The sequence below is a fragment of the Mesorhizobium sp. M0910 genome, from assembly GCF_040319465.1.
Taxonomy (GTDB): domain Bacteria; phylum Pseudomonadota; class Alphaproteobacteria; order Rhizobiales; family Rhizobiaceae; genus Mesorhizobium.
This window is the reverse complement of record NZ_JAMYNZ010000005.1, coordinates 55449-109224: the sequence shown is the minus strand read 5'-3', so window position 1 is coordinate 109224 and position 53776 is coordinate 55449. Positions and strand designations below refer to the sequence as shown.

General features: G+C 61.9%; 64 protein-coding genes and 4 tRNA genes (2 of these 68 only partly in view). 22 read left to right on the top strand and 46 right to left on the bottom strand.

Annotation, left to right across the window (positions count from 1 at the left end; translation table 11 throughout):
* The 21 genes from rplF to rpsL all read right to left on the bottom strand — a co-directional run.
* On the bottom strand, positions 1-397 hold the 5' portion of the coding sequence (gene rplF, locus NKH78_RS14230) for a 50S ribosomal protein L6 (RefSeq protein ID WP_023675133.1). 137 nt of this gene lie to the left of the window's left edge; only the first 397 of its 534 coding nucleotides appear in the window; the start codon lies at positions 395-397; the stop codon falls past the left edge of the window.
* Positions 398-485: 88 nt separating this feature from the next.
* Entirely contained in the window at positions 486-884 is a 399-nt protein-coding gene (rpsH, locus tag NKH78_RS14225; protein WP_006205453.1) for a 30S ribosomal protein S8, read from the bottom strand.
* 12 nt (positions 885-896) lie between these two features.
* A complete protein-coding gene (rpsN, locus tag NKH78_RS14220) occupies positions 897-1202 on the bottom strand; it encodes a 30S ribosomal protein S14 (RefSeq protein ID WP_023675134.1) in 306 nt (101 codons plus the stop codon).
* A 27-nt stretch (positions 1203-1229) separates the two neighbouring features.
* The gene (rplE, locus tag NKH78_RS14215) at positions 1230-1808 is read right to left on the bottom strand and encodes a 50S ribosomal protein L5 (protein WP_008875670.1); all 579 of its coding nucleotides are present in this window, start codon (positions 1806-1808) and stop codon (positions 1230-1232) included.
* Positions 1801-2115 (bottom strand): 50S ribosomal protein L24, encoded by a 315-nt coding sequence (gene rplX, locus NKH78_RS14210; protein WP_254817150.1) that lies wholly within the window; start codon positions 2113-2115, stop codon positions 1801-1803. Before rplX ends, rplE begins: the two co-directional genes overlap by 8 nt.
* 12 nt (positions 2116-2127) lie before the next feature.
* Entirely contained in the window at positions 2128-2496 is a 369-nt protein-coding gene (gene rplN, locus NKH78_RS14205; protein WP_006205457.1) for a 50S ribosomal protein L14, read from the bottom strand.
* An 82-nt stretch (positions 2497-2578) separates the two neighbouring features.
* The gene (rpsQ, locus tag NKH78_RS14200; RefSeq protein ID WP_023675136.1) at positions 2579-2818 is read right to left on the bottom strand and encodes a 30S ribosomal protein S17; all 240 of its coding nucleotides are present in this window, start codon (positions 2816-2818) and stop codon (positions 2579-2581) included.
* An 11-nt stretch (positions 2819-2829) separates the two neighbouring features.
* The gene (gene rpmC / locus NKH78_RS14195; RefSeq protein ID WP_006205459.1) at positions 2830-3030 is read right to left on the bottom strand and encodes a 50S ribosomal protein L29; all 201 of its coding nucleotides are present in this window, start codon (positions 3028-3030) and stop codon (positions 2830-2832) included.
* Between the two features lie 13 nt (positions 3031-3043).
* Positions 3044-3457, bottom strand: coding sequence for a 50S ribosomal protein L16 (rplP, locus tag NKH78_RS14190; RefSeq protein ID WP_006205460.1), 414 nt, complete (start codon positions 3455-3457; stop codon positions 3044-3046).
* A gap of 27 nt (positions 3458-3484) precedes the next feature.
* Positions 3485-4210, bottom strand: a complete 726-nt coding sequence (gene rpsC, locus NKH78_RS14185) for a 30S ribosomal protein S3 (RefSeq protein ID WP_023675137.1) — start codon at positions 4208-4210, stop codon at positions 3485-3487.
* The gene (rplV, locus tag NKH78_RS14180) at positions 4210-4599 is read right to left on the bottom strand and encodes a 50S ribosomal protein L22 (RefSeq protein ID WP_006205462.1); all 390 of its coding nucleotides are present in this window, start codon (positions 4597-4599) and stop codon (positions 4210-4212) included. Before rplV ends, rpsC begins: the two co-directional genes overlap by 1 nt.
* Positions 4600-4601: 2 nt before the next feature.
* On the bottom strand, positions 4602-4880 hold the full coding sequence (gene rpsS / locus NKH78_RS14175; protein ID WP_006205463.1) for a 30S ribosomal protein S19: 279 nt from the start codon (positions 4878-4880) through the stop codon (positions 4602-4604).
* Positions 4881-4896: 16 nt separating this feature from the next.
* Entirely contained in the window at positions 4897-5730 is an 834-nt protein-coding gene (gene rplB / locus NKH78_RS14170) for a 50S ribosomal protein L2 (protein WP_352704050.1), read from the bottom strand.
* Between the two features lie 22 nt (positions 5731-5752).
* On the bottom strand, positions 5753-6046 hold the full coding sequence (locus NKH78_RS14165; protein WP_006205465.1) for a 50S ribosomal protein L23: 294 nt from the start codon (positions 6044-6046) through the stop codon (positions 5753-5755).
* Entirely contained in the window at positions 6043-6663 is a 621-nt protein-coding gene (rplD, locus tag NKH78_RS14160; RefSeq protein ID WP_023675140.1) for a 50S ribosomal protein L4, read from the bottom strand. Before rplD ends, NKH78_RS14165 begins: the two co-directional genes overlap by 4 nt.
* Entirely contained in the window at positions 6663-7391 is a 729-nt protein-coding gene (rplC, locus tag NKH78_RS14155) for a 50S ribosomal protein L3 (RefSeq protein WP_023717519.1), read from the bottom strand. The genes rplD and rplC overlap by 1 nt, the downstream gene beginning before the upstream one ends.
* A gap of 96 nt (positions 7392-7487) precedes the next feature.
* The gene (gene rpsJ, locus NKH78_RS14150; RefSeq protein ID WP_006205468.1) at positions 7488-7796 is read right to left on the bottom strand and encodes a 30S ribosomal protein S10; all 309 of its coding nucleotides are present in this window, start codon (positions 7794-7796) and stop codon (positions 7488-7490) included.
* A 63-nt stretch (positions 7797-7859) separates the two neighbouring features.
* Positions 7860-9035: an elongation factor Tu gene (tuf, locus tag NKH78_RS14145; protein ID WP_254817137.1), complete on the bottom strand. Its 1176-nt coding sequence runs from the start codon at positions 9033-9035 to the stop codon at positions 7860-7862.
* 67 nt (positions 9036-9102) lie between these two features.
* Complete coding sequence (gene fusA / locus NKH78_RS14140; RefSeq protein WP_254817148.1) at positions 9103-11193, bottom strand: elongation factor G; 2091 nt, start codon at positions 11191-11193, stop codon at positions 9103-9105.
* Between the two features lie 30 nt (positions 11194-11223).
* On the bottom strand, positions 11224-11694 hold the full coding sequence (rpsG, locus tag NKH78_RS14135) for a 30S ribosomal protein S7 (protein WP_008875664.1): 471 nt from the start codon (positions 11692-11694) through the stop codon (positions 11224-11226).
* 85 nt (positions 11695-11779) lie between these two features.
* Positions 11780-12151: a 30S ribosomal protein S12 gene (rpsL, locus tag NKH78_RS14130; protein WP_006333356.1), complete on the bottom strand. Its 372-nt coding sequence runs from the start codon at positions 12149-12151 to the stop codon at positions 11780-11782.
* Positions 12152-12613: 462 nt separating this feature from the next.
* On the opposite strand from rpsL, the gene NKH78_RS14125 reads away from it, so the two are divergent.
* Entirely contained in the window at positions 12614-12895 is a 282-nt protein-coding gene (locus NKH78_RS14125) for a transcriptional regulator (RefSeq protein WP_254817147.1), read from the top strand.
* Positions 12896-13018: 123 nt separating this feature from the next.
* Positions 13019-13948 carry a Gfo/Idh/MocA family protein gene (locus NKH78_RS14120; RefSeq protein WP_352741016.1) on the top strand — a complete coding sequence of 310 codons (930 nt, stop codon included), beginning with the start codon at positions 13019-13021 and terminating at the stop codon, positions 13946-13948.
* Between the two features lie 48 nt (positions 13949-13996).
* Here NKH78_RS14120 and NKH78_RS14115 read toward each other — a convergent pair whose 3' ends face one another.
* From NKH78_RS14115 to tuf (NKH78_RS14050), 14 genes are all read right to left on the bottom strand, one after another.
* Positions 13997-14662: an O-methyltransferase gene (locus NKH78_RS14115; RefSeq protein ID WP_352741015.1), complete on the bottom strand. Its 666-nt coding sequence runs from the start codon at positions 14660-14662 to the stop codon at positions 13997-13999.
* A gap of 86 nt (positions 14663-14748) precedes the next feature.
* Positions 14749-18945 carry a DNA-directed RNA polymerase subunit beta' gene (gene rpoC / locus NKH78_RS14110; protein ID WP_352883121.1) on the bottom strand — a complete coding sequence of 1399 codons (4197 nt, stop codon included), beginning with the start codon at positions 18943-18945 and terminating at the stop codon, positions 14749-14751.
* A gap of 138 nt (positions 18946-19083) precedes the next feature.
* Complete coding sequence (rpoB, locus tag NKH78_RS14105; protein WP_352509951.1) at positions 19084-23220, bottom strand: DNA-directed RNA polymerase subunit beta; 4137 nt, start codon at positions 23218-23220, stop codon at positions 19084-19086.
* A 291-nt stretch (positions 23221-23511) separates the two neighbouring features.
* Complete coding sequence (gene rplL / locus NKH78_RS14100; protein WP_352883119.1) at positions 23512-23880, bottom strand: 50S ribosomal protein L7/L12; 369 nt, start codon at positions 23878-23880, stop codon at positions 23512-23514.
* A 54-nt stretch (positions 23881-23934) separates the two neighbouring features.
* Positions 23935-24453, bottom strand: coding sequence for a 50S ribosomal protein L10 (gene rplJ, locus NKH78_RS14095; protein ID WP_008875657.1), 519 nt, complete (start codon positions 24451-24453; stop codon positions 23935-23937).
* 390 nt (positions 24454-24843) lie between these two features.
* Positions 24844-25542 (bottom strand): 50S ribosomal protein L1, encoded by a 699-nt coding sequence (rplA, locus tag NKH78_RS14090; RefSeq protein ID WP_254817142.1) that lies wholly within the window; start codon positions 25540-25542, stop codon positions 24844-24846.
* 4 nt (positions 25543-25546) lie between these two features.
* Positions 25547-25975 carry a 50S ribosomal protein L11 gene (gene rplK / locus NKH78_RS14085; RefSeq protein WP_254817141.1) on the bottom strand — a complete coding sequence of 143 codons (429 nt, stop codon included), beginning with the start codon at positions 25973-25975 and terminating at the stop codon, positions 25547-25549.
* Positions 25976-26135: 160 nt separating this feature from the next.
* A complete protein-coding gene (gene nusG, locus NKH78_RS14080) occupies positions 26136-26663 on the bottom strand; it encodes a transcription termination/antitermination protein NusG (RefSeq protein ID WP_006333333.1) in 528 nt (175 codons plus the stop codon).
* Positions 26664-26690: 27 nt separating this feature from the next.
* Entirely contained in the window at positions 26691-26894 is a 204-nt protein-coding gene (secE, locus tag NKH78_RS14075; RefSeq protein ID WP_023680439.1) for a preprotein translocase subunit SecE, read from the bottom strand.
* Between the two features lie 363 nt (positions 26895-27257).
* A tRNA-Trp gene (locus NKH78_RS14070) sits at positions 27258-27333 on the bottom strand.
* A gap of 77 nt (positions 27334-27410) precedes the next feature.
* Positions 27411-28007 (bottom strand): hypothetical protein, encoded by a 597-nt coding sequence (locus tag NKH78_RS14065; protein WP_352883117.1) that lies wholly within the window; start codon positions 28005-28007, stop codon positions 27411-27413.
* A 48-nt stretch (positions 28008-28055) separates the two neighbouring features.
* The gene (locus NKH78_RS14060) at positions 28056-28538 is read right to left on the bottom strand and encodes a group II truncated hemoglobin (RefSeq protein WP_352509926.1); all 483 of its coding nucleotides are present in this window, start codon (positions 28536-28538) and stop codon (positions 28056-28058) included.
* 118 nt (positions 28539-28656) lie between these two features.
* Positions 28657-30348 (bottom strand): COG3904 family protein, encoded by a 1692-nt coding sequence (locus tag NKH78_RS14055; RefSeq protein ID WP_352741122.1) that lies wholly within the window; start codon positions 30346-30348, stop codon positions 28657-28659.
* A gap of 158 nt (positions 30349-30506) precedes the next feature.
* On the bottom strand, positions 30507-31682 hold the full coding sequence (gene tuf, locus NKH78_RS14050) for an elongation factor Tu (RefSeq protein ID WP_254817137.1): 1176 nt from the start codon (positions 31680-31682) through the stop codon (positions 30507-30509).
* Between the two features lie 270 nt (positions 31683-31952).
* On the opposite strand from tuf (NKH78_RS14050), the gene NKH78_RS14045 reads away from it, so the two are divergent.
* The 4 genes from NKH78_RS14045 (at position 31953) to NKH78_RS14030 (ending at position 34102) form a co-directional block, all read left to right on the top strand.
* Positions 31953-32840 carry a DMT family transporter gene (locus NKH78_RS14045; protein WP_352741120.1) on the top strand — a complete coding sequence of 296 codons (888 nt, stop codon included), beginning with the start codon at positions 31953-31955 and terminating at the stop codon, positions 32838-32840.
* Positions 32841-32883: 43 nt separating this feature from the next.
* Positions 32884-33339, top strand: coding sequence for a GFA family protein (locus tag NKH78_RS14040; protein ID WP_352741118.1), 456 nt, complete (start codon positions 32884-32886; stop codon positions 33337-33339).
* 104 nt (positions 33340-33443) lie between these two features.
* Positions 33444-33734 carry a peptidoglycan recognition protein family protein gene (locus NKH78_RS14035; RefSeq protein ID WP_352741116.1) on the top strand — a complete coding sequence of 97 codons (291 nt, stop codon included), beginning with the start codon at positions 33444-33446 and terminating at the stop codon, positions 33732-33734.
* Positions 33731-34102 (top strand): hypothetical protein, encoded by a 372-nt coding sequence (locus tag NKH78_RS14030; protein ID WP_352741115.1) that lies wholly within the window; start codon positions 33731-33733, stop codon positions 34100-34102. Before NKH78_RS14035 ends, NKH78_RS14030 begins: the two co-directional genes overlap by 4 nt.
* Positions 34103-34151: 49 nt before the next feature.
* Here the strand turns inward: NKH78_RS14030 and NKH78_RS14025 are convergent, their stop codons facing one another.
* Positions 34152-34409 (bottom strand): GlsB/YeaQ/YmgE family stress response membrane protein, encoded by a 258-nt coding sequence (locus tag NKH78_RS14025; protein ID WP_254817133.1) that lies wholly within the window; start codon positions 34407-34409, stop codon positions 34152-34154.
* 159 nt (positions 34410-34568) lie between these two features.
* Here NKH78_RS14025 and NKH78_RS14020 point away from each other — a divergent pair, with 159 nt between their 5' ends.
* Positions 34569-35036, top strand: coding sequence for a YidB family protein (locus NKH78_RS14020; protein WP_254817132.1), 468 nt, complete (start codon positions 34569-34571; stop codon positions 35034-35036).
* Between the two features lie 175 nt (positions 35037-35211).
* Here the strand turns inward: NKH78_RS14020 and NKH78_RS14015 are convergent.
* Both NKH78_RS14015 and NKH78_RS14010 read right to left on the bottom strand, forming a co-directional pair.
* Positions 35212-35285: transfer RNA gene (locus NKH78_RS14015), tRNA-Gly, on the bottom strand.
* A gap of 67 nt (positions 35286-35352) precedes the next feature.
* A tRNA-Tyr gene (locus tag NKH78_RS14010) sits at positions 35353-35437 on the bottom strand.
* 201 nt (positions 35438-35638) lie between these two features.
* Between NKH78_RS14010 and NKH78_RS14005 the strand changes: the two genes are divergently transcribed.
* A complete protein-coding gene (locus NKH78_RS14005) occupies positions 35639-36490 on the top strand; it encodes a TrmH family RNA methyltransferase (protein ID WP_352741113.1) in 852 nt (283 codons plus the stop codon).
* A gap of 84 nt (positions 36491-36574) precedes the next feature.
* Here NKH78_RS14005 and NKH78_RS14000 read toward each other — a convergent pair whose 3' ends face one another.
* The 3 genes from NKH78_RS14000 to gcl are packed head-to-tail and all read right to left on the bottom strand — an operon-like array spanning position 36575 to position 40095.
* Positions 36575-37489 carry a 2-hydroxy-3-oxopropionate reductase gene (locus tag NKH78_RS14000; RefSeq protein ID WP_502899810.1) on the bottom strand — a complete coding sequence of 305 codons (915 nt, stop codon included), beginning with the start codon at positions 37487-37489 and terminating at the stop codon, positions 36575-36577.
* A 9-nt stretch (positions 37490-37498) separates the two neighbouring features.
* Entirely contained in the window at positions 37499-38290 is a 792-nt protein-coding gene (hyi, locus tag NKH78_RS13995; protein ID WP_352741110.1) for a hydroxypyruvate isomerase, read from the bottom strand.
* A 23-nt stretch (positions 38291-38313) separates the two neighbouring features.
* Entirely contained in the window at positions 38314-40095 is a 1782-nt protein-coding gene (gene gcl / locus NKH78_RS13990) for a glyoxylate carboligase (RefSeq protein WP_352741108.1), read from the bottom strand.
* A 202-nt stretch (positions 40096-40297) separates the two neighbouring features.
* On the opposite strand from gcl, the gene bhcR reads away from it, so the two are divergent.
* Entirely contained in the window at positions 40298-41155 is an 858-nt protein-coding gene (gene bhcR, locus NKH78_RS13985; RefSeq protein ID WP_352883111.1) for an HTH-type transcriptional regulator BhcR, read from the top strand.
* Positions 41156-41195: 40 nt separating this feature from the next.
* Here the strand turns inward: bhcR and NKH78_RS13980 are convergent, their stop codons facing one another.
* Both NKH78_RS13980 and NKH78_RS13975 read right to left on the bottom strand, forming a co-directional pair.
* Positions 41196-41552, bottom strand: a complete 357-nt coding sequence (locus NKH78_RS13980; RefSeq protein WP_352477490.1) for a hypothetical protein — start codon at positions 41550-41552, stop codon at positions 41196-41198.
* A 440-nt stretch (positions 41553-41992) separates the two neighbouring features.
* A complete protein-coding gene (locus NKH78_RS13975) occupies positions 41993-42160 on the bottom strand; it encodes a hypothetical protein (protein ID WP_292661863.1) in 168 nt (55 codons plus the stop codon).
* A gap of 159 nt (positions 42161-42319) precedes the next feature.
* On the opposite strand from NKH78_RS13975, the gene NKH78_RS13970 reads away from it, so the two are divergent.
* The 4 genes from NKH78_RS13970 to NKH78_RS13955 all read left to right on the top strand — a co-directional run bounded on the left by NKH78_RS13970 (position 42320) and on the right by NKH78_RS13955 (position 43491).
* Positions 42320-42395: transfer RNA gene (locus NKH78_RS13970), tRNA-Thr, on the top strand.
* A 153-nt stretch (positions 42396-42548) separates the two neighbouring features.
* Positions 42549-42788 (top strand): hypothetical protein, encoded by a 240-nt coding sequence (locus NKH78_RS13965; protein ID WP_352705025.1) that lies wholly within the window; start codon positions 42549-42551, stop codon positions 42786-42788.
* 31 nt (positions 42789-42819) lie between these two features.
* The gene (locus NKH78_RS13960) at positions 42820-42945 is read left to right on the top strand and encodes a hypothetical protein (RefSeq protein WP_352705027.1); all 126 of its coding nucleotides are present in this window, start codon (positions 42820-42822) and stop codon (positions 42943-42945) included.
* A 147-nt stretch (positions 42946-43092) separates the two neighbouring features.
* Complete coding sequence (locus tag NKH78_RS13955) at positions 43093-43491, top strand: GFA family protein (RefSeq protein WP_352739757.1); 399 nt, start codon at positions 43093-43095, stop codon at positions 43489-43491.
* Between the two features lie 209 nt (positions 43492-43700).
* Here the strand turns inward: NKH78_RS13955 and NKH78_RS13950 are convergent, their stop codons facing one another.
* Positions 43701-44096 (bottom strand): hypothetical protein, encoded by a 396-nt coding sequence (locus NKH78_RS13950; protein WP_352739756.1) that lies wholly within the window; start codon positions 44094-44096, stop codon positions 43701-43703.
* 26 nt (positions 44097-44122) lie between these two features.
* On the opposite strand from NKH78_RS13950, the gene NKH78_RS13945 reads away from it, so the two are divergent.
* Entirely contained in the window at positions 44123-44728 is a 606-nt protein-coding gene (locus tag NKH78_RS13945) for a cupin domain-containing protein (RefSeq protein WP_352777931.1), read from the top strand.
* A gap of 64 nt (positions 44729-44792) precedes the next feature.
* Here NKH78_RS13945 and NKH78_RS13940 read toward each other — a convergent pair whose 3' ends face one another.
* On the bottom strand, positions 44793-45359 hold the full coding sequence (locus NKH78_RS13940; protein WP_352705033.1) for a DUF2569 family protein: 567 nt from the start codon (positions 45357-45359) through the stop codon (positions 44793-44795).
* A 135-nt stretch (positions 45360-45494) separates the two neighbouring features.
* On the opposite strand from NKH78_RS13940, the gene NKH78_RS13935 reads away from it, so the two are divergent.
* Positions 45495-45695, top strand: coding sequence for a DUF2905 domain-containing protein (locus NKH78_RS13935; protein ID WP_254817120.1), 201 nt, complete (start codon positions 45495-45497; stop codon positions 45693-45695).
* A 55-nt stretch (positions 45696-45750) separates the two neighbouring features.
* Here the strand turns inward: NKH78_RS13935 and NKH78_RS13930 are convergent, their stop codons facing one another.
* Positions 45751-46365: a TetR/AcrR family transcriptional regulator gene (locus tag NKH78_RS13930; RefSeq protein ID WP_254817119.1), complete on the bottom strand. Its 615-nt coding sequence runs from the start codon at positions 46363-46365 to the stop codon at positions 45751-45753.
* 91 nt (positions 46366-46456) lie between these two features.
* Between NKH78_RS13930 and NKH78_RS13925 the strand changes: the two genes are divergently transcribed.
* The 7 genes from NKH78_RS13925 to NKH78_RS13895 all read left to right on the top strand — a co-directional run.
* Entirely contained in the window at positions 46457-47557 is a 1101-nt protein-coding gene (locus NKH78_RS13925) for a polyamine ABC transporter substrate-binding protein (protein WP_352739753.1), read from the top strand.
* Between the two features lie 13 nt (positions 47558-47570).
* Positions 47571-48410: an ABC transporter permease gene (locus NKH78_RS13920; protein ID WP_502899803.1), complete on the top strand. Its 840-nt coding sequence runs from the start codon at positions 47571-47573 to the stop codon at positions 48408-48410.
* Between the two features lie 2 nt (positions 48411-48412).
* Complete coding sequence (locus NKH78_RS13915; RefSeq protein ID WP_352508551.1) at positions 48413-49195, top strand: ABC transporter permease; 783 nt, start codon at positions 48413-48415, stop codon at positions 49193-49195.
* A complete protein-coding gene (locus NKH78_RS13910; RefSeq protein ID WP_352508552.1) occupies positions 49192-50256 on the top strand; it encodes an ABC transporter ATP-binding protein in 1065 nt (354 codons plus the stop codon). The genes NKH78_RS13915 and NKH78_RS13910 overlap by 4 nt, the downstream gene beginning before the upstream one ends.
* A gap of 2 nt (positions 50257-50258) precedes the next feature.
* Entirely contained in the window at positions 50259-51017 is a 759-nt protein-coding gene (locus tag NKH78_RS13905) for an MBL fold metallo-hydrolase (protein WP_352508553.1), read from the top strand.
* A gap of 461 nt (positions 51018-51478) precedes the next feature.
* Positions 51479-52252: an NAD kinase gene (locus NKH78_RS13900; protein ID WP_352649923.1), complete on the top strand. Its 774-nt coding sequence runs from the start codon at positions 51479-51481 to the stop codon at positions 52250-52252.
* A gap of 190 nt (positions 52253-52442) precedes the next feature.
* Positions 52443-53776: the 5' portion of a DEAD/DEAH box helicase gene (locus NKH78_RS13895; RefSeq protein ID WP_352477469.1), read on the top strand. The gene runs 262 nt beyond the window's last position; only the first 1334 of its 1596 coding nucleotides appear in the window; the start codon lies at positions 52443-52445; its stop codon lies off the right edge, out of view.

Below are 53776 nucleotides of genomic sequence, written 5' to 3'. Positions count from 1 at the left end.
CGGTGATTTCCGTCGGCTTCGGCACCGAAATCGTCACGCCCTGCGGCGTCTCGTAGACAACGTCGTGGCTGAAGCCGAGCGCCAGCTGCAGGTTCTTGCCTTGCATCGCGGCGCGATAGCCGACGCCGGTGATCTCGAGCTTCTTTTCGAAGCCGTCCTTGACGCCCTGCAGGATGTTGACGATCTGCGTGCGCGACATGCCCCATTTGGAACGGGCGGTCTTGGTCTGGTCGCGCGGCTGGACAGCGATCTCGCTGCCTTCCATCTTGACCAGCACTTCGTCGTTCACCACGAACTTCAGCTCGCCCTTCGGACCCTTCGCCGTCACGGTCTGGCCGTTGACGGTCGCGGTCACGCCCTGCGGCAGCGAAACGGGTTTCTTTCCAATACGAGACATTCTGTTGTCCTCGTCACTTCTCTTGTTTCAGGTCTCGGTTTTCGGGACTTGATCCCGAAAGCCGGATTCCAACGGGTCACATACCAGATCAGAAGATCTGGCAGAGGATTTCCCCGCCGACATTCTGTTCGCGCGCTTCGTGGTCGGCCATCACACCCTTCGGCGTCGAAAGAATGGCGATGCCGAGGCCGTTGGCGACGTGTGGTATCGACTTGGCCGAAACGTAGACGCGGCGGCCGGGCTTCGAGACCCGGGCGATTTCGCGCACCACCGGCGCACCGTCGAAATACTTCAGCTCGATCTCGATTTCGGACTTGCCGTTGTCGAAGTCGGTCTGGCTGTAGTCGCGGATATAGCCTTCGGCCTTCAGCACGTCGAGGACACGGGTGCGCAGGCGCGAAGCCGGCGTCGAAACGCTCGACTTCTTACGGCCATACGCGTTGCGGATGCGGGTCAGCATATCGCCGAGAGGATCGCTCAATGACATCTTATGTCCTCCTTACCAGCTCGACTTGACCAGGCCCGGGATCTGGCCGTTATTGCCGAGATCACGAAGCGCGATACGCGATACTTTGAGCTTGCGATAATAGGCACGCGGACGTCCGGTGACTTCGCAGCGGTTGCGGATGCGGGTCTTGGCCGAGTTGCGCGGCAGCGCCGAAAGCTTCAGCTGAGCGCGGAAGCGCTCTTCCATCGGCTTGGACTGATCCATGATGATCGCCTTGAGCACCTTGCGCTTGGCAGCGAACTGGTCCGCAAGCTTGCGGCGCCTGTTGTTCTTCTCGACTGAGCTGGTCTTTGCCATTTCAGATTTTTCCTTTTCTCGCTGCCGTTACTGGCGGAAGGGGAAGTTGAAGGCCTTGAGCAATGCCCTGGCTTCGTCGTCCGTCTTCGCAGTCGTACAAACGATGACGTCCATGCCCCAGATCTGATCAACCTTGTCGTAGTTGATCTCCGGGAACACGATGTGTTCCTTGATGCCCATGGCATAGTTGCCACGGCCATCGAAGCTCTTCGGGTTGAGCCCGCGGAAGTCGCGGACGCGCGGCAGTGCGATGTTCACGAGGCGGTCGAGGAACTCGTACATGCGTTCCTTGCGCAGCGTGACCTTGGCGCCGATCGGCATCTTCTCGCGGACCTTGAAGCCGGCGATCGAGTTGCGGGCGCGGGTGACAACGGCCTTCTGGCCGGCGATCATTGCAAGGTCCTCCGCCGCGATCGAAGGCTTCTTCGAATCGCCGGTCGCCTCGCCGACGCCCATGTTCAACACGATCTTGTCGATGCGCGGAACCTGCATCTCGTTCTCGTAGCCGAACTGCTCCTGCAGCGCCTTGCGAATGGTCTCGTTGTAGACCTGCTTGAGGCGCGGCGTGTTCTGGGCAGTTGCCTGCTTGGTTTGAGCCTTAGCCATTGATGACTTCTCCCGAGCGCTTGGCGACGCGCACCTTCTTGCCGTCCTTCTGGAAGATGAAGCCGACGCGGGTCGGCTTGCCATCCTTGGGGTCGGCCAGCGCGATGTTCGACAGCTGGATCGGCGCTTCCTTGGTGATGATCCCGCCCTCTTGGGACTGGGACTGCTTCTGATGACGACGGATCAGGTTGACGCCGCGCACCAGCGCGGTGTCGTCCTTCGGCTGCACCGAAAGGACTTCGCCCGAACGGCCCTTGTCCTTGCCGGCCAGCACGACGACCTTGTCGCCTTTTCTAATCTTTTGCATTGGTCCGGCTCCTTACAGCACTTCAGGCGCGAGCGAGATGATCTTCATGTGGTTCTTGGCGCGGAGTTCGCGCGGAACCGGTCCGAAGATACGCGTGCCGATCGGCTCTTTCTTGTTGTCGACGAGAACGGCTGCGTTCTTGTCGAAACGGATCACGCTGCCGTCCGGGCGGCGGATGTCCTTGGCCGTGCGAACCACGACCGCCTTCATCACATCGCCCTTCTTGACGCGGCCGCGCGGGATGGCTTCCTTGATCGACACCACGATGATGTCGCCCACGGAAGCGTATTTCCGCTTCGAGCCGCCCAGCACCTTGATGCACATGACACGACGGGCGCCGGAATTATCCGCGACGTCGAGGTTTGTTTGCATCTGAATCATGACTGGCCGCCTTCTTCTTTTCTAACGGGACGGGTTTCTCACCCCTCCCCGGTCTGTCCAAAATTCGTTTCGTTAGCCCCGATCAGGCCTGGTCCGAAGACACCACGACCCAGCGCTTGTCCTTGGAAATCGGCTTCGATTCCTGGATGAACACCTGATCACCGACCTTGTGGGCGTTGTTCTCGTCGTGCGCCTTGTACTTCTTGGTCATGCGCACGGTCTTCTTCATCACGGGATGCGTGAAGCGCCGTTCGACCTTGACGACAACCGTCTTCTCGTTCTTGTCGCTGACGACGGTGCCCTGCAGAATGCGCTTTGGCATGGTTTTCGTCCTTAAGCCTTCTTGGCCGCGGACTTTTCCGCAGCGATGGTCTTGATACGCGCAATGTCCTTGCGGACCTGCCTCACGCGCGCGGTCTTCTCAAGCTGGCCGGTGGCCTTCTGGAAGCGCAGGTTGAACTGCTCCTTCTTCAGGCTGGCCAGGTCGTCGGTCAGCTGGTCCTGCGTCTTGGTCCGGATGTCTTCGGCTTTCATGATCAGCCCGTCCTTATTCTGCGATGCGCTGTACGAAGCGCGTCCTGACCGAGAGCTTGGCCGCGCCGAGACGCAGCGCCTCACGGGCGGTTTCTTCGTTGACGCCGTCGATCTCGAACATGATGCGACCCGGCTTGACGCGTGCCGCCCAGTAGTCGACGGCGCCCTTGCCCTTACCCATACGGACTTCAGTCGGCTTCGACGTAACCGGCACGTCCGGGAAGATACGGATCCACACCCGGCCGGCGCGCTTCATCTCGCGGGTGATCGCGCGGCGGGCCGCCTCGATCTCACGCGCGGTGACGCGGTTCGGCTCAAGCGCCTTCAGCCCGAAACCACCGAAATCCAGGTTGGTGCCGCCCTTGGCGGTACCGTGGATGCGGCCCTTGAACTGCTTGCGGAACTTTGTGCGCTTTGGCTGCAGCATCGTTCTAACTCCAAATTCCTGACTGTCTTACGCGTTTTCGCGACGGCGACCGCGCTCGCGCTCACCACCACCGCCATGCGCATGATCGCCCTCGGTGGCGCGGCGCTCCGATGCCATCGGGTCGTGCTCAAGGATTTCGCCCTTGAACACCCAGACCTTGACGCCACAGATGCCGTAGGCCGTATTCGCCTCGGCCGTGCCGTAGTCGACGTCGGCGCGCAACGTATGCAGCGGCACGCGGCCTTCGCGATACCACTCCATGCGCGCGATCTCGGCGCCGCCGAGACGGCCAGCGCAGTTGATGCGGATGCCTTCGGCACCCAGGCGCATCGCCGACTGGACGGCGCGCTTCATGGCGCGGCGGAACGCGATGCGGCGCTCGAGCTGCTGGGCGATCGACTGGGCGACCAGGGTCGCGTCGATCTCCGGCTTGCGCACTTCGACGATGTTCAGATGCGTCTCGGACTTGGTCATCTCCATCAGCTTCTTGCGAAGCTTCTCGATGTCGGCGCCCTTCTTGCCGATGATCAGGCCCGGACGCGCCGCATGGATGGTGACGCGGCACTTCTTGTGCGGACGCTCGATCACGACCTTCGAGATCGCAGCCTGCTTGAGTTCCTTCTCAAGATATTTGCGGATCTTGATGTCCTCGTGCAGCAGCTTGCCGTACTCGCCGGTGTTCGCGAACCACCGCGAATCCCAGGTGCGGTTGATGCCGAGACGCAGACCGATCGGATTGACTTTCTGGCCCATTATGCGGCCTCCCCTTTTTCTTCGACTTCACGAACGACGATCGTGAGGTGCGAGAACGGCTTCTCGATACGGCTGGCGCGACCACGGCCACGGGCATGGAACCGCTTCATGACAATCGACTTGCCGACATAGGCTTCCGCCACGATCAGCGCATCGACGTCGAGGTCGTGGTTGTTTTCCGCGTTGGCGATCGCCGATTCCAGCGTCTTCTTGACCGTGCCGGAAATCCGCTTGGCCGAGAATTCGAGGTCGGAAAGCGCTGTCGCGACCTTCTTGCCGCGGATCAGCGCGGCAACCAGGTTCAGCTTCTGCGGGCTGATACGGATCGTGCGCAACACGGCGCGCGCTTCGTTGTCAGCAAGCCTGCGCGGAGCTTTGGCCTTGCCCATGATTATTTCCTCTTCGCCTTCTTATCCGCGCCGTGACCGTAATAGGTCCGGGTCGGAGCGAATTCACCGAACTTGTGACCGACCATGTCCTCGTTCACCGAGACGGGAACGTGTTTCTGGCCGTTGTAGACACCGAAGGTGAAGCCGACGAACTGCGGCAGGATGGTGGAGCGGCGGCTCCACATCTTGATCACCTCATTGCGACCACCTTCACGAACCTTGTCCACCTTCTTCAGAAGGTAGCCGTCGATGAAGGGGCCTTTCCAAATCGAACGAGTCACTTGGCGTTACCTCTTCTTAGCTCTTGCGCTGATGGCGCGAGCGCAGGATGAACTTGTCGGTCGCCTTGTTGGACCGCGTCTTCTTGCCCTTGGTCGGCTTGCCCCAGGGCGAAACCGGATGGCGGCCACCCGAGGTGCGGCCTTCGCCGCCGCCATGCGGATGGTCGACCGGGTTCATGGTCACACCGCGATTGTGCGGACGTTTGCCACGCCACACGGTGCGGCCAGCCTTGCCGTCATTGATGTTGCCGTGGTCCGGGTTGGACACGGCGCCGACAGTGGCCATGCAGGAGCCGTGGACGACACGCTGCTCGCCCGAATTGAGGCGCAGGATCGCCATGCCCTGGTCGCGGCCGACGAGCTGGCCATAACCACCGGCCGAACGGGCGACCTGAGCGCCCTTGCCGGGCTTCAGCTCGATATTATGGACGATCGTGCCGACCGGCATAGAGGCCAGCGGCATCGCGTTGCCCGGCTTCACGTCGACCGATTCACCGGCCACGATCTTGTCGCCGGGAGCCAGACGCTGCGGGGCGATGATGTAGGACAGCTCGCCATCGTCGTACTTGATCAGCGCAATGAAGGCGGTGCGGTTCGGATCGTACTCGATACGCTCAACCGTACCGACGACGTCGAACTTGCGGCGCTTGAAGTCGATGATGCGGTAGGTGCGCTTGTGACCGCCGCCGATGAAGCGGGCCGTGATGCGGCCGTAATTGTTGCGGCCGCCCGACTTGGTCAGGCCTTCGGTCAGGCCCTTGACGGGCTTGCCCTTGTAGAGGCCCGAGCGGTCGACGATGACCAGCTGACGGGTGCTCGGCGTTACCGGGTTGAATTTTTTCAGTGTCATTGTTCTGTCCTCGCGACCTTGCTCAGAGACCCGTCGCGACGTCGATCGACTGGCCGTCGGCCAGCGTCACAACCGCCTTCTTGACGTCGCTCTGGCGGCCGATCGTGCCGCGGAAGCGCTTGATCTTGCCCTTGCGGACAAGCGTGTTCACAGCCATCACCTTGACGCCGAACAGCGCTTCGACGGCGGCCTTGATTTCCGGCTTCGACGCCTTCTTGGCAACATTGAAGACGACCTGGTTCTGCTCGGAAGCCATGGTCGACTTTTCGGTGATCGCCGGCGAGACGATCACGTCGTAGTGACGAAGGTCGGTCATTTGAAGCGCTCCTCGAGAGCCTCGACGGCGGCCTTGGAAAGGACCAGCGTGCCGCGGCGCAGAATGTCGTAGACGTTGATGCCCTGGATGGGCAGCACGTCGATGTTCGGGATGTTGGTCGCCGCCAGCTTGAAATTCTTGTCAAGCTCGGCGCCGCCGATCACCAGGGCGTTGCTCAGGCCCAGCGTCGCGAAATTCGCGATCAGTGCCTTGGTCTTGGCCTCGGTCAGCTTCAGCTCGTCAATGATGATGATCGACGCGCTTTTGGCCTTGGCCGAAAGCGCATGCTTGAGACCGAGCGCACGCACCTTCTTCGGCAGATCGTGCTCGTGGCTGCGCACGACCGGGCCGTGGGCCTTGCCGCCGCCGCGGAACTGCGGAGCGCGAGCCGAATGGTGACGGGCGCGGCCGGTACCCTTCTGCTTGTACATCTTGGCGCCGGTGCGGGCGATTTCCGCGCGGCCCTTGGCCTTGTGCGTGCCCTGCTGCTTCTTGGCGAGCTGCCAGCGCACGACGCGCTGCAGGATGTCCTCGCGCGGATCAAGGCCGAAAATCTCTTCGGAGAGCTTCAGCTTACCGGCGTCCTTGCCGCCAAGCGTTGTAATCTTGAGGTCCATTATTCCGCTCCCTCTGTGGCCGGGGCCTCGTTCTTGGCGGCACCATCGGTTGCAACGGCGCGGATCGCGGCGGGCTTCGGCGCATTGGCCGGAAGCGCCACCTTGGCCGCATCGCGGACCAGGATCCATGCACCCTTCGAACCCGGGACCGCACCGCGGATCAGGATCAGGCCACGATCGGCGTCGGTCGAGACGACCTCGACATTCTGCGTGGTGACGCGGGTGTCACCCATGTGGCCGGCCATATGCTTGCCCTTGAACACCTTGCCCGGATCCTGGCGCTGGCCGGTCGAACCGTGTGTACGGTGCGACACCGAGTTGCCGTGCGTCGCGCGGCCGCCACCCATGTGGTGCCGCTTGATGACGCCCTGGAAACCCTTGCCGATCGTGGTTCCCGTCACATCGACCTTCTGGCCGACGACGAAATGCTCGACGGTGATCTCGGCGCCGACATCGATCATGTTGTCGGCGGAGACGCGGAACTCGGCAACCTTGGCCTTAGGCTCGACGGAAGCGGTCGCGAAATGGCCGCGCATCGCCTTCGACGTGTTCTTCACCTTGGCAAGGCCAACGCCGAGTTGGACGGCGGTATAGCCGTTCTTCTCCTGCGTGCGCTGCGCCACGACCTGGCAGTTCTCCATCTGGAGAACAGTGACGGGAACATGTTCCCCGGCATCGTTGTAGATGCGGGTCATTCCCACCTTCTTTGCAATCACACCTGAACGCATCGGTTCAATTCCTTTAGAGTTCCCTGTCGGGGCTGTCGCCCCTCCACGCCTCTTGTTCCTTCAGAGTTCCGGGTCGCCCCGCTGACCTCTGGTTCCTTAGAGCTTGATCTCGACGTCGACACCGGCGGCCAGGTCGAGCTTCATCAAAGCATCGACCGTCTGCGGGGTCGGGTCGACGATGTCGAGCAGACGCTTGTGCGTGCGCATCTCGAACTGCTCGCGGCTCTTCTTGTCGACATGAGGCGACCGGTTGACCGTGAACTTTTCGATCCGCGTCGGCAGCGGAATTGGGCCGCGGACGTTGGCGCCGGTGCGCTTGGCGGTCGACACGATTTCCCGTGTCGAGGCGTCGAGCACCCGGTGATCAAACGCCTTCAGGCGGATGCGGATATTCTGTCCGTTCATGCGTCACTTCCTTGTTCTGGCGCGGCGCGGGCAGCGCCCGCGACAGATCGGTTTAAGTCCAAATTACTCTTTGATGGTGACGACGATGCCGGCACCGACGGTGCGGCCGCCTTCACGGATGGCGAAGCGCAGCTTCTCTTCCATGGCGATCGGCACGATCAGCTCGACATCGACGGTGATGTTGTCGCCCGGCATCACCATCTCGGTGCCTTCCGGCAGCGACACGATGCCGGTCACGTCCGTCGTGCGGAAGTAGAACTGCGGACGGTAGTTGGTGAAGAACGGCGTATGGCGGCCGCCCTCGTCCTTGGTCAGGATGTAGGCTTCGGCAACGAACTTCTTGTGCGGCTTGACGGTGCCGGGCTTGGCCAGGACCTGGCCGCGCTCGACGCCTTCACGGTCGACACCGCGCAACAGCGCGCCGATGTTGTCGCCCGCCTGACCCTGGTCGAGCAGCTTGCGGAACATCTCGACGCCCGTGCAGGTCGTCTTGGTGGTCGGACGGATGCCGACGATCTCCAGCTCCTCGCCGACCTTGACGACGCCGCGCTCGACGCGGCCGGTCACCACCGTGCCACGGCCCGAGATCGAGAACACGTCCTCGATCGGCATCAGGAACGGCTTGTCGAGCGGACGAACCGGCGTCGGTATATAGGCATCGACCGCAGCCATCAGTTCGCGGATGGCGTCCTCGCCGATCTTCTTGTCGCTGTCTTCAAGTGCGGCAAGCGCCGAACCCTTGACGATCGGAATGTCGTCGCCGGGGAACTCGTTCTTGGTCAGAAGCTCACGCACCTCGAGCTCGACCAGCTCGAGCAGCTCGGCGTCGTCGACCTGGTCGACCTTGTTCAAGAACACCACGATCGAGGGCACGCCGACCTGGCGGGCGAGCAGGATGTGCTCGCGGGTCTGCGGCATCGGGCCGTCGGCGGCCGACACCACCAGGATCGCGCCGTCCATCTGCGCGGCACCGGTGATCATGTTCTTCACATAGTCGGCGTGGCCGGGGCAATCGACATGGGCATAGTGGCGGTTGGCGGTCTCGTATTCGACATGCGCCGTCGAAATGGTGATGCCGCGCGCCTTCTCTTCGGGCGCCGCATCGATCTGGTCATAGCGCTTGTATTCGCCAAAATACTTGGTGATCGCCGCCGTCAGCGACGTCTTGCCATGGTCGACGTGACCAATCGTGCCAATGTTCACATGAGGCTTAGTGCGCTCGAATTTACCTTTTGCCATGTGATCTCTCCATTCCTGCCAGCCCGTGCGGGCCTTGAATTAAGTTACTGGTGCAACTCGTTTCGAGTTACGCGTATTTCTTCTGGACTTCCTGCGCGACCGCGGTCGGGACCGGCTCGTAATGGTCGAACTGCATCGTGTAGGCCGCGCGGCCCTGGCTCATCGAGCGAAGGTTGTCCACGTATTTGAACATGTTGGCGAGCGGCACCATCGCGTTGATGACCACCGCGACACCGCGGGCCTCCTGGCCCTGGATCTGGCCACGACGGCCGTTCAGGTCGCCGATAACGCTGCCGACGTAATCTTCCGGCGTCACCACCTCGACCTTCATGATCGGCTCGAGCAACTGCACGCCAAGCTTGGGCGCTGCTTCACGGAAGCAGGCGCGGCCGGCGATTTCGAAGGCCAGAACCGACGAGTCCACGTCGTGGTAGGCGCCATCGATCAGCGTCGCCTTGACGCCGATCATCGGGAAGCCGGCGAACGGGCCCGAGGTCATGACGCTGTTGATGCCCTTTTCGACACCGGGAATGTATTCCTTCGGCACAGCGCCGCCAACGATCTTGGTTTCGAACTCGAATTCGCTGCTTTCCGGATTCGGCTCGAACAGGATCTTGACGCGGGCGAACTGGCCGGTACCGCCGGTCTGCTTCTTGTGCGTGTAGTCCTGCTCGTGCTTGCGGGTGATCGTCTCGCGGTAGGCCACCTGCGGTGCGCCGACATTGGCCTCGACCTTGAACTCGCGACGCATGCGGTCGACGATGATGTCGAGGTGAAGTTCGCCCATGCCGGAGATGATCGTCTGGCCGCTTTCCTCGTCGGTCTTGACGCGGAAGGACGGATCCTCGGCGGCCAGGCGGTGAAGGGCGAGACCCATCTTTTCCTGGTCGTTCTTGGTCTTCGGCTCGATGGCGATCTGGATAACCGGATCGGGGAATTCCATGCGCTCGAGGATGACCGGATGCAGCGGATCACTGAGCGTGTCGCCGGTGGTGGTGTCCTTGAGACCAGCGAGGGCGACGATGTCGCCGGCAAACGCCTCTTCGACGTCGGCGCGCGAATTCGCATGCATCTGCAACATGCGGCCGATGCGCTCTTTCTTGCCCTTCACGGTGTTGTCGACCGAGATGCCCTTGGTGAGCTTGCCCGAATAGATGCGGGCAAAGGTGAGCGAACCGACGAACGGGTCGTTCATGATCTTGAAGGCGAGCATCGACAGCGGCTCGTTGTCGTCGGCATGACGCTCGATCTCGGCGTCGGTCTTGGCGTCGACGCCCTTGATGGCAGGGACATCGGCCGGCGACGGCAGATATTCGACGACGGCGTCGAGCAGCGGCTGCACGCCCTTATTCTTGAAGGCCGAGCCGCAGAACATCGGATAGAACTTCACCGCGATCGTGCCCTTGCGGATGAGCGCACGGATCTCGTCGTTGCTCGGCATCTTGCCTTCGAGGTAATTCTCGAGCGCCGTTTCGTCCATTTCGACGGCGGCCTCAATCATCTTCTCGCGGTATTCTTCGGCACGAGCCTTGAGGTCGGCAGGGATCTCGACGATGTCCCAGGCAGCGCCCAGCGTCTCGTCGCGCCAGACCAGCGCGTTCATCTCGACGAGGTCGACGACACCCTTGAACTCGGTCTCGGCGCCGATCGGCAGCTGCATGACGACGGCATGCGCACCGAGGCGCGAACCGATCATCTCGACCGAGCGGTAAAAGTCGGCGCCGATCTTGTCCATCTTGTTGCAGAAGATCATGCGCGGCACGCGATACTTGTCGGCCTGGCGCCAGACGGTCTCCGTCTGCGGCTCGACACCGGCATTGGCATCGAGCAGCGCGATGGCGCCGTCGAGCACGCGCAGCGAACGCTCGACCTCGATGGTGAAGTCGACGTGGCCGGGGGTGTCGATGATGTTGAAGCGATACATCTTGCCGTCGCGACCCTTCCAGAAGGTCGTGGTGGCGGCCGACGTGATGGTGATGCCGCGCTCCTGCTCCTGCTCCATCCAATCCATGGTCGCAGCGCCGTCGTGGACTTCGCCGATCTTGTGCGACTTGCCCGTGTAATAGAGGACGCGCTCGGTGGTCGTCGTCTTGCCGGCGTCGATATGCGCCATGATACCGAAATTGCGGTAGTCTTCGATTTTATATTCGCGGGCCATGGGAGGTGCCTCTTCAGTCTCGTTCGCGCTTTACCAGCGGTAGTGCGCGAAAGCGCGGTTGGCTTCTGCCATCTTGTGGGTGTCTTCACGCTTCTTGACGGCGGTGCCGCGGTTGTTGGCCGCGTCCATCAGCTCGCCGGAGAGGCGGTCGACCATGGTGGTCTCGTTGCGGTTGCGGGCGGCAGCGATCAGCCAGCGGATGGCCAATGCCTGCCGGCGCTCGGGGCGCACGTCGACCGGAACCTGGTAGGTGGCGCCGCCGACGCGGCGCGAACGCACTTCCACATGCGGCGCGACATTGTCGAGCGCCTGATGGAAGACGGTGACCGGCTCCTGCTTGGTCTTGGACTGAACCTGGTCGAGCGCGCCGTAGACGATGGTCTCGGCAACCGACTTCTTGCCATCATACATGACGGCATTCATGAACTTGGTGACGATCAGGTCGCCGAACTTCGGGTCCGGATTGATCTCACGCTTTTCTGCACTGTGACGACGGGACATTTTTTCTCTGCCTCAATTCTACGCGGTGGCCTGGATCCCGGATCGTCGCTTGACGCCGTCCGGAACGACCTTGGCTACGCTTCGGTCACTTCGGACGCTTGGCGCCGTATTTCGAACGGCGCTGCTTGCGGTTCTTCACGCCTTGCGTGTCGAGCACGCCGCGGATGATGTGGTAACGGACGCCCGGAAGATCCTTAACGCGGCCGCCGCGGATCATCACCACCGAGTGTTCCTGAAGGTTGTGGCCTTCGCCGGGGATGTAACCGATCACTTCAAAACCATTGGTCAGACGGATCTTGGCCACCTTGCGCAGCGCCGAGTTCGGCTTCTTCGGCGTCGTGGTGTAGACGCGCGTGCAGACGCCCCGCTTCTGCGGGTTCTGCTGCATGGCCGGGACCTTGTTGCGCTTCACCGGCGCAATGCGCGGCTTGCGGATCAGCTGGTTGACGGTAGGCATTAAACCCTCTTGTCTCTCAATTCCGTGTCTTGCCCGGTCAGGGCCGCTCAAAGCGTCATTTCCATACGCAAATTCGGGCCACAAACCGCGCCTCGCGGTCTTGCCCGAACAAATGGCAGAGGAAGCGGAAGCCGCTTCATGCACGCCGGAAATGTCTTTTCGCTCGTAAAACGAACCCTGTTTGAGGCAAACTCCAAAGCGTGTCGCTTCGGAAGCGAGAGCCTCACATCGGTTCTGACTGGGCGGCTTCTACTCGTGTGACCACTGTCCGTCAACCCCGGAGCGGCAAATATTGCGCTGAACCCGAGGTTTGGCAGCCATGCGAAAAACGCATGTAATTTTCTTGCGCCGTTTTTCAAGAGGAAGGCAGAAAGTGACCGGCTTGCGGCTGTTTCCACGCCGTGCTTCGTGCGAAAAGGCGGCATGAACAGCCCAAAACCCCTCGCCCGGAGGTACGAACCCGTGAATGACAATGAGGAGCGCCCGGTCACCATTATTACCGGCCGGGTGTGGAAGCGCAAAGGCGGCAAGCCGGAAGGCGTGCATGTGATGCTGGTCGCCCCGGACGACGATTCGGCGGTGCGCCGCGCTCTCGAATCACTTGCCGCGGAAGGTTACGCCGAGGCCGAGCTCGACCAGATCGGTGACCTGGACGGCGTGCCCGACGAGGAGCCGCATCTGTCCGCCTATCAGGGCGCGCTCGAAGGCGAAGTGTCGATCGTGACCTTCGATGTGCCGATCTGAAGAGATCTGAATCGCGGTCGATCTCACGGCCGGCGACAAAAGCCCGGCGACTTGCCCGACACAAGTTCTCTGCTAAGAAGCGACCTCTGGTAAAACCAAGCACACTCAACCTGCGGAGCTCCCATGTCCTCTAATCCCATCAAGCTCGGCATCGTCGGCGTGGGAAAGATCGTCCGCGACCAGCACCTGCCGGCCTTGGCGAAGGACCAGGATTATCGCCTGGTCGCCGCAGCGAGCCGCCACGGTAAAGTCGAAGACATCCCGAATTTCCCGACGATCGAGGCGATGCTCGACGCGGTGCCGGAGCTCGAGGCGGTGTCGCTGTGCATGCCGCCGCAGTTCCGTTATGACGCCGCACGCACGGCGCTGGTGGCGAAAAAGCATGTCTTCCTGGAAAAGCCGCCCGGCGCCACGGTCAGCGAGGTCGAGGACCTGAAGGCGCTGGCGGCAGCGAACGGCGTCTCGCTGTTCGCCAGTTGGCATTCACGCTATGCGCCGGCTGTCGAGGCCGCTCGCGCTTTCCTCGGTTCAACCAAAATCAGATCGGCCGCCATCATCTGGAAGGAAGATGTCCGCCGCTGGCATCCGAATCAGGAATGGATCTGGGCACCGGGCGGCTTCGGCGTCTTCGATCCCGGCATCAACGCACTGTCGATCGCCACCCACATCCTGCCGCCAATGTTCATCAGTTCGGCAGAGCTCGATTTTCCGGAGAACCGTGCATCCCCGGTCGCGGCCCACGTCACCTTCCGCACCTCGGATGGATTGCCGGTGACGATGGAACTCGACTGGCTTCAGACCGGCCCGCAGAGCTGGGACATCCTGGCCAAGACGGACCGGGGTAAAATGGTGCTTTCCGGCGGCGGCTCGAAGCTCGCTGTCGACGGCCGCGTCGTTCACGAGGAGCCGGAAGCGGAATACCCGATGCTTTACAGGCGCTTTGCCGAGATCGTGCGCGCGGGTACCTCCGACGTCGATCTCGCGCCCCTTCAGCACGTCGCCGACGCCTTCATGCTGGGCAAGCGCAATGTGGTGCAAGCTTTTTTCGATTGATCAGCGGGCGTCGGCCGGATCGCATGTCCGGCCACTCACCGCGCAAATTCAATTGACGATCGCTATAGCAAAGCCGTCATAGCCCTTGGCGCCAACAGTCTGGATCGCGGTGCCTTCCAGACGCTTGTCGCCGCCGATGAACGAGAACGCCGCGCGTGCCCCTTCGACATTTGCGTCACGACCATCTTCATTCACCACCGCGCCGTCACGGATGACGTTGTCGCAGACGATGACGGTCCCCGGCCTCGAAAGACGCATGGCCCACGACAGATAGTGCGGGTTGTTCGGCTTGTCGGCGTCAATGAAGATGAAGTCGAACGGCCCGGCATTCTCGGCGGCTAACGCCGCAAGCGATTGAAGCGCCGGTCCGACCCGCAGTTCTACCCGGTCCGACACCCCTGCGCGTTCAAAGTTCGACCGCGCGACACTGGCGTGGTGCGGGTCAAGCTCGAGCGTCACGACCTTGCCATCCACGGGCAACGCTCGCGCCATCCAGATTGTCGAGTAGCCGCCCAACGTGCCGATTTCGAGTACCTTCTTGGCTCCCTGCATTCGCGCAAGAAGTGACAGCAGCTTGCCTTGTGCCGGCGAAACATCGATCGCCGGCAGGCCGTGGTCATGGTTGGCCGCCAGAACGGCATCGAGGGCGGGATCCGCATCGAAAAGAGCCTCGACAATGTAGTCGTCGACAGAAGCCCAGGTCTTCATGTTCATCGTTTTCTTCTCCGATCCGATTGGAGAACCAAAATGCGAAAAGGGGCCACTTGGGGCCCCTTTTCTATCTTCTCTTTCTTGCGCGCTTACTGCGCGGCGGAAGCCATGTCGGTCAGCATCGGCTCGGCGACCTCGACGCCGGACGCCTTGCGGCGCTCGTCGATGATCAGCTCGTCGCGCGAGGTGGCGATGCGCCGGATCTGGCTCATCGTGCCGCCGGTGCCGGCCGGGATCAGCCGGCCAACGATGACGTTTTCCTTCAGGCCCTGCAGCATGTCGGTCTTGCCGGCAACCGCAGCTTCGGTCAGCACCCTCGTCGTCTCCTGGAAGGAGGCGGCCGAGATGAAGGACGGCGTCTGCAGCGAGGCCTTGGTGATGCCGAGCAACACCGGCTGGCCTTCTGCCGGCTTCTTGCCTTCCTCGACCAGGCGCTCGTTGACCTCTTCCAGTTCGATCACGTCGACGTGGTCGCCCGGAATGTAGGTCGAATCGCCCTGCGTGGTGATCTCGACCTTCTGCAGCATCTGGCGAACGATCACCTCGATGTGCTTGTCGTTGATCGACACGCCCTGCAGTCGGTAGACCTCCTGGATCTCGTTGACGAGGTAGGAGGCAAGCGCCTCCACGCCCTTGATCGCCAGGATGTCATGCGGCGCCGGATTGCCGTCGAGGATATAGTCGCCCTTCTCGATGACGTCGCCGTCCTGGAGATGGAACGGCTTGCCCTTCGGGATCAGGTATTCGACCGGCTCAAGCGTCGAGTCATGCGGCTCGATGATGATGCGGCGCTTGTTCTTGTAGTCGCGGCCGAAGCGGATCGTGCCATCGATCTCGGCGATGATGGCGTGATCCTTCGGACGGCGTGCCTCGAACAGTTCGGCCACACGCGGCAGACCACCGGTGATATCCTTGGTCTTGGCACTTTCCATCGGGATACGCGCCAGCACGTCGCCGGGGCGAACCTGTGCACCCGGCTCGACCGAAAGAATGGCCTCGACCGAGAGCAGGAAGCGGGCGTCACCGCCCTTCGACAGCTTGCCGACCTTGCCCTTGGCATCCTGGACGACGATCGCCGGCTTGAGATCGTTGCCGCGTGGCGTCGAACGCCAGTCGATGACCTCGCGCTTGGTGATGCCGGTCGATTCGTCGGCGGTTTCCTGAACGGAAATGCCATCGACCAGATCCTCGAACGCTACCCTGCCCTCGATTTCGGTGAGGATCGGGCGGGTATAAGGATCCCACTCGGCGATACGCTGGCCGCGTTTCACTTTGTCGCCATCGTCGACGAAGATGCGCGAACCGTAGGTGACGCGGTGCGTGGCGCGTTCCTTGCCGGCTTCGTCGAGGATCAGCACCGCCATGTTGCGGCCCATGACCATCAGCTGGCCGTCGGAGTTGCGCACCACGTTGCGGTTGCGGATCTCGACCTTGCCCTCATAGGAGGCTTCAAGGAACGAGGAATCCACCACCTGCGCCGTGCCGCCCATGTGGAAGGTACGCATGGTGAGCTGAGTGCCCGGCTCGCCGATCGACTGCGCCGCGATGACGCCGACAGCCTCGCCCTGGTTGACGGGAGTGCCGCGGGCCAGATCGCGTCCGTAGCAGACCGCGCAGATGCCGACCCTGACCTCGCAGGTCAGCGCCGAACGGATGCGGACCGACTGCACGCCAGCCTTTTCGATCAGTTCCACGTCACGCTCGTCCATCAGTGTTCCGGCCTTGACCAGAACCTCGCCGGTGACCGGGTGGGTGATGTCGTCGAGCGAGGTGCGGCCGAGAACGCGCTGACCAACCGAAGCGACGACCTGACCGGCATCGACGATCGGCTGCATGGTGAGGCCCTTGTCGGTGCCGCAGTCGAGCGAATTGACGATGCAGTCCTGCGCCACGTCGACGAGACGACGCGTCAGGTAACCCGAGTTCGCCGTCTTCAAGGCGGTGTCGGCCAGACCCTTGCGGGCGCCGTGGGTCGAGTTGAAGTACTCGAGCACGGTGAGGCCTTCCTTGAAGTTCGAGATGATCGGCGTCTCGATGATTTCACCGCTAGGCTTGGCCATCAGGCCGCGCATGCCGGCGAGCTGGCGCATCTGAGTGGGCGAGCCGCGCGCACCGGAGTGCGACATCATATAGATCGAGTTCATCGGCTTCTGACGGCCGTTGTCCTCGAACTCGACCGCCTTGATGCGGGCCATCATTTCGTCGGCGACCTTTTCCGAGCACTTGGCCCAGGCGTCGACGACCTTGTTGTACTTCTCGCCCTGGGTGATCAGGCCGTCATTGTACTGCTGCTCGTACTCCTTGGCCAAAGCCTCGGTGTCGGAGACCAGCTTGATCTTGGCGTCCGGGATCAGCATGTCGTCCTTGCCGAACGAAATGCCGGCACGGCAGGCGTGGCTGAAGCCGAGAGCCATGATGCGATCGCAGAAAATGACCGTCTCCTTCTGACCGCAATGGCGGTAGACGGTGTCGATCATCTTGGAGATGTTCTTCTTGGTCATCTCCTGATTGGCGGTCTCGTACGGCACATTGTGGTTCTTCGGCAGAAGTTCGCCGATGATCATGCGGCCAGGCGTAGTGTCGTAGATCTTCGACACGACCTTGCCGTCGGCGTCGACCGTACGGAAGCGCCCCTTGATCTTGGCATGCAGCGTCACCGCCTTGGTCTCGAGCGCGTGCTGGAGCTCGCCCATGTCGGCAAACACCATGCCCTCGCCCGGCTCATTCTGGTTGACGATCGAGAGATAGTAGAGACCGAGAACCATGTCCTGCGACGGCACGATGATCGGCGCACCGGAAGCCGGGTGCAGGATGTTGTTGGTCGACATCATCAGCACGCGGGCTTCGAGCTGCGCTTCCAGCGACAGCGGCACGTGGACCGCCATCTGGTCGCCGTCGAAGTCGGCGTTGAAGGCCGTGCAGACCAGCGGGTGAAGCTGGATCGCCTTGCCTTCGATCAGGATCGGCTCGAACGCCTGGATGCCGAGGCGGTGCAGCGTCGGCGCGCGGTTCAACAGCACCGGATGCTCGCGGATGACCTCGTCGAGGATATCCCAGACCTCCGGACGCTCCTTCTCGACCAACTTCTTCGCTTGCTTGACGGTCGAGGAGTAACCCTTGGCGTCGAGACGGGCGTAGATGAAGGGCTTGAAAAGTTCGAGCGCCATCTTCTTCGGCAGGCCGCACTGGTGCAGCTTGAGCTCCGGACCGGTGACGATGACCGAGCGGCCGGAATAGTCGACGCGCTTGCCGAGCAGGTTCTGGCGGAACCGGCCCTGCTTGCCCTTCAGCATGTCGGACAGCGACTTCAGCGGACGCTTGTTGGCGCCGGTGATGACGCGGCCGCGACGGCCGTTGTCGAACAGTGCATCGACGGCTTCCTGCAGCATGCGCTTTTCATTGCGCACGATGATGCCGGGCGCGCGCAGCTCGATCAGCCGCTTCAAGCGGTTGTTGCGGTTGATGACGCGGCGATAAAGGTCGTTCAGGTCGGACGTGGCGAAACGGCCGCCGTCCAGCGGAACAAGCGGACGCAGGTCCGGCGGAATCACCGGAACCACCTTCATGATCATCCATTCCGGACGGTTGCCGGATTCCATGAAGTTCTCGACGACCTTGAGCCGCTTCAGGTACTTCTTCTGCATGAGCTCGGAGGTGGTCGAAGCCAGTTCCGAACGCAGATCGCCGGCGATCTTCTCGAGGTCCATGCCGGCCAGAAGGTCGTGGATCGCCTCGGCGCCGATCATGGCGGTGAACGAGTCCTCGCCATACTCGTCGACGGCCATCATGTACTCTTCCTCGCTGAGCAGCTGGTGCTCCTTCAGCGCGGTGAGGCCGGGTTCGGTGACGATGTAGTTCTCGAAGTAGAGGACCCGCTCAATGTCCTTCAGCGTCATGTCGAGCAGCGTGCCGATGCGCGACGGCAGCGACTTCAGGAACCAGATATGGGCGACCGGTGCCGCCAGTTCGATATGGCCCATGCGCTCGCGGCGGACGCGCGACAGCGTGACTTCGACGCCGCACTTCTCGCAGATGACGCCCTTGTACTTCATGCGCTTGTACTTGCCGCACAGGCACTCATAGTCCTTGATCGGACCAAAAATGCGCGCGCAGAACAGACCGTCACGCTCCGGCTTGAAGGTGCGGTAGTTGATGGTCTCCGGCTTCTTGATCTCGCCGAACGACCAGGACAGAATCTTCTCAGGGCTGGCAAGCGAGATCCTGATGGAATCGAACACCTGCGCGGGCGCCTGGGGATTGAAGAGATTCATGACCTCTTGGTTCATGCCGTTCTCCTTTTCGGGGTCCTCGAAACCCCTTGCATCTAGCGCGGGCCAAACGCCCGCCGACTTGATCGGCCATCGGCCGAAGAATTTGGGTGCGCCCCGGTCGCGAGAGCCCTCTCCCGCGACCGAGCGTCTTGCTTATTCGGCCGCGTCGGGCAGCCGGATCGGGTTGTCGTCGAGTTTGGTGTTCTCCAGCTCGACATTGAGGCCGAGAGACCGCATTTCCTTGACGAGAACGTTGAAGCTCTCGGGGATGCCGGCTTCGAAGGTGTCGTCGCCTCTGACGATCGCCTCGTAGACCTTGGTGCGGCCGGCGACGTCGTCCGACTTCACCGTCAGCATCTCCTGCAGCGTGTAGGCGGCGCCGTATGCTTCGAGCGCCCAGACCTCCATCTCGCCGAAGCGCTGGCCACCGAACTGCGCCTTGCCGCCCAGCGGCTGCTGGGTAACGAGCGAGTACGGCCCGATCGAACGCGCGTGGATCTTGTCGTCCACAAGGTGGTGAAGCTTGAGCATATATATATAGCCCATCGTCACTTTGCGATCGAACGGCTCGCCGGTGCGTCCGTCATAGAGCTGCGACTGACCGCTGGTGTGCAGGCCCGCCTGCTCCAGCATGATGTTAATGTCGGCCTCGTGCGCGCCGTCGAACACCGGTGTCGCGATGGAGACGCCGCGGCGCATCTGCTCGCTGAGGCGAATGATGCTCTCGTCGTCATATTCGCGGATCGGCTCGTTGCGGTCGTTGGCCGGCATGAAGCTCTCGAGCGTCTTGCGCAGCGGCTTGATGTCGCCCGCAGTCTTGTACGCGTCGATCAGATCGCCAATCTTCTTGCCCATTCCGGCGCAAGCCCAGCCCAGATGCGTTTCCAGGATCTGGCCGACATTCATGCGCGACGGCACACCCAGCGGGTTGAGCACGATATCGGCATGCGTGCCGTCCTCGAGGAAAGGCATGTCCTCGACCGGAACGATCCGCGACACGACACCCTTGTTGCCGTGCCGGCCGGCCATCTTGTCGCCGGGCTGCATCTTGCGCTTCACGGCCACGAAGACCTTGACCATCTTCATGACGCCCGGAGGCATTTCGTCGCCGCGCTGCACCTTCTCGACCTTGTCCATGAAGCGCTGCTCGAGCGCCTTCTTGGAATCGTCGTACTGGCCACGCAGGGCTTCCAGCTCGCTCTGGAGCTTTTCGTTCTCCACGGCAAACTGCCACCACTGCGAACGCGGATACTCGTCCAGCGTGTCCTTCGACAGCTTCGAGCCCTTCTTGAAGCCCTTCGGCCCGGCAATCGCTTCCTTGCCGACAAGAACGTCGGAAAGGCGCGAATAGACGTTGCGGTCGAGGATCGCCTGCTCGTCGTCGCGGTCCTTGGCGAGGCGTTCGATCTCCTCGCGCTCGATCGCCATGGCGCGCTCGTCCTTCTCGACGCCGTGGCGGTTGAAGACACGCACTTCGACGACGGTCCCGAAGGTTCCCGGAGGCATGCGCATCGAGGTGTCGCGCACGTCCGAGGCCTTTTCACCGAAGATGGCGCGCAGCAGCTTTTCTTCCGGCGTCATCGGGCTTTCGCCCTTCGGCGTGATCTTGCCGACCAGGATGTCGCCCGGCTGCACTTCCGCACCGATGTAGACGATGCCGGCCTCATCGAGGTTCTTCAGCGCTTCTTCCGAGACGTTCGGGATATCGCGCGTGATCTCCTCCGGCCCGAGCTTGGTGTCGCGGGCCATGACTTCGAACTCCTCGATGTGGATCGAGGTGAAGACGTCGTCGGCGACGATGCGCTCGGACAGAAGGATGGAATCCTCGTAGTTGTAGCCGTTCCACGGCATGAACGCGACCAGCACGTTCCGGCCGAGGGCCAGATCGCCGAGCTCGGTCGACGGGCCGTCGGCAATGATGTCGCCCTTGTTGACCCGGTCGCCCATGCGCACCAGCGGACGCTGGTTGATGCAGGTGTTCTGGTTCGAACGCTGGAACTTCATCAGCCGGTAGATATCGACGCCGGACTTGCCGGGATCGAGATCTTCCGTGGCGCGGATGACGATACGCGTCGCGTCCACCTGGTCGACGATGCCGCCGCGGCGGGCGCCGATGGCGGCGCCCGAGTCACGGGCGACGATCGGCTCCATGCCAGTGCCGACGAACGGCGCTTCGGCGCGCACCAGCGGCACGGCCTGACGCTGCATATTCGAGCCCATCAGCGCACGGTTGGCGTCGTCGTTCTCGAGGAACGGGATCAGGGCCGCGGCCACCGACACCATCTGCTTCGGCGATACGTCCATCAGATCGACGTTTTCGCGCGGCGCCATCATCACTTCGCCGGCGTTGCGGCAAATGACGAATTCGTCGACGAAATGACCATTCTTGTCGAGCTCGGCATTGGCCTGCGCGACGTGGTGCTTGGCCTCTTCCATAGCCGACAGGTAAACGACCTCATTGGTCAGCTTGCCATTGACGATCTTGCGGTACGGGCTCTCGATGAAGCCGTATTTGTTGACCCGCGCGAAGGTCGCCAGCGAGTTGATCAGGCCGATATTCGGGCCTTCCGGCGTCTCGATCGGGCAGATGCGACCGTAATGCGTCGGATGCACGTCGCGCACTTCGAAACCGGCACGCTCGCGGGTCAGACCGCCCGGTCCAAGCGCCGAAAGACGGCGCTTGTGGGTGATCTCCGACAGCGGGTTGGTCTGATCCATGAACTGCGACAGCTGCGAGGAACCGAAGAACTCGCGCACGGCGGCAGCCGCCGGCTTGGCGTTGATCAGGTCCTGCGGCATCACCGTGTCGATCTCGATCGAGGACATGCGTTCCTTGATCGCGCGCTCCATGCGCAGCAGCCCGACGCGGTACTGGTTCTCCATCAGCTCGCCGACCGAGCGCACGCGGCGATTGCCGAGATTGTCGATGTCGTCGATCTCGCCCTTGCCGTCGCGCAGTTCGACCAGCGTCTTGACCACGGCCAGGATGTCCTCTTTGCGCAGCACGCGCACGGTGTCCTCGGCCTTGAGCTCGAGGCGCATGTTCATCTTGACGCGGCCGACGGCCGACAAGTCGTAGCGCTCGCTGTCGAAGAACAGCGAGTTGAACATGGCTTCGGCGGTCTCGAGCGTCGGCGGCTCGCCCGGGCGCATGACACGATAGATGTCGAACAGTGCGTCCTGGCGGCTCTCGTTCTTGTCGACGTTGAGCGTGTTGCGGATATAGGCGCCGACGTTGACATGGTCGATGTCGAGAACCTTGATCTCGTCCTCGCCGGTGCCGAGCAGCACTTTCAGCGTCTTTTCGTCGATCTCGTCGCCGGCTTCGAGGAATATCTCACCGGTCGCATAGTTGACGATATCCTCGGCGAGATAGTTGCCGAGCAGATCCTCGTCGGTCGCCTTGATCGCCTTGAGACCCTTTTCGCCAAGCGCCCTGGCCTGGCGGGCAGTGATCTTCTTGCCGGCCTCGACGACGACCTCGCCGGTGTCGGCGTCAACCAGGTCACCAACGGCCTTGAGGCCGCGGAAACGCTCGACGTTGAACGGGATACGCCAATGGTCGCCGGCGCGCTTGTAGGTGATCTTGTTGTAGAAGGTCGACAGGATCTCTTCGCCGTCCATGCCGAGCGCCATCAGCAGCGACGTGACCGGAATCTTGCGGCGGCGGTCGATACGGGCGTGCACGACGTCCTTGCTATCGAACTCGATGTCGAGCCATGAGCCGCGATAGGGAATAACGCGCGCGGCAAACAGAAGCTTGCCGGACGAGTGCGACTTGCCCTTGTCATGGTCGAAGAAGACGCCCGGCGAACGGTGCATCTGCGAGACGATGACGCGCTCGGTGCCGTTGACGATGAAGGTGCCGTTCAAGGTCATGAGCGGCATGTCGCCCATGTAAACGTCCTGCTCCTTGATGTCCTTGATCGACTTCGCGCCGGTATCCTCGTCGATATCGAACACGATGAGGCGCAGCGTCACCTTGAGCGGCGCCGCGTAGGTCAGGTCGCGCTGACGGCATTCGTCAACGTCGAATTTCGGTCCCTCGAACTCGTACTTCACGAATTCCAGCATCGAGGAGCCGGAAAAATCGGAAATCGGGAAGACCGACTTGAAAACTGCCTGCAGCCCCTCGTCAGGACGCCCGCCCTTGGGCTCCTCCACCATCAGGAACTGGTCATAGGATGCCTTCTGAACCTCGATCAGGTTCGGCATCTCCGCAACTTCCGGGATCTTTCCGAAAAACTTGCGTACGCGTCTGCGGCCATTGAAAGTCTGGGTCTGGGCCATCGTCGCTCCTTAGCTCAATTCTCGGGACGAGCCTCGCCGCGGCTCGCCTTGCATCTCGGGCCACCTTGGCGGCCCTGTCTTGTTGCCCGCCGCCTGTCGGCGGCTTCTTGTCTTTTCACCCACCACCAATTGGCGGTGGGCCAGAAACGGGAGAAAACCCGTTTCCTGAAGGCCGGTTTGCGGCCCTCAGGAAAGAGGTTTTCGCACTCTTCGCGCTATGAGCCTCCCCTAGACGTGATGGGAGTGGCGGGCGGCGCGCCGCCCGGCGCCCGGTCTAAAAGCGTTCTTTAGTTAAACCGTGGCGCCGGCTGCTTCCAGCTGGGCCTTGAACTTGTCCGCGTCGGCCTTGGAAACGCCTTCCTTGACCGGCTTCGGAGCCGCCTCGACCAGGTCCTTGGCTTCCTTGAGGCCAAGACCGGTGATGGCGCGAACTTCCTTGATGACGTTGATCTTCTGAGCGCCTGCCTCGGTGAGGACGACGTCGAATTCCGTCTTTTCCTCGACAGGAGCAGCAGCGGCCGCAGCGCCGCCGGCAGCGGCAACCGCCACCGGAGCAGCGGCGGAAACGCCCCACTTTTCTTCAAGAAGCTTCGACAGCTCGGCCGCCTCGAGGACGGTCAGCTTCGAAAGGTCGTCTACGATCTTTGCCAGATCAGCCATTGCAATGTTCCTTCATAAGGTTCGAACGTGTGTTTGTGATAGCGAGGAACGGCCTCATGCCGCCTCGTCCTTCCGGGCGTAAGCGCCGATGACGCGCGCGACCGAGGCCGCAGGCGCATTGACGATCTGGGCGATCCGGGTTGCCGGCGTGGCGATCATGCCAACCAGCCTGGCGCGCAGCTCATCGAGCGACGGGAGTGTGGCGAGTGCCTTCACACCGTCGGCGTTGAGCGAGGTGGTGCCCATTGCGCCACCGAGAATGACGAGCTTGTCATTTCCCTTGGCGAAATCGGACGCGACCTTCGGCGCCGCAATCGGATCCTCCGAATAGGCGATCAGCGTCTGTCCCTTGAACAGCTCGATGATCGATGCGGAGTCCGTGCCCTGAAGAGCGATTTTGGCGAGACGGTTCTTCGCGACTTTGACGGTGCCACCGGCGGCGCGCATTTTCGACCGAAGGTCGTTCATTTGCGCGACGGTGATACCGGCGTAGTGGGCCACGACGACTGAACCAGCGCTTGAAAACGCATCATTCAGCCCCGTGACGAGTTCGCGTTTTTCCGCTCTGTCCACTGCCTATCTCCAGTTGACCCCTGCCCTCTACGAAGGACAGGCGTCGGGTTGCCTTTTGCCGGCCGGGCCATCCAGTAACGGATCTCCCGAACGACGCTCGAGGATCCTGCCCCCTTTCGCCACACCTGCCGGCTAGCCGGACGGTGCGCAGACAAAAGGCAAACACGGTTCGAACCTTTCATTGGAGCTTTCGCCCCTTTGTCCGGTCTTCACCCGTCTCATGCAGGCCCACATGAATTAAGGCCCACATCACCTAAGGCTTGGGGCCGCCTGCAATCTCGGACAGGATGTCCGGAAGCCTTTCGACTTCCGGTACCGGGCCACCGACAGGTCGGAGGCCCGGAATTCTTTCACGGATCAGCGTTTTAGCGGCCGATCCAATTGTTCGTATCAGGACGCTGCGAGCGTCGAGACATCGAGCTTGAGGCCCGGGCCCATCGTCGAGGTGACCGACACCTTCTTGACGTAGTTGCCCTTGGCCCCAGCCGGCTTTGCCCTGGTCACCGCGTCTGCGAAGGCGCGGACGTTTTCTTCCAGCGCCTTGACGTCGAACGACACCTTGCCGACGCCGGCATGAACGATGCCGGCCTTCTCGACGCGGAACTCGACGGCGCCGCCCTTCGATGCCTTGACAGCGGCGGCAACGTCAGTGGTGACGGTGCCGACCTTCGGGTTCGGCATCATGCCGCGCGGACCGAGCACTTTGCCGAGACGGCCGACCAGCGGCATCATGTCCGGCGTGGCGATGCAACGGTCAAAGTCGATCGTGCCCTTCTGGACGATGTCGACCAGGTCCTCGGCTCCGACGATGTCGGCGCCGGCGGCCTTGGCCTCTTCGGCCTTGTCGCCGCGCGCGAACACGGCGACGCGAACGCTGCGGCCGGTGCCGTTCGGCAGATTGACCACGCCGCGGACCATCTGGTCGGCATGGCGGGGATCGACGCCGAGGTTCATCGCGACCTCGACGGTCTCATCAAACTTCACCGAGGAGCGATCCTTGAGCAGCTTCAGCGCCTCACCCAAAGCGTAAGCCTTGTTGGGATCGATGCCTTCGCGGGTCTTCGATACACGCTTTGCAATCTTTGCCATGATCTCAGCCCACCACTTCCAGACCCATCGAGCGGGCGGAGCCCTCGACCATGCGCATGGCCGCCTCGACGTCGTTTGCGTTCAGATCCTTCATCTTCTGCTCGGCGATGGCGCGCACCTTGTCGCGGCCGATCGTACCGGCCTTGAGCTTGCCCGGCTCCTTGGAACCCGACTTCAGGTTGGCGGCCTTCTTCAGGAAATAGCTCACCGGCGGCGTCTTCATGACAAAGGTGAACGACTTGTCCTGGTAGTAGGTGATGACGACCGGAACCGGCGAACCCTTTTCCATTTCCTGGGTCTGCGCGTTGAACGCCTTGCAGAACTCCATGATGTTGATGCCACGCTGACCAAGCGCCGGGCCGATCGGGGGCGACGGCGTGGCCGATCCCGCGGAAACCTGGAGCTTGAGCTGGCCTGCAATCTTCTTAGCCATCTCTCTTCCTGCCTTTTCTCATGCCGGTCTTGCCGGCGGTTGCAGTCTGGTGGTGCGGTCCGCGCGGCCGGCTAAAGCCGCATTCGCCTCCCACCCGTTTTTGGCCGCGCGATCTCCGCGCCGCCTTCCCTGCCGCCGAAACCGGTGCAGGGATTTCGGATCAGCCCTTCTCGACCTGTCCGAATTCCAGATCGACCGGCACGGCGCGCCCGAAGATCGATACTTCCACCTTGAGCCGCGCCCGCTCTTCGTCCACTTCCTGGACGAAACCGTTGAACGACGCGAATGGTCCATCCGAAACGCGGATCGCTTCGCCGATCTCGAACGTCACCGACGGCTTCGGCCGCTCGACGCCTTCCTGAACCTGGTTCAGGATACGCTGGGCTTCGGCTTCGGTGATCGGCACCGGCTTGGAGTCGCCCAGGAAACCGGTGACCTTCGGCGTGTTCTTGACGAGCGAGAACACGGCATCGGTCAGATTGGCTTTCAGCAGCACATAGCCCGGAAAGAACTTGCGCTCGGCATCGACCTTGCGGCCGCGGCGGATCTCGACGACCTTCTCGGTCGGCACCACGATCTGCTCGATGTCGGCGGACAGGCCCTTCTGCTTGGCCTTGTTCTCGATGTCCTCGGCGACCTTCTTTTCAAAGTTCGAGTAGGCGTGGACGATGTACCACCGCGCGGTCATTTCAAGACTTCTCCGTAATCGCCGGACTTACTGTCCGAGGCCGAGGATTTTTTCGACCGCAAAGCCCATGGCCACGTCTGCGGTAAAGAAAAAGATCATCGCGATGACCGCGAACACAAGGACCATCACCGTCGAGATCATCGTTTCGCGCCGCGACGGCCAAGTGACCTTGGCGGTCTCCGCGCGAACCTGCTGGAGAAAGGTGAAAGGATTTGTGGTTTTCGAAGCCATATGCCGCTCTGTCTGCAAGACCCGTTGGCCGGGTCTCCTGGATGATCCCGCTGGCCGGGACGTGCCGCTTGAGCGTGCGTTCGCGCCGAATCAGCGCAATCATTTCGCCCATGCAAATCAGACGCGTAAAGCCGGCTTCCCAGCTCCACGCGTCGCGTGTCTGTTTCGTCTACATAAAACCGATTCTTGATCCACGCAAGTGGCAAGTGTCCGCTTTATGCCCAAACGCCGCCTCGGAACCATCCAGTCGTTCCGTCCCGGCTATGCGGCCCTTATGCCGCAACTTATGCTATATGGCAAGTCACAAGCCGGTTTTCAAAGGCCGCACTGCAAAAGAATCGTTTTAGGTATCCATTCGAAGAATGGCACGGGCAGCAGGGCTCGAACCTACGACCTGCGGTTTTGGAGACCGCCGCTCTACCAACTGAGCTATGCCCGTATGCGCATGTCGGCGCAGCAGGCGCTTCCTAAAAGCTTCCGCGCGCTCTGTAAAGAGCGACGTGCGCTACCCGGCCTTCATCTTCGAAAGTCCAGGCGTCCTCCCGGCCATTTCCCGTCGATCCGTTGATTGCTGACGATCAAGCCGACCCATGGACGCACGATTTTCGGGTCGGTCAGATTGATGTATTTTCCCACCAGCCCTTTCGCACCCTGGCGCTGGGCATCGATGAGCCCCTTGCGCACGCCATTATGCCAATCGAACAGCAGGTAAACCCTCTCTCCCGCCGTCTTCACCTCGCCCCGGCCAGACTTCCATTTATCCTCGGTATCGCCCGGGATCGTGGGATCGGCACCGCCGTTCCAACGGCTGGACCAGCTGCCTTCGATGGTGTCGTTGCGGTCGCGGTCGCTTTCGGTGCCCCAGGCCTCGGCATTTTCATCGCTTGGAGTTCCCTCCAGTTTCACGCCGGCGGCGAACGCCGACACCTCCTCGTCGTCGGGAGTGGGGACGTCCATGACGCCAAACGGATTTCGGATTCCGCGGTCGCTGTCAAAGACGCTGTTTGAATTTTTCTTGCCTTCCGATCTCATCGCAAAGCCTCCGGTTTTCAATGTGGCCGCGCCATTCGACGGCGACTTTAAACCGTTAGCCTGGAGGACCGAGACCTCCATAGCCACCCGTTTTCCTGGCCGGCAGGCTTTCGACCGATTCGCGCGCGGTCAGGTTCCCGAAGGCGGCTTGTAAGGCCCGCCCGGCACCCCCCAACCCCAGGCCGGCATTGGTTCCGTCTCGGGATCGCAGGTCGGGCCCTTGTTGGAATTCATCCTGGCCAGCCGCGATCCCCATTCGACATAGGCCATGAAAGCCGAGCGGAATTCGGGATCGTCAGGCAGCCCGATCTCGTCGGCGGCGTCGGCGAGAAGATTGATCCAGCGCCGGCGCTGCTCCTCGGTCAGATGCTTGCCGAGATGGTGCATCACCATCTCGCGATGGCCGCCATGCTTTTCGCTGTAGGTTTTCGGTCCACCGAAAACTTCGCCGATGAAGGCCGCGACGTGAGCGGGATGGTCCGGCGACATGTGCTTGAACACCGGCCCGACGATGGGATCCCGAGAGACGTTGTCGTAGAAGGTTTGGGTCAGGCGGTTCAGCGCTTCGGTGCCACCGGCCCATTCGAACAATGTCGGGGCATCCTGGCTCATTTGCTATCCCCCTATGCTGGTCTTCGCTGGACGATAGCGGAAATATCGAGCGCCGCTCAACCTGCCTCGATGGCCAGTCGGCCGCGGCTATCATGCCTGTCTTACGATTTGACCGGTCTTACGACTTGACCGGCGTGGTGGCCTGAGCCTTGGCGCCCGAGATCTCGCGGCAGTTCTCCGGCCTTGGCTCCGATCTGCAGATGCCAGGCCCGGTCAATTCGTCCGCGGACCCAGGCCCGGTCGTCAGCCCGACTTTCAGCATCATCTCTGGTTCAAGGTGCCGGTAGCGCGAGTATTGCGCCGATTGCATCGCCGAAAACATGCCGGGTCCAACAGTCATGTCCTCAAGATAGGCCTTGACCTTTTGCTCCTGCCGTACCGAATGCACGCTCAACTGTGCACGCGGGCCGACCAGGCATTTGACACCGCCGGCGAGCATGATCGGACAGGCCGAGCCGCAACCGCCGCCGGCATCGACCGTGAGCCCGTTGTAGACGCCGTCTTCGGCCGTGCAGTCGGCCTGCCGCGGCTCGCAGCCAATGAAATCCGTCCGCGCCACGGCGACGTCGAGCTTGCGTTCGCGGATCAGCCTTCCGGCCGCCAAAGCACCGAGCACGTCACCACCCCGCGAGTTGATGACGATGGGCAGGCGCCGGTCGCCGACGCTATCAAGCAGTTGGCGCAATTTTTCGGCCGTGTCAGCGGTAATCGTGCCTTCGGCCGAGATCCATTCCGGGCAATTGGGATTGCATAGCGGGTTGCTGCCGCGGACCAGGACGAAGCGCATGTCAGCGACCTCCTTCGCCGGCGGGGTTTCGAGCCCCAGAGGTGCAGGCTCGGCGCTCGCCACCACTTGCCCGGCCGGCTTCGCGATATTCGCCGGCGCCGGCACTTCCCTGCAACTCGCCGGCAACGGATCGGATTTGCACAGGGTTGGCGCGGTCAGCAGGTCGACGGCATCCAGACTGGTGACGAGATTCATTTGCAGCATATCGTGGGGAATCAGTTGCTGGATGCCGCTGGCCGGCGTGCTTTTCATGGTCTCAAGCACGCCCAGGCCGACGCCCATCTCCTTCAGATAGGCCGCCAGCTTCCGCTCCAGCGGTTTGTTCATTTCGTAGGTCTTGTAGCTGCCCGCGTTCTTCCGGCTGACGACCCTGGTACTGAGTATCTTCCTCTTGCCTTTCACCATGCGGTAGGTGGTGCGGTACAGCAATTTCGTCCGGACATAGGTCGTGGTGATCTGATGGACGCCGAGAAAGGCCCACTCCCCGACCACGCGCCGGATGCCACCGGAAAACATCAACGGGCAGGCGGAATTGCAGATGGCGCCGTTGCCATAGGCATCGCCGAAATAACGGGCGCCCTTGCCGTCGTTTTCCTTGCAGTTCTTCATATCTGGCAGGCAGCCGGCGAAGCGGGTTTTGCCGACGGCGATATCGAGCTTGTTCTTGCGGATCAGGCGACCAAGTGTCAGCGCCGCTTCGACATTGCCGCCAGGGGAATCGACGACGATCGGCAGCTTTCGGGCGCCAAGCGCCTTAAGCGTGCGCTTGAAAAGGGCCGGCGTGCCGGCTTCAATCGAGCCTTCCGCCGATATCCATTCCGGACAGGTCGGCTCGCAGCCCGGCGCGCTGCTGCGGACGACGACGAACCGCATCGTCGGGCCGAAATCCGGCGTGGATTTTTCCGGCGTGGATTTCTTTGCATCCGCTGCGAAGGCAGCGTGGCCCATGGCAAGCAACGACACCAGGCAGATCAGCCCTAGCGACCACCATGCCTGACTATGCAAACGGCGCCATGGAACCATTTGGGCAGCCCCCTCGATGCAACCTATACTAGTTATGGCAGAGGCGCTTGCAACAGGATTTAAGGCAATGCGGTTAATCCATTGCCGGAATATCAGAATCAAAAGGGCGGCCCGAAGACCGCCCTTTCGCATCCGATCTCAACCGGCAGCGCCGACGATTACTCTTTGATGGTGACGACGATGCCGGCACCGACGGTACGGCCGCCTTCACGGATGGCGAAGCGCAGCTTCTCTTCCATGGCGATCGGCACGATCAGCTCGACATCGACGGTGATGTTGTCGCCCGGCATCACCATCTCGGTGCCTTCCGGCAGCGACACGATGCCGGTCACGTCCGTCGTGCGGAAGTAGAACTGCGGACGGTAGTTGGTGAAGAACGGCGTATGGCGGCCGCCCTCGTCCTTGGTCAGGATGTAGGCTTCGGCAACGAACTTCTTGTGCGGCTTGACGGTGCCGGGCTTGGCCAGGACCTGGCCGCGCTCGACGCCTTCACGGTCGACACCGCGCAACAGCGCGCCGATGTTGTCGCCCGCCTGACCCTGGTCGAGCAGCTTGCGGAACATCTCGACGCCCGTGCAGGTCGTCTTGGTGGTCGGACGGATGCCGACGATCTCCAGCTCCTCGCCGACCTTGACGACGCCGCGCTCGACGCGGCCGGTCACCACCGTGCCACGGCCCGAGATCGAGAACACGTCCTCGATCGGCATCAGGAACGGCTTGTCGAGCGGACGAACCGGCGTCGGTATATAGGCATCGACCGCAGCCATCAGTTCGCGGATGGCGTCCTCGCCGATCTTCTTGTCGCTGTCTTCAAGTGCGGCAAGCGCCGAACCCTTGACGATCGGAATGTCGTCGCCGGGGAACTCGTTCTTGGTCAGAAGCTCACGCACCTCGAGCTCGACCAGCTCGAGCAGCTCGGCGTCGTCGACCTGGTCGACCTTGTTCAAGAACACCACGATCGAGGGCACGCCGACCTGGCGGGCGAGCAGGATGTGCTCGCGGGTCTGCGGCATCGGGCCGTCGGCGGCCGACACCACCAGGATCGCGCCGTCCATCTGCGCGGCACCGGTGATCATGTTCTTCACATAGTCGGCGTGGCCGGGGCAATCGACATGGGCATAGTGGCGGTTGGCGGTCTCGTATTCGACATGCGCCGTCGAAATGGTGATGCCGCGCGCCTTCTCTTCGGGCGCCGCATCGATCTGGTCATAGCGCTTGTATTCGCCAAAATACTTGGTGATCGCCGCCGTCAGCGACGTCTTGCCATGGTCGACGTGACCAATCGTGCCAATGTTCACATGAGGCTTAGTGCGCTCGAATTTACCTTTTGCCATAGTCTCTTTCCTTGGACGGCCTGGGACGGCCTGGACCTTCAGTTCAGTCGAATGCGGGGCGATTAGCGACTAAGGCCGAAAAACACAAGTGCCTTGTCGCCGAGCGCGCTCGCCCGCCCGAACGCGTGATCCGGTTTCGGAGAATGTGGCGCGGATATAGGAACGAACAAGGGCAAATGGAATGGTTACGGCGGCGGCTGACGGCTTTGACGGATTTACAGACGGATCTGGCCCATTGCCGCTTTGGCGCCGGTCTGATTTCGTGGGCCGATGCATTTCATCCCGACTGCCATACGAGGCCCGCTGTTCATGGTCGTTTCGACCGGGTCCTACATCGTCAACGATACGATGATGAAGCTCGCAACCGCGGGACTGCCGCCCTATGAGGTGCTGTTCCTGCGCGGCGCGGCGGCAACGTTGTGGGGCATTCCGCTGCTGTTCGTGCTGGGCTATGGCAAGCACATCCCGCTAATCCTCGACGCCAAGGTTTTGCGTAGGAACCTGCTCGAACTGGGTGCGATCCTTTGCTACGTGGTGGCGCTCGCCAACATGCAGATCGCCGATTCCACCGCGCTCGGACAGATCACGCCCTTGCTGATGCTGGTCGGCTCCTCGATGCTGTTTGGCGAACGGATCGGCGGGGTTCGCCTGGCGCTGATCGGGCTCGGCTTTGTCGGCGCGGTGATGGTGGCACAACCGACGATGCAGGGGATTTCGGTTTACGCCCTGCTGGCGCTCGGCAATGCAGCCCTGTCCGCGGCGCGCGATCTGGCCGGGCGCAAGGTCGCTGCCGACGTGCCGGGAATGGTCGTGGCTATTTCCGCGGTGATTGTGGTGCTGGCCGGCGCCGGCGTTGCGCATCTGGTTTCCGAGCGCTGGGTGGTGCCTGAAACCCGTCACCTGCTGCTGATGGGCGGCGCCGGACTGTTCCTGATCTTCGGCCACTTCTTCATCTTCATGGCCTATCGCGTCGGGCCGACCAGCGTGGTGGCGCCGTTCTACTATTGCTTTACCGTCTGGGCGGTGATTTCAGGCCTGGTGGTTTTCCGGCAGCTCCCGAATGCGCTGGCCATCTGCGGTATCCTGCTGGTGGTGGCCAGCGGGTTGACCATCGTCTCGCTCGACGAGCGCAAGCGCCGGTTAACCGTAGTCGCCTAGAGCTGGAGAGGGTGTAGGGACGATCGCCTGAGTGGAGAAGCGTATGGCAAGCCCGGAGAACGGAAACAACCAGAATGCAAGCAACCGCATGCTCGCCGGAAAATGCCTGTGCGGCGCCGTTCAGTACGCGGTGGCGGACGCGTTCGTCTATGCCGCGAACTGCCACTGCTCGAACTGCCGGCGTACCACCGGTTCGGCCTTCAAGCCGTTCGCCGGCATCGAGCGGGACAGGCTGAGCCTGACGAGGGGCGAGGACAATCTCACGATCTTCGGCGACGAAACCGGCCATGACGCGCACTGCAAGACTTGCGGCTCGTTGCTCTATTCGGTGGTCCGCGACGGTGCCTTCGTGCATGTCGCCATGGGAAGCCTCGTCGACGAGCCAACCATCCGCCCGACGCAGCACATCTTCGTCGGCTCCAAGGCGAAGTGGTTCACGATCACTGACGATCTGCCGCAATACAGAGAACACGCGGTCGCCGAAGATGCCGGCGAATAGCTGACCGTTAGAAACGCTCAACCAAACTATCGTTTCGTTTTCGCGTCCGCCGCCAAGGAAATTATACTGTGCTGCGTCACTGAACTTATGTCGCGGAGATTTCTGTGGCATTGCCGCCCGACTGGTTGCCCAATGTTGCGATGAAGCGCGTCGTTTGCCATTGGACGGCAGGCTCGCATTCGGCCGGCGATACCGATAGGGATGCGTATCACATACTGGTCGAGGGGAATGGCCGTTTGGTCAGGGGCCGGCCTTCGATCGCGCTCAATTCGGGTCGGGTAAAACCGGGATATGCCGCGCACACGCTCAACTGCAATGGCGGCTCGATCGGGGTTTCGCTCTGCTGCATGGCCGGGGCGGAGGAAGGCCGTTCGATGCCGGCCGCTATCCGATGACCAAGGCGCAGTGGAACGCGATGACCGCGGTTGTCGCCGAACTCTGCAAATATTGCCGCATCAAGGTCACGCCCAAAACGGTGCTGTCGCATGCAGAAGTCGAGAGCAATCTCGGCATCGAGCAGCGCGGAAAATGGGATTTTACCCGGCTGCCCTTCGATCCGACGATCAGCGGCGCAAGCGCCTGTGGCGAGCGGCTGCGTCGCGATGTGACGGCGGCAATGGGCGCGATGCCCAATCTGCCGGTGAGGATTGGGCGCGATGCCGTATGGCAGCGATTGCTGGAGGAACTATGGCCGATCATGGTGAGAGGGCTGGAAGCCGGCCTCAACACGCTGATCCGCCAGATCCTCAAAAGGGTTAGATAGGCGCTCGGCATTCGGGTGAATGCCGACGCAACTGCCGGTCTGCCCGTTTCTAAAGAGCCCGCCTGCCGGTAAACTGGTGATAAGCCCACAGGACAACTATCGCGCCTATCACGGCCACTATCAGACTATAGATGTTCAGCCCCGTAACGCCCGACGCACCAAAGGCGCTGAAGATCAGTCCGCCGACGATGGCGCCGACGATCCCAAGCACGATATCGAGCACCAGGCCCTGCCCGCTTTTATTGACGATCTTGCTGCCTATGAAGCCGGCGATGACGCCGAGAATAATCCAGCTTAATATTGACATTTTTCCTCTCCGTTCCCCGCACCGGATTACTTCCACATTATTAAGCAAAGCTCAAGCCAACTTGAAAATCATGATTACGGAAAGCTCAAACTGGCTTGAAATTCGCCATGAATGCGTCATTGTCGGAGACGGGCGGGCAATTTGACATGGAGATCCACAATGGGACTGTTTGACAATGCCGTTCCCGGCGGCAACGTCGCCAAGCCGCTGATGATCGCGCTCGGCGCACTTTTGGTGGGAAAAATGCTGAGCAGTGGAAGTTCCGCCCAGCCGGAGGCAGCGCAGAGCCCTGCCCCCGTCCCGCCTGATACAACCGCATCCGCCGACGGCGGACTGCTTGGCGGTCTGGGCGGCCTGCTCGACAAACTGAAGGACGCCGGCCACGGCAACGTCGCCAATTCGTGGGTCGGCACCGGTCAGAACCAGCCGATCAACCCCAACGATCTGGGCAGCGCTCTCGGGCCGCAAATCATTCAGGAGATCGCGCAAAGGACGGGCCTGAATCAGCAGGAATTGCTCCAGCAATTGTCCGCGGCCTTGCCGGGACTTGTCGACCAGCTGACGCCGAACGGGCAAGTGCCGCAGCAGAACCAGCTCGCCTCCATTTTCAGCAAATTCGCGAGCTGACGCCTGTCGCCCAACGCCGCCTGCGGTTCGGGACAACGATATGCGTAAAACACAGATTAAGATGCGCGTCCTTCTGGACGCGCATTGAACGCTCTGAACTATCGGCAACGCGCTTCGCTTGGCGCTGCCTGCTTCGGGATCGTGCGCGAGGTGCGCCGTGGCCTTGGGGAAAATCTGGAGCGGGTAGCGGGAATCGAACCCGCATATTCAGCTTGGAAGGCTGCTGCTCTACCACTGAGCTATACCCGCGCCTTTCAGTCAAGCATCGGATCCGCTCCGACGCTCGCGCTGCGTTTCAGGGCTTCCGGGCCGGCAGTGGTGGAGAGGGTTGGATTTGAACCAACGTAGGCATAGCCAACGGATTTACAGTCCGTCCCCTTTAACCACTCGGGCACCTCTCCAGTCTACCGCCGGAGCCATGCAACGAGGCATCGACGCGTCGCGGCCGCCAAAGCAGCCTTTCCGCGCAGCGCCTTATGGCGGGAGCGTCCAAAACTGTCAACCGCAACAGCCCGGCAAAAAGCGCTGAATTTCACACCTCGCCCGACAAGCAGCTTGTGCGGCTGTATCCATGACCGGACGACACGGCTATAGAACCGGCCATGAGCAACGACAACAAGCCCAAGACCCCTAAAGACACCCACTACGCCAAGCTGCGCCGTGCGCATCGCGACGAGAAGAGCGGCGGCGCGCCGGCGTTCAGGCCGCGCCAGCCGGTGCCGCCCGGCGAGAACCCGGCGGATGGGCTGGTGCGGCTCTACGGGCTGCACACGGTGCGGGCGGCGCTCGACAATCCGCGCCGCAAGATCAAAAAAATGCTGGTGACGCGCAACGCTGCCGAGCGGCTGGCAATCGCCGATCTTGCCGCTTTGCCCTTCAAGGCGGAACTGGTCGAGCCGAAGGACATCGACAAGGTCAGCGGCTCGGATGCCGTGCATCAGGGCGTGCTGATCGAGGCCGAGCCGCTAAAACCCAAGCGCCTCGATGCGCTTGGCGACACCAGGCTGGTGCTGGTGCTCGATCAGATCACCGATCCGCACAATGTCGGCGCGATCCTGCGCTCGGCGGTCGCTTTCGGCGCCGGCGCGCTGATCACCACGGCGCGCCACAGCCCACAGGAATCCGGCGTGCTGGCGAAGTCGGCTTCCGGCGCGCTGGAGCACATCGATCAGATCGAGGTGAAGAACCTCGCCGACGCACTCGGCCAACTGCACGAGGCCGGGTTTCAGACGATAGGGCTGGATTCGGACGGTCCGGCGGAGCTCGAAAAGAGTTTTTCGGGAGAAAAGATCGCATTGGTGCTTGGCGCCGAGGGCAAAGGCCTGCGCCAGAAAACGCGCGAAACGGTGGCGACGCTCGCCCGGCTAGACATGCCCGGCGCCATCCGCTCGCTCAACGTGTCGAATGCGGCGGCGGTGAGCCTTTATGCGGCAAGGAAATTTTTGAAAGAGTGAATGGTGAGACTGCACGTAGGTCGTGACCAAACTCATTACCAACTACTCACTGCTACTTACTATTTACTGCTCACTACTCACTATTCACCCCACTTCACATCCCGCCATCCGCTCCAGCGCCCTGACCAGCGCCGAGTGATCTTCTTTGGCCCCGCCATTCGCCGCGCAGGAGTTGAACAGTTGCTGTGTCGTCGAGGTGTTGGGCAGCGCGACGCCGAGCGCCTTGGCGCCTTCGAGAGCGAGATTAAGATCCTTCTGGTGCAGTTCGATGCGGAAGCCGGGCGCGAAGCTGCGCTTTATCATGCGCTCGCCATGCACTTCGAGGATGCGCGAGGCGGCCAATCCGCCCATCAGCGCTTGCCTGACCTTGGCCGGATCGGCGCCGGCTTTTGAAGCAAAGACAAGCGCTTCGGCGACGGCCTCGATGGTCAGGGCGACGACGATCTGATTGGCGACTTTGGTTGTCTGGCCGACGCCGTTCGGTCCGACCAGCGTGATGTTCTTGCCCATCTTTTCGAACACCGGCCTGGCGCGTTCGAAGGCCCTTTCCTCGCCGCCGACCATGATGGTCAGCGACGCCGCCTTGGCACCGACCTCGCCGCCCGACACCGGCGCATCGAGGTAATCGCAGCCGAGATCGTTGATCTTTTTTGTGAATTCCTTGGTCTCGATCGGCGAGATCGAGCTCATGTCGATGACCAGCTTGCCCCTTGTCAGCCCGGACGCGACGCCGTTTTCGCCGAACAGCACATCGGCGACCTGCGGCGTATCCGGCACCATGGTGATGATGATGTCGGCCATTTTCGCGACGGCGCTGTGGCCAGAGACGGTCTTCAGACCCCTGGCGACGAGATCGGCCGGCGGCTTCGAGCGATGATCGCTGGCGACGACGGTGTAGCCGGCGTCGAGCAGATGCCCCGCCATCGGCGCACCCATGATGCCGAGGCCGATAAAGCCGATGGTTTCCATGTCTTTCTCCGTTTTTTGTAAGGCGGCGATGCGTAGCGTCTATGCCGCCGCCTGCCCGGCCAACTCCCGAAGCCATCCCAGTCCGGCTTCCGTCCCACCCTTCGGCTTGTATTCCGCGCCAACCCAGCCGGAATAGCCGATGCGGTCGATGTGGCTGTACAGGAAGTGAAAATTGATCTCGCCCGTCCCCGGCTCATGACGGCCGGGATTGTCCGCAAGCTGGATATGCGCGATGCGGTCGAGGTTTGCCTCGATGGTACGGGCGAGATCCCCCTCCATGATCTGCATGTGATAGATGTCGTATTGCAGGAACAGGTTCTTCGAGCCGACGCGGTCGATCAGCGCCAGGGCCTGATCCGAGTAATTCAGGAAGAAGCCCGGAATGTCGCGGGTGTTGATCGGCTCGATCAGCAGCCTGATGCCGGCCTGCTCCAGCTTTTCCGCCGCGAAAGCCAGGTTTTCGGTGAACACGTCTTCCAGCACGGAGCGATCGACGCTCTGCGGCGCGATGCCGGCGAGGCAATTGACCTGCTCGCAGCCCAGGGCGTGCGCATAGGTGACGACCTTGGCAATACCTTGCCGGAACTCCGGGATGCGGTCCGGCAGGATCGCAATGCCGCGCTCGCCCTTGGCCCAGTCGCCGGCAGGCAGGTTGAACAGGACCTGCGTCAACCCGTTCTTCTTCAACCTGGCCGCGACGACATCCGGCGCATGGTCATAGGGACCGATATACTCGACGCCCTTGAAGCCGGCGCGGGCAGCGGCATCGAAGCGGTCGAGAAAGTCATGCTCGCCAAAGAGCATCGAAAGATTGGCTGAAAACCGTGGCATGGCAGTAGTTCCTCATATGCGGCTTAATCGAGCATGACGATCGCCGTGGGGGCATCTTCATTGCGCTCGGCAAGCTCCTCGAATTCGGTGATCTTGTCGATTTCGGTGCCCATCGAAACGTTGGTGACGCGCTCGAGGATGAATTCGAGCACCACCGGAACCTGGTGCTCGTCCATCAGGCGCTTTGCCTCTTCGAAGACACCGGCGAATTCCTCCGGCCGGCGCACCCTGACTGCCTTGCAGCCCATCGCCTCGGCAACGGCGACGTGGTCGACGCCATAGCCAGCTTCGGCATCGCCCTGTCGATTAACGTTCTCGAAGGCCAGGCTGACTTCGAAATCCATCGAAAAGCCGCGCTGCGCCTGGCGGATCAGCCCGAGATAGGCGTTGTTCACCACGACATGGATGTAGGGCAATCTGTGCTGCGCGCCGGCCGCCAGTTCCTCGATCATGAACTGGAAATCATAGTCGCCGGACAATGCCACAATGGTGCGGTCCGGATCGGCGGCGCGAACGCCGAGCGCTGCCGGCAATGTCCAGCCGAGCGGCCCGGCCTGGCCGCAATTGATCCAGTTGCGCGGCTTATAGACATGCAGGAATTGTGCCCCGGCGATCTGCGACAGGCCGATCGTGGTGACATAGGTGGTGTCGCGGCCGAACGCCCTGTTCATCTCCTCATAGACGCGCTGCGGCTTCAGCGGCACCTGGTCGAAATGGGTCTTGCGCTTCATCGTCTTCTTGCGCTGCCGGCATTCGCCGGCCCAGCCCGACCAGTCGCGCAATTTCCCGGCGGTCCTCCATTCGGTGGCGACGTCGAGCAGCATTTTAAGCGCCGCACCGGCATCCGAGACGACGCCAAGGTCCGGTGCGAAGACGCGGCCGATCTGCGTCGGCTCGATATCGACGTGGATGAACTTCTTGCCCTTGGTGTAGACATCGACCGAACCGGTGTGGCGGTTGGCCCAGCGGTTGCCGATGCCGAAAACGAAATCGGCCTCGAGCATCGTCGCATTGCCGTAGCGATGCGAGGTCTGCAGTCCGCACATGCCGGCCATCAGGCGGTGGTCGTCGGGGATCGCGCCCCAGCCCATCAGCGTCGGAATGACAGGCACGCCGGTGACTTCGGCGAATTCTATCAACAGGTCCGACGCATCGGCGTTGATAATGCCGCCGCCGGCGACGATCACAGGCTTTTCCGCCGCGTCGAGCATCGTCAGCGCCTTCTCCGCCTGAGCGCGCGACATTGCCGGCTTGAACGGCACCAGCGGCTCGTAGGCATCGATATCGAACTCGATCTCCGCCAGTTGCACATCGACCGGCAGGTCGACCAGCACCGGCCCCGGCCGCGACGAGCGCATCAGATGGAACGCCTTCTGCAGCGCCATCGGCACCAGATAGGGCTCCATGACGGTAACAGCCCATTTGGCGACGGGTGCGGCGATCGCGGCGATGTCGACGGCTTGAAAATCCTCCTTGTTGAGACGTGCCCGCGGCGCCTGCCCGGTGATGCAGAGGATGGGAATAGAATCGGCGGCGGCCGAATAGAGGCCGGTGATCATGTCGGTGCCGGCCGGACCCGAAGTGCCGATGCACAGACCGATATTGCCCGATCTGGCGCGGGTAAACCCTTCGGCCATATGCGAGGCCGCCTCGACGTGCCGCGCAAGGATGTGGCGGATGCTGCCCCTTGCCTTCAGCGCCGAATAAAGCGGGTTGATCGCCGCACCCGGCACGCCGAAGGCACAGGAGATGCCTTCCTTTTCAAGAACGAGAACGGCTGCGTCGACTGCGCGCATCTTGGCCATGTCAGCCTCCACGGAATTGTTGATGGCTGATGATGCCAGTGCGTCGATTATTTTTCAATTTTTTCAGAATATTTTTTCATTTCCAGGGAACGGCTCTTGCTGCTTGAATTGATTGGCCTCCCTGTTTTCCATAAATTCGCTTCGCCGGCCGGTGAAAAACTTTTTCATTGCTTGTTGGGCGAACAGAGCGAAGAATGGCCCGATGGAAACCACCGAAAAACGCCAGCGCGGCCGGCCGCGCGCTTTCAACGGGCCGTCCGAGGCGGCCTCGGTGCAGTCGCTGGACCGGGCGCTGCGCATCCTGGCAATCGTCGCCGATGGCAGCGGCCTGTCGTTGAGCGAGATCGCCGCCAGTTCCGGCCTGCCGGCATCCACCGCCTACCGCATGCTGACGACGCTGGAGAACCATGGCATGGTCGAGTTCGAAGGCACCGACCAGCTGTGGTCGATCGGCGTCGAGACCTATCGCATGGGCGCAGCGTTCCTGCGCCGCCGTAAGCTGGTCGACCGCGCCCGCATCGTCATGCAGGAATTGATGGAGAAGACCGGCGAGACCGCCAATCTCGGCGTCGCCGAGGACGATTGCGTCGTCTTCGTCAGCCAGGTCGAGACGCACCAGGCGATCCGCGCCTTCTTCCGGCCGGGCACGCGCAGTTCCTTCCATGCCTCGGGCATCGGCAAGGCGGTGCTGGCGCATCTCGAGCCGGAACGGGTAGCCACCATACTGCGCCGGGCCGGGCTGGAGCGCTTCACCGAAAACACGTTGTCCGACATCTCGGCGCTCGCCCGCGATCTGGTGACGATCAAGCTGCGCGGCTGGTCGGTCGATGACGAGGAGCGGCATCCAGGTATGCGCTGTGTCGCCGCCGCCATCTTCAACGAATTCGGCGAACCGATCGGCGGCGTCTCGGTCTCCGGGCCGACGGTACGGGTCACACCGGAGCGGCTGGCCGAAATCGGCCCGCTGGTGCGCGATGCAGCAGCGCAGGTGACGAGGATGATCGGCGGCCTGCCGACCCCTCCCGGCCTTGGCAGCGAACCGAGCGCATGGCAGCGCTGACCAGCGCCGAATGGTGCGACATCTGCCAGGATGGCCAGAGCTAGCCCCCGGGCACCGCGCTCTTGGTCGATAGGTCGTAGAAATCAAGCAGCATCGCCAGCCCAACTCCGCAGGCGGTGAAGATGAGGCCGGCAATGAAGATACGATTGGCGCGTTCATAAACGCGCCGTTGTAGAGACGTTATGTCGAGCAGCAACCGCAGCGCTCGTATCTGCAGGGCAATGCCGATCAAAATCGGCACGACGGCGGCCAGGTGATAGATTTCCCATGGTATCGGGTTGGCGGCCCAATGCGTGATGAAGCCCAGCGAGAACGCCAGCAGGATGCCGACGGTGGTGATTGTGCCGTTGCGGAAAACCGTCTCGATCGGCTCTTCGTTCGGATCGTGCTCGCCCAAGCGCCCTCTCTCCCTGTTTCGGCTCGGCAGTAGATTAGGCTGTCGGGAAATCCCTGTACATCGGCAAGAGTGTTGGCGAATGCTGAAGCGGCATCCGATCTCGCCTTAAGCGATGTTCGACAGGACAGAGAGGCTGACGGAGCGCGACTTTATTCCAGCTTGGGTTCCTCGCCCACGGAAGTGGGGAGAGGTGGCGCGGCGAAGCCGCGACGAAGAGTGGACCGCGCCCTACGAAGGCTCCTTTCCGGCCGCTTCGCGGCCACCTCTCCCCGCTTCGGCGGGCGAGGAACCCAGGTCCTAAGAGGTTCGGAGGAACAACCCCTCTGCCCTGCCACTCAGACACGCAGAAAAAGGGGGCAGTCGGGTGCCAGTCTGATACTGTCAGCCGCGACCACGAACGGTCGCGCTGGTCGACAATCCACCGGAACAATCGGCAGGCCTCAGCCCATGCCGGTGATATGGCGAAGCCAGAACGCGAGCGCGATGAAGCCGATGATGGTGGTGACGCCTGTCCAGTCGATATTGGCGCGCTTCAGGTCCTTGACGAGTTTCACCAGGAGAACCCAGGCCACGACGACGAGCGGGAGAATGATGACAAACCTGATCATGCGACTGCCTCGCTGATGCGATTGCACCTTGCATCAATATAGGGAGCGAATTGGCCGTTTTCAGGACGCCCTGGGCGGCAGAACCGGCGCGGTCGCCGGGAACCGAAAAACGGAGTTTTGTCTTTACTGGCGCAGCAAATATGCTAACCGGAGCGCCGTGCCCTTGTAGCTCAGCTGGTAGAGCAGCGGTTTTGTAAACCGAAGGTCGGCGGTTCGATCCCGTCCGGGGGCACCAGCACGGGCTTCTTGAGACCTCCGGGGCGCTTGATATCTGCTCATCCCCGATATCCACAGGCCGGGGCCGTCGGGATCGGTAGCACATCAGCTTCAACGCATATATTCCCTAGCGGAAACCATAGTTCCCTAGCGGAAAACCTAGGAGTCTTCGTTGGAGCAGAAACGCACGACCGCCCCCTTCGTCAGCGGCATGTTTGGTGGCGTTGTCGTCTTCGCCTTGGCGTTCGGCTGCCGTTTCCTGGTAAGTCCCGATCCTGACCCTGCATCACGAGCAACGACAAGCCTGTCAGTCCTGGCCTTCGCCATTTGCTTCGGCGCGGCATTCCTTCGCGAGCATCGGCGCCAGATTGCCGCCGCCAGAGAATTCTTAAGCCGCCCAAGATCGTATTAGGCTGCGGACTCATAAGCGAAGCGACGATCTGATGATCGCCAAGGCCATGCTCGACAAGAAGGCGCCGCTGGCACTTTCATCGGTATTGACGGGCTTTGGCGCCAGCGGCCTGGCGGAGAAACTCTACGAACATTTCAATATGTCGCAAAGGCGATAGTGAAGGCAGCTTGGAGGCAACGCCTCGCGCAGGCGAGGACAATCGCCAGCGCCGAATGTCGGAATTGGGCGCCAGCTCGACGCATTTCATGGCGCCTCCCTCACGCCCAGGCATGAAGCTGTCCTTGTTGGCTCAAGGAGAATTTGCATGCGCGGTCATTGCTTATGTGGCGCTATTGCCTTTGCAGTCGATGGCCCGGCACAGGCCTGCGTGGTCTGTCATTGTGAAAGTTGTCGGCGGCAATGTTCTGCGCCGATGACCACCTATATTGGCGTCTTGAACGGCCAATGGCGATGGCTGGGCAAGCTACCGAAGGTATTCAACTCTTCTCCCGGTGTGGAAAGAACATTTTGCGATCACTGTGGCACGCCGCTGTCCTTCCGCTCAAAGAACATGTCTGATGTCATGCATTTTTTTGCGGCGGCGATGGAGGAGCCAGAAAAATTTGCACCTACGCTGCATGTCGCTTTTGAGGAGAAGCTCCCTTGGTTGAAATTCGCCGACAACCTGCCGACCCGTTTTGGGCCTGACTATACGAAAGATTAGGACGGTACGTACCGGAAGCGTCGGGATCGCCAGAAAGTTCCCGTGAAATTGCCGGCTTAGCCTGAACCAGATCGGGCTCAAGCATCTCCTACCAAGAGACGCCGAGCTCATTCCTGTCTTGCTTTTTGCTGGGCCATAGGTTCGTCCCGCCTCCCGACGGCCACTTAACAGCATTCGATTAAATTGCTCCAGTGTATATTAGCACTCGCTCAATTAAGCGCGCCGACAATGGCCGTGCGGCGGGCCAAAAACCAAAGGGTGTTGTCATGCGAAGTGATTTCGCCGCGGCACGCGAACTTTTGGAATGCGCACAAAACCGCCTCTACGGCGCGGATGAAACGAGCCGACGCGTCAACGAGGCCCTCGACGCGCTGATTGAAGAAATAGCCATCGCGGAATTCCGCAAGGCGCCACTGACGGTCGTGCCGTTTCCGCGAGCGCGGCCGCCAAAGCATGTCCGGTAGAGCGCTGATCGCCCGCGTTGACGAAGAGCCGGCAACTAGTGTTTCCGCAATCGCCCGTTCGAGCGTCGTTGAACGACCAACCCTTTGACGATAACTTGCCGGGCCCTGGTGGTCTGAAACTCCGGAGCCGATCCAGGTCACGCTGTGGAGATGTCTACGAGAACAAGGTGACCGGCGAATATGCCGTCATCCTGCGTGGCACCGAAGACCGCGGCCAGGGACCTGGCATCGCTCATCTGACCGCCCGACCGGGAGCCGCAGTGGTGGGCGAGCACTACCACCCGAACCTGACGGAACGGTTTGCCGTCCTCGGCGGCCGGCTCGACGCTCGCATCGCCGGGAAGACTTTGTCCCTGGGGCCAGGCCAATCCGCCACGGTCGAAGCAGGCGTCGCACATGATTGGTGGAACAGCAGCAAAACCGAAGAAGCGCATGTGCTGGTCGAAGTCGACCGGGCGCCAGGTGCAGACAATGTCGACCCGAACCGTTTCGAGCTGCTGATCGGCATGCTCTTCGGCCTGGCCAATGCCGGCAAGGTGGACAGAAAAGGCAGGCCTTCGCCGCTTCAGGCAGCGGTCATCGCCAGGGAATTTGCCGACGTGATCGTCTTCACGCACCCGCCACCTGCTATTCAGCGAGTGGCGCTGGGGATCCTGGCGCCACTCGGCCATCTGCTTGGCTATCGCGCGATCGACCCCGGCTACTGCAAGCCGCACGGGCATGTCACGCCGGCTCCTGAAATCCTCGCTCGAGCAGGCCTACAGGCCGGGTAATCTGGGTCGATGCAGCGCGCCCGGCATTTTTGTCGGCTGCCATACATAGGGCTCGCGGCAAGCTCTATGAAGCACTCGCGACCTGACCGGATATCGCGGCCCGGTCGAACGTGTTTCTCACCCTGACCGACTTGTAGACGTAGGCGACCCAGATCCCGGTCAGGACAAAAGAAACTGCGGGCATTACCAGCGCATCCCCTGCAAGCACCAAGCTCACAGGAGCGCTCATAACCGCTGAGATCCATGTCGTGTCCAGAATAAACACGATTGGTATTGCAAACCACTGATACAGGAACAGCTGCTTGAAACGGGAACTCCGCCGGAGCATTGCAACGAACACAACCAGCTGGAGCACCAGAAACGCCAGCAACAGGGCGACCTCGCCGTAGACCGCCAAGGCGCCGTTGGGGAGCGTCATTAGCTGTCGATAGCCCCCGCTCGAAGAGAACAGCTCAGCCAGCGTGCGGAAAGGTGCCAAGCACTGTCCAATCGCCAGCAGCATAAGCCAGCCTCCAAAACCTACGAGAGCCGAAGGATCCTGTAATGGCTTTGCGGCTGACCGAACGGCAAAGAAAACAGGCACGCCGATCAGCAGCAGCAGTATAGCCCAATGCCAGATGGAAATCCGCATCCAATCCCTCCTTTGATGCCCGTTCAGGTTGTAACAGATTTCAACCTCAACTCAAGAGGCAATATCGAGTGGAAGCGCTGCTTGCAAGATCCGTCAACACTATATTTCTGGCACGACACTTTCCGGCAGGATGCCATGTCGCGAACTCTGATCGTCGTTGGTCTCAGCATAGTCGCCATAGGCCTGCTGTGGCCTTGGTTGGCCCGCTCCGGCCTTGGCAGGCTGCCCGGCGATATCGTGATCGAGCGTGAGAACTTCAGGCTTTATGTCCCTATCACCACGGCGATACTGGTCAGCATCGTGCTCTCGGCCATTCTATGGCTGATCAACCGTTAGGCGATACTCCGGCTGCGGCGATTTGTGTTGCTGGTCCTACTCGCCCTTGATCGTCTTACACCCCAATCGCCGCCACCAATATCCGGTTCTGCCTGCGTATCGCCGTGCGCAATTCTGCAATCCTCGCCTCCTCGCGCTTCACGAACTCGATGAACATCATGTTCATGTTGTTGAAGATGAGTTCGCCGAGCGCGGGACCATCGATGTCGCGGCGCACCAGGCCGAGCGCCTGTAGCCTGGCGATCAGCGCGCGAATCTGCTCGGTCAGTGCCCGGTCGAGCGCCGTGTAGGCCTGGCCGAACGGGCTGTCCGGCAGTTGCGTCGAGATCGCCATCGCCTGCCGCCACATCTCCTTGCTGAGATAATGCAGCGAATGTTCGATATAGATGCCGAGCAGCGTATCGAGAGCGTCGCCGACATTGGCTGGCGGGTTGGCGACGACGCCGCGCCCGGCATTCAGCACCTCGTTGACCTCCATCGAAACGATCGCGCCGAGGATGTCGCCCTTGTTCTGGTAGTAGTTGTAGATCGTGCCGACCGAGACTTCGGCCTGCGCGGCGATAGTTTCGATCTTGGCGCCTTCATAGCCGGCATCGCGGAAAAGCGCCGCCGCCGCCTCGATGATGCGGCGGTGCCGATCCGCCTTCTGCCTTGCCCGCAATCCGCTCATAGCGGCTGTTTGCCACAAAAACAGAATTGACTCAATTTTAGAATTGGTTCAATTTTTTGCTACAAGCCAAAAAGGCAAGGGAGAACACTCGATGTCCGTCAATCCAAAGACCCCCAATCCAACCGTCAGGAATCCGCTTTCCGTTCTGAAGAGCCAGGGCGCGTGTGCCGCGGCAGCACTGCTACTGGCGGCGGGCAGCCTCGCTCAGGCGCAGGACCTCAACGCGCTGATCTGGTGCGATCACGCCGATCCGGCGCTGTTGCAGCCGTTCGAGGAGGCGAACGGCGTCAAGGTCAATGTCAAGGAGTTCGAAGGCACCGGCGCCGGCCTGGCGATCGTCGAACAGTCGCAGCCGGGCGACTGGGACGTGATGGTGATCGACAGCATCGACATACCGCGGGGCGTCGAAAAAGGCCTGTTCGAACCGCTACCGGAAGATAAGCTGCCGCTGGCCGATCTGTTTCCGCAGGTGAAGATGGATAGCTCCACCGTCGTCGACGGCAAGCGTTACGGCATCACCGAAAAGTTCGGCTACAACACGATCGGCTACAACAAGACCAAGGTCGACCCGGCCGACATGCAGTCGCTTGCCGCGCTGACCGGCGACAAATACAAGGGCAAGATCGCCATCTACGATTATTACCTGCCGGTCATCGGCATGGCCGCACTGGCGATCGGTAAGAAGACTGCGGAACTGACGGAAGCCGACCTTCCTGCCATCAAGGAAGAGCTGCTCAAAATGAAGGCCAACGCCAAGCTGGTCGGCGAAGTGACCGCCAGCCAGACGGCGCTGGCGACAGGCGAGGTCGACATACTGGTCGGCGGCGGCGAATGGGTGACGGCTGGGCTGGCCAAGGAAAACCCTGCCCTCGACTTCTCTATTCCGAAAGAAGGCGCGGTGCTGTGGTCGCAGTCGCTGGCAATGTTCAAGGATTCCAAGAACAAGGATCTGGCGCTTAAATTCATCCAGTACATTATGAGCCCCGAAGGGCAGGCGCGGCTCGCCACCTCGTCCTGCTATTGGGGCATGCCGGCCAACAGCAAGGCGGCCCTGAGCGACGAGCAGAAGAAGATCCTGCGCTTCGACGAGCAGCCGGAATTCCTCGCCCGCGCCCAGGCCTATCCGGCGCCGAATGCCGATCTCGACAAGAAGATGCAGGACGTCTGGACCGAAATGCTGCAGGCGCAATGACCGGCTGCCGGTCGTGAACGCCGCCAACAGCGGGCGCGCCCTGCCCTGGGCGCTGGTCACGCCGGCGCTCGGCTGGACGTTGCTGTTCTTCGTGCTGCCCTTCGTCGCCATGGCGGTATCTAGCCTGACGGCGCACGAAGGCGGCGGCTTCACGCTGTCCAACTACAGCCAATTCTTTGCCAATCAGTCCTACTGGCAGGCGATGGTGAACTCGCTACAGGTCACAGCGATCGTCACCATTATCTCGGTGCTGCTTGCCTATCCCTTTGCCTGGATTCTGGCCGAACAGGTGCCGGAGCGCTGGCAGCGGCTGGCGCTGATGCTGGCGGTGCTGCCCTTCTGGACCTCCTATGTCGTGCGCTCCTATTCGTGGCTGCTGGTGCTGGCACAGAACGGCGTCGTCAACCGCGCGTTGACCGGCTCCGGCCTGTTCGGCGAACCGCTGCAACTCGCCAATACGCGTTTGGCCACCATCACCGGCTTCGTGCATTTCTTCGTCATGCTGTTGACGCTGACGATCTTCGCCAATCTGAAGCAGCTCAGCCCCAGCTACCGCAAGGCCGCCGCCGACCTCGGCGCCGGGCCGCTGCGGACTTTCCTGCATGTCGTTCTGCCGCTGACCTTGCCTGGCATCATGGTCGGTGCCTTCCTCACCTTTGTGCTGTGCATCGGCGACTACATCACGCCGCAGATCCTCGGCGGCAACAACGAGCTTTTGATGCCGCAGCTCGTCATGATGCAGATCGGCCGGCGCGGCGACTTTCCGCTCGCCTCGGCGCTGTCGATCATCCTGATGGCGGTGGTCACCATCGCCTACCTCTGCGCCCGCTGGCTGAAGATCGAGCGGGCCTGACCATGCGCGCTTTCATCCGCCTCGTCTCCGGCCTTTACGCCATCGCAATCTACGGCTTCATATTTCTGCCGGTCGTCGTTCTGGTGCTGTTTTCGCTGCAGGCAACCTCGTTTCCGATCCCGCCCTTCACCGGGCCGTCGCTGCGCTGGTACGAGGCCGTGCTCGCCGACACGCGGCTGACTTCGGCGCTGGTCAATTCGCTGCTGGTGGCGGTCGTCTCCTCGGCTGTCGCCGTCACGCTCGGCTTTCTCTCCGCCTGGGGTTTTGCGCGCTTCGCCTTGCCGGGCTCGGGCCTGATGCGCGGGCTGATCACCTTGCCCTTGACCGTCAGCTATCTCATCATCGGCATGGGGCTGCTGGTGCTGTTCAACTGGACCGGCATACCGAAATCGCTACTTGCCGCCGGCATCGGCCATGTCGTGATCAACCTGCCGCTCTGCTTTGCCATCATCTACAGCCAGATGGGCGACCACCAGATCAATATCGAGCGCGCCGCGCGCGATCTCGGCGCCGCCGAATGGAAGGTGCTGCTTTTGATTACCGTACCCGTTATGGCGCCGGCGATCTTCGCCGGCTTCTTCCTGTCGATGACCTTCTCCTGGGACGAATTCGTCATCTCGTTCCTGCTGACGCGCTTCGACACGACGCTGCCGGTCGAGATCTGGAACCTGCTGCGCTCCGGCCTCAATCCCAAGACCAACGCCGTCGGCTCGCTGGTCTTCGCCGTCTCCATCGTACTGGTGGTATTGTTCGAGCTGATGCTGTTGCGGAGGAAGCCGGCATGAGTGCGCCACTGGTCGATATAAGCTCGGTCTCGCATCGCTTCGGCCAGCTCACCGTGCTGAAGAACGTCTCGCTGACGATCGAGCCGGGCAGCTACACGATCCTGCTCGGGCCATCCGGCTCCGGCAAGACGACGCTTCTGTCCATCCTCGGCGGCTTCGTCACACCGAGCGAAGGCAAGGTGCTGATCCGCGGCGAGGACTGCACCGCAGTGCCACCGGCGAAGCGGCCGACGACGACCGTGTTCCAGGATTATGCGCTGTTCCCGCACATGAGCGTCGGCAGCAATGTCGGCTTCGGTCTGCGCATGCAGGGCGTCGATGGCGCAACCCGGGCAGCAAGGGCACGCGAGGCGCTGGCGCTGGTTGGCCTCGCCACCGCCTTCGACAAGAAGCCGCATCAGCTTTCCGGCGGCCAGCGGCAGCGCGTGGCGCTGGCGCGCGCCCTGGTGGTCGAGCCGGCGGTGCTGTTGCTCGACGAGCCGCTCGGCGCGCTCGACCTGAAATTGCGCCGGCAGATGCAGGACGAGTTGAAGGCGATCCAGAAACGCGTCGGCACCGCCTTCATCCACGTCACCCACGACCAGGAAGAGGCGATGGCGCTGGCCGATCATTGCGTGGTGATGAATGACGGGCGCATCGAGGACGAAGGACCGCCCGAGCGTGTCTATGCACGGCCGGCGACGCGCTTTTCCGCGACCTTCATGGGCGAAAGCACGCTGATATCGGGAACGGTGACGGAGGCGAAGAGCGGCAAGCTCACCGTCACCACGAAGCTTGGGTCGCTCTCCGTGCCTGGCACATTGCCGGCCGGCTCGACCGTTGCGCTGGCCGTCCGGCCGGAGCATCTTATCCTCGGCGCAACCAGTGGCGGCGTGGCGCTTGGCACGGTCAAGGTGAGCGATGTCGTCTTTCAGGGCAGCTTCAAGCGTGTTCTGGGGACCTCCGCGACCGACCCGGCGCTGCATTTCATCGCCAAGGTTCCCTCGGCATCGGCCGTCCAGCCGGGCGACGTGGTCGCGGTATCGTGCGATGCTGGCGACATCATCCTGCTTGCGGACTGAACATGAGCACGCTTCCAACCATCGACGCCGGCCACTGGTACGAAACGATCCGCATGGGAGATGACGTGACGCTGATCCACGAGCCGTGGATCAAGCCGTTCTTCCGCTGCAACATCTGGCATGTGCGCGGCCGCGACAGCGATCTTCTGTTCGACACCGGCCTCGGCCATTTCAGCTTGCGGCGCCACGTGCCGCTGCTGACGGAGCGCAAGCTCACCTGCGTGGCCAGCCACACGCATTTCGACCATATCGGCTGCCATCACGAATTTCCCGACCGCTGCGTGCACCCGGCCGAGGCCGGGATCCTCGCCGACCCGCGCAACGAATGGACGGTTGCCGACCGCTATGCCACCGACGAGATGTTCGACGGCATGCCGCAAGGCTGGGACACGAAGCGCTACCGGATCCTGCCCGCACCGGCCGACCGGTTGCTCGAGCAAGGCGATATCCTCGATCTCGGCGACCGTGCCTTCGAGGTGATCCACACGCCCGGTCATTCACCCGGCGGCGTTGCGCTCTACGAAAACAGGACGGGCATCCTGTTTTCCGGCGACATCATCTATGACGGCCCGCTGATCGACGACGTCTATCACTCCGATATCGACGACTATGTCGAAACGCTGCTGCGCCTGCGCGATTTCGATGTCTCGGTCGTGCATGGCGGCCATTTCCCGAGCTTCGGGAGAGTCCGCTATCGCCAGCTTGTCGACGAGTATCTCGCGCAAAAGCGCCAGGCCGGCTGTCATCTGCTCGCCCGTTAAGGACCAGCGTAGTAACGTCAAAGCGCCCTTTGCGGACAGGGTGTCCCCGCCGCGTCGCCGCAGCGTGAGGCGGTGGGCTGCCGTCTAAAACTCTTCTCTTCCGACTGGCGCACCAGTTCCGCGAAAGCCAGGGCAAAACTTGCCAGCATCAGGAAGACGATAATCAAGCGTGCCAGCGGCAATAGATCGGCCTCGACTGGTTAGCCCCCACGCCGCCCGTCCGCTGCCGGCTAACATGATCGATCCGGCTTTACGAGGGCTTAAGGCGGGCCTTAACCATCACATCATTTTGTCCTCCGACACGATGCGCGAGTGCGCCATGTTCGGCCGCCATATCAAGACACCTCCCGCCCTTTGCAGAAATGCCCACCCATGCTAACCCGGCGCTGGCGCGGCCCAGCAACCGGTCGCCGCCAATCGGTCGCCAAACGGTCGTCGCCAATCGGTTGTCGTTGAGAGCCATGAGCAAAACCGCCAACCGTTTCGCCTTCGTCTCATCCGGTACAGCCGACGCCAATGCGGCGCTGGAAAGCCTTTCTGCGCGTTACGGCCAGGCATCCGTCGAAGAAGCTGGGATCGTCGTGGCGCTCGGCGGCGACGGCTTTCTGCTGCAGACCCTGCGTGAGACGATGAGCACGGGAAAGAAGGTCTACGGCATGAACCGTGGCACCATCGGTTTCCTGATGAACGAATACCGCGCCAGCGGCTTGACCGGGCGCATCGCGGCGGCCGTTGCCGAAACGATCCGTCCGCTGGAGATGCAGGCAGTTACGGCGGAGGGCGAGACGATTTCGGCGCTGGCGATCAACGAGGTCGCGCTTTGGCGCCAGTCCTACCAGACCGCCAAGATCCGCATCACCGTGGATGGGCAAGAGCGGCTGGAGGAATTGCACTGCGACGGCGTGATGATTGCGACGCCGGCCGGCTCGACCGCGTACAATCTGTCCGCGCACGGGCCGATCCTGCCGCTCGACGCTCCGCTGCTGGCGCTGACCCCGGTCAGCCCGTTTCGTCCGCGCCGCTGGCGCGGCGCGCTGCTCTCCAACAAGGCGAGCGTGCGTTTCGACATTCTGGAGCCGGAAAAGCGGCCGGTGAACGCCGCCGCCGACCACACCGAGGTCAAGGCGGTGACGACGGTCACGGTAAGGGAATCGCCGACGGCAACGGCGACGCTGCTGTTCGATCCCAATCATTCGTGGAACGAGCGCATTCTCGCCGAACAGTTCAGGTATTGAGCGGGCGCGGCAGCCACTGCGTAAATTAAGCATCGCGATTAAGGTTACGACTTCACAATCGTGCCAATGCCGCCCGTTTGTGTTGACAAATCGTGGGCTTGCGCCTACCTGCAATACCAATCTTGCAGGCGCGCGGCGCTTGCCGCGACTGCTTACGTTGCGCCCCCGAACCAGCCAAAGACCGCCAAACTTGTCCTCAGACACCCAGATCGCTCAAGAAGCGTTGACCTTCGCAGACCTCGGCCTGTCGCCGAAGGTCCTTTCCGCAGTTACCGATGCCGGCTACACCGAGCCGACGCCGATCCAGGCTGGTGCTATCCCGCACGCCTTGCTCGGCAAGGATGTGCTGGGCATTGCCCAGACCGGCACCGGCAAGACGGCGTCCTTCGTCCTGCCGATGCTCACCCGGCTGGAAAAGGGCCGCGCCCGCGCCCGCATGCCGCGCACGCTGATCCTCGAGCCGACGCGCGAGCTCGCCGCGCAGGTCGAGGAAAACTTCGTCAAATACGGCAAGAACCACAAGCTCAACATCGCGCTGCTGATCGGCGGCGTGTCCTTCGACGAGCAGGACAAGAAGCTCGAGCGCGGCGCCGACGTGCTGATCGCGACGCCAGGCCGCCTGCTCGACCATCGCGAACGCGGCAAGCTCCTGCTCAACGGCGTCGAGATCCTCGTCATCGACGAGGCCGATCGCATGCTCGACATGGGCTTCATTCCCGATATCGAGCGCATCTGCGAAATGATCCCGTTCACCAGGCAGACGCTGTTCTTCTCGGCGACGATGCCACCGGAAATCACCAAGCTCACCGAGAAATTCCTGCACGCGCCGGTGCGCGTCGAAGTGTCGAAGGCAGCATCGGCCGCCACCAACATCACCCAGCGGCTGGTGAAATCCGGGCCAAAACCCTGGGACAAGCGCGAGACGCTGCGCAATCTGATGAAGGCCGAGGATGCCGAGCTGAAGAACGCCATCATCTTCTGCAACCGCAAGGTCGAGGTGTCGGAGCTGTTCCGTTCGCTGCTCAAATATGATTTCGACGCCGGCGCTCTGCACGGCGACATGGACCAGCGCGCGCGCATGCAGATGCTGGCCAATTTCCGTGACGGCAAGCTGCGGTACCTCGTCGCTTCGGACGTCGCGGCGCGCGGCCTCGACATTCCCGACGTCAGCCATGTCTTCAACTACGACGTGCCGATCCACGCCGAGGATTATGTCCACCGCATCGGCCGCACCGGCCGCGCCGGACGCTCCGGCAAATCCTTCACCATCGCGACCAAATCGGACACCAAATACATCGACGCCATCGAACGGCTGATCGGCACCAAGATCGAGTGGCATGACGGCGACCTGTCGACAGTCGTCGCCAGCGAGGGCGGCGAGGACGAGGCCCCGCGCCGTGGCCGTGGTGCGCCACGCCGCGCCGGGCGTAAGGACGACGCCAAGGACAGGGGCGAGCGCAAGCCGCGTGAACGCCACGCCAAGCGCAGCGAAGAAGCAGCGCCGGAAGCGGTTAGCGAGGAACA

Excerpts from the sequence above, each read along its gene's own strand:
- rpsH (WP_006205453.1), bottom strand. The coding sequence starts at position 884 with ATGTCATTGAGCGATCCTCTCGGCGATATGCTGACCCGCATCCGCAAC.
- rpsN (WP_023675134.1), bottom strand. The coding sequence starts at position 1,202 with ATGGCAAAGACCAGCTCAGTCGAGAAGAACAACAGGCGCCGCAAGCTT.
- rplE (WP_008875670.1), bottom strand. The coding sequence starts at position 1,808 with ATGGCTAAGGCTCAAACCAAGCAGGCAACTGCCCAGAACACGCCGCGC.
- rplX (WP_254817150.1), bottom strand. The coding sequence starts at position 2,115 with ATGCAAAAGATTAGAAAAGGCGACAAGGTCGTCGTGCTGGCCGGCAAG.
- rplN (WP_006205457.1), bottom strand. The coding sequence starts at position 2,496 with ATGATTCAGATGCAAACAAACCTCGACGTCGCGGATAATTCCGGCGCC.
- rpsQ (WP_023675136.1), bottom strand. The coding sequence starts at position 2,818 with ATGCCAAAGCGCATTCTGCAGGGCACCGTCGTCAGCGACAAGAACGAG.
- rpmC (WP_006205459.1), bottom strand. The coding sequence starts at position 3,030 with ATGAAAGCCGAAGACATCCGGACCAAGACGCAGGACCAGCTGACCGAC.
- rplP (WP_006205460.1), bottom strand. The coding sequence starts at position 3,457 with ATGCTGCAGCCAAAGCGCACAAAGTTCCGCAAGCAGTTCAAGGGCCGC.
- rpsC (WP_023675137.1), bottom strand. The coding sequence starts at position 4,210 with ATGGGCCAGAAAGTCAATCCGATCGGTCTGCGTCTCGGCATCAACCGC.
- rplV (WP_006205462.1), bottom strand. The coding sequence starts at position 4,599 with ATGGGCAAGGCCAAAGCTCCGCGCAGGCTTGCTGACAACGAAGCGCGC.
- rplB (WP_352704050.1), bottom strand. The coding sequence starts at position 5,730 with ATGACACTGAAAAAATTCAACCCGGTAACGCCGAGCACCCGTCAGCTG.
- NKH78_RS14165 (WP_006205465.1), bottom strand. The coding sequence starts at position 6,046 with ATGACCGACCTTCGTCACTACGACGTGATCGTCTCGCCGGCGATCACC.
- rplD (WP_023675140.1), bottom strand. The coding sequence starts at position 6,663 with ATGGACCTCAAGATTACAACGCTTGGCGGCAAGGACGCCGGTAAGCTG.
- rplC (WP_023717519.1), bottom strand. The coding sequence starts at position 7,391 with ATGCGTTCAGGTGTGATTGCAAAGAAGGTGGGAATGACCCGCATCTAC.
- rpsJ (WP_006205468.1), bottom strand. The coding sequence starts at position 7,796 with ATGAACGGACAGAATATCCGCATCCGCCTGAAGGCGTTTGATCACCGG.
- tuf (WP_254817137.1), bottom strand. The coding sequence starts at position 9,035 with ATGGCAAAAGGTAAATTCGAGCGCACTAAGCCTCATGTGAACATTGGC.
- fusA (WP_254817148.1), bottom strand. The coding sequence starts at position 11,193 with ATGGCCCGCGAATATAAAATCGAAGACTACCGCAATTTCGGTATCATG.
- rpsG (WP_008875664.1), bottom strand. The coding sequence starts at position 11,694 with ATGTCCCGTCGTCACAGTGCAGAAAAGCGTGAGATCAATCCGGACCCG.
- rpsL (WP_006333356.1), bottom strand. The coding sequence starts at position 12,151 with ATGCCTACCGTCAACCAGCTGATCCGCAAGCCGCGCATTGCGCCGGTG.
- NKH78_RS14120 (WP_352741016.1), top strand. The coding sequence starts at position 13,019 with ATGTCCTCTAATCCCATCAAGCTCGGCATCGTCGGCGTGGGAAAGATC.
- NKH78_RS14115 (WP_352741015.1), bottom strand. The coding sequence starts at position 14,662 with ATGAACATGAAGACCTGGGCTTCTGTCGACGACTACATTGTCGAGGCT.
- rpoC (WP_352883121.1), bottom strand. The coding sequence starts at position 18,945 with ATGAACCAAGAGGTCATGAATCTCTTCAATCCCCAGGCGCCCGCGCAG.
- rpoB (WP_352509951.1), bottom strand. The coding sequence starts at position 23,220 with ATGGCCCAGACCCAGACTTTCAATGGCCGCAGACGCGTACGCAAGTTT.
- rplL (WP_352883119.1), bottom strand. The coding sequence starts at position 23,880 with ATGGCTGATCTGGCAAAGATCGTAGACGACCTTTCGAAGCTGACCGTC.
- rplA (WP_254817142.1), bottom strand. The coding sequence starts at position 25,542 with ATGGCAAAGATTGCAAAGCGTGTATCGAAGACCCGCGAAGGCATCGAT.
- rplK (WP_254817141.1), bottom strand. The coding sequence starts at position 25,975 with ATGGCTAAGAAGATTGCAGGCCAGCTCAAGCTCCAGGTTTCCGCGGGA.
- nusG (WP_006333333.1), bottom strand. The coding sequence starts at position 26,663 with ATGACCGCGCGGTGGTACATCGTCCACGCCTACTCGAACTTTGAAAAG.
- secE (WP_023680439.1), bottom strand. The coding sequence starts at position 26,894 with ATGGCTTCGAAAACCACAAATCCTTTCACCTTTCTCCAGCAGGTTCGC.
- NKH78_RS14065 (WP_352883117.1), bottom strand. The coding sequence starts at position 28,007 with ATGGAGGTCTCGGTCCTCCAGGCTAACGGTTTAAAGTCGCCGTCGAAT.
- NKH78_RS14060 (WP_352509926.1), bottom strand. The coding sequence starts at position 28,538 with ATGAGCCAGGATGCCCCGACATTGTTCGAATGGGCCGGTGGCACCGAA.
- NKH78_RS14055 (WP_352741122.1), bottom strand. The coding sequence starts at position 30,348 with ATGGTTCCATGGCGCCGTTTGCATAGTCAGGCATGGTGGTCGCTAGGG.
- tuf (WP_254817137.1), bottom strand. The coding sequence starts at position 31,682 with ATGGCAAAAGGTAAATTCGAGCGCACTAAGCCTCATGTGAACATTGGC.
- NKH78_RS14045 (WP_352741120.1), top strand. The coding sequence starts at position 31,953 with ATGCATTTCATCCCGACTGCCATACGAGGCCCGCTGTTCATGGTCGTT.
- NKH78_RS14040 (WP_352741118.1), top strand. The coding sequence starts at position 32,884 with ATGGCAAGCCCGGAGAACGGAAACAACCAGAATGCAAGCAACCGCATG.
- NKH78_RS14030 (WP_352741115.1), top strand. The coding sequence starts at position 33,731 with ATGACCAAGGCGCAGTGGAACGCGATGACCGCGGTTGTCGCCGAACTC.
- NKH78_RS14025 (WP_254817133.1), bottom strand. The coding sequence starts at position 34,409 with ATGTCAATATTAAGCTGGATTATTCTCGGCGTCATCGCCGGCTTCATA.
- NKH78_RS14020 (WP_254817132.1), top strand. The coding sequence starts at position 34,569 with ATGGGACTGTTTGACAATGCCGTTCCCGGCGGCAACGTCGCCAAGCCG.
- NKH78_RS14005 (WP_352741113.1), top strand. The coding sequence starts at position 35,639 with ATGAGCAACGACAACAAGCCCAAGACCCCTAAAGACACCCACTACGCC.
- hyi (WP_352741110.1), bottom strand. The coding sequence starts at position 38,290 with ATGCCACGGTTTTCAGCCAATCTTTCGATGCTCTTTGGCGAGCATGAC.
- gcl (WP_352741108.1), bottom strand. The coding sequence starts at position 40,095 with ATGGCCAAGATGCGCGCAGTCGACGCAGCCGTTCTCGTTCTTGAAAAG.
- bhcR (WP_352883111.1), top strand. The coding sequence starts at position 40,298 with ATGGAAACCACCGAAAAACGCCAGCGCGGCCGGCCGCGCGCTTTCAAC.
- NKH78_RS13975 (WP_292661863.1), bottom strand. The coding sequence starts at position 42,160 with ATGATCAGGTTTGTCATCATTCTCCCGCTCGTCGTCGTGGCCTGGGTT.
- NKH78_RS13960 (WP_352705027.1), top strand. The coding sequence starts at position 42,820 with ATGATCGCCAAGGCCATGCTCGACAAGAAGGCGCCGCTGGCACTTTCA.
- NKH78_RS13955 (WP_352739757.1), top strand. The coding sequence starts at position 43,093 with ATGCGCGGTCATTGCTTATGTGGCGCTATTGCCTTTGCAGTCGATGGC.
- NKH78_RS13940 (WP_352705033.1), bottom strand. The coding sequence starts at position 45,359 with ATGCGGATTTCCATCTGGCATTGGGCTATACTGCTGCTGCTGATCGGC.
- NKH78_RS13935 (WP_254817120.1), top strand. The coding sequence starts at position 45,495 with ATGTCGCGAACTCTGATCGTCGTTGGTCTCAGCATAGTCGCCATAGGC.
- NKH78_RS13930 (WP_254817119.1), bottom strand. The coding sequence starts at position 46,365 with ATGAGCGGATTGCGGGCAAGGCAGAAGGCGGATCGGCACCGCCGCATC.
- NKH78_RS13925 (WP_352739753.1), top strand. The coding sequence starts at position 46,457 with ATGTCCGTCAATCCAAAGACCCCCAATCCAACCGTCAGGAATCCGCTT.
- NKH78_RS13915 (WP_352508551.1), top strand. The coding sequence starts at position 48,413 with ATGCGCGCTTTCATCCGCCTCGTCTCCGGCCTTTACGCCATCGCAATC.
- NKH78_RS13910 (WP_352508552.1), top strand. The coding sequence starts at position 49,192 with ATGAGTGCGCCACTGGTCGATATAAGCTCGGTCTCGCATCGCTTCGGC.
- NKH78_RS13905 (WP_352508553.1), top strand. The coding sequence starts at position 50,259 with ATGAGCACGCTTCCAACCATCGACGCCGGCCACTGGTACGAAACGATC.
- NKH78_RS13900 (WP_352649923.1), top strand. The coding sequence starts at position 51,479 with ATGAGCAAAACCGCCAACCGTTTCGCCTTCGTCTCATCCGGTACAGCC.